Below are 57,671 nucleotides of genomic sequence, written 5' to 3' on the forward strand. Positions count from 1 at the left end.
CGCCCAGCCCAGCCGAAAGCCGCCCAACGGGCAGCGGCCCGGCCGACAGCGCGCGCGGGCGGCCCAGCCCAGCCGAAAGCCGCCCAACGGGCAACGGCCCGGCCGACAGCGCGCGCGGGCGGCCCAGCCCAGCCGAAAGCCGCCCAACGGGCAACGACGCGGCCGGCAGCGCGCGCGGGCGGGCGGCCTGGCCGAAAACGGCCCAACGGGCAACGACGCGGTCGGGAGCAGCCCAGCCGGGAGCAGCCCGGTCAGACGTAGAGCGAGGTGAACGGCGCCCAGGGCAGGTTGCGTAGCACCGAGAAGGCCAGCCACGCGGCCAGGAAACCCCCGATGACCTTCGAGCTGATCCGCAGCTCGGGTAGGCGCCAACCGAACGCCTGGTTTCCCGCCCAGGCCACGAAGAGGTACGCGAGGAACGGCAGCGCGAAGACGAACAGGAAGTGGTGCCGGGCGGCGGCCGGCAGGTCGCCGTGCAGCACGTACCAGAGCGCGCGGGTGCCACCACAGCCCGGGCAGTCCAACCCGGTGGTCAACTTGAGCAGGCAGGTGGGCGCGGCGTCCGGGTCGGCGTAGGTCGGGTTGCTGAGCAGCGCGTAGCTCATGCCGATCGCGACGCAGCCGACCGCGGCCAGCGGCACTGCCCAGCGCGGGGAACGTTCGTAGAGCCGCAACACGAATCGGGTGAGCCGGTCCGGCTCAGGCGCCGGGTAGCCACCCGGCGGGGTGGTCGGCCAACCCTCCGGACCCGAGCCGTTGGGACCAACGCCACCGGGACCGAAGCCGCTGGGACCAACGCCGCTGGGACCAACGCCACCGGGACCGAAGCCGCCGGGAGCCGAGCCGCCGGGAGCCGAGCCAGCGGAACCCGCGCCGGCGGGATCGAAGCCGCCGAAAGCGGTCCCACCGTCGGCCGGTGCCGTGTGGACCGCGCCGGGGGCTGGATGCGGCTGGTCGACCGGTCCGGGAGCGCTCGTCACGCGCTCACGGTACACCGGACACGCCGGCCAACGCGGCGGTGAGCGGACCAGCCAGATCGCCGGCCGCTGGCGGGGCCACCGCATCCAGGCCGAGCCAACCGGCCAGGCGGTACAGCTCGGCGGCGAGCGCGACGGCGGTCTCCCCCGGGTCGGCGCCGGGTTCGAGCCAGGCGGCCGGCACGAGCAGCACCCCGGCCTTCCGATCGGCCTTCAGGTCGACCCGGGCGGTGAACCGGTCGCCCTGCAGGAACGGCAACACGTAGTAGCCGTAGACCCGCTGTGGCGCCGGGACGTAGATCTCGATCCGGTAGGTGAAGTCGAACAGCCGCTCGGTGCGGGCACGTTCCCAGATCAGCGGATCGAACGGGCTGACCAGCGTGTTGCCCCGCACCCAGCGGGGCATCCGGGCGGACGCGTGCAGCCACGCCGGCTGTCGCCAGCCCGCCACGGTGACCGGCACCAGCTCACCGGCCTCGGCCAGGTCGGCGACGGCCTGCCGGGCGCCGGCCAGCGGCAACCGGAAGTAGTCGCGCAGCTCCGGCTCGGCGGCGACCCCGAGGGACCGCGCGGCGAGCGCAACCAGCGTCCGGTACGCCTCGGCGTCGGTCGGGGTGGGCGCGGCCAGCACCGCCGCTGGCAGCACCCGCTCGGGCAGGTCGTAGCGGCGGGCGAAGGAGGTGCTGCGCTCGGCGGCGGTCACCTCGCCGGCCCAGAACAGGAACTCCAACGCGCGCTTGACCGCCGACCAGTTCCACCCCCAGTTGCCGGTCTCGCGGGGGGCGTCGTGCTCGATCTCCGCGGCGGTCAGCGGCCCCCGGGCGGCCACCTCGTCGCGGACCCAGGCGACCAGCTCCGGCTGCTCCTGGGCGATCCGCCGCATGCCGCCCCAGGATTCGCTGTGTGCCCGGGCCATTCGCCAGCGCAGCATCGGGTGCAGCTCCACCGGGACCAGCGACGCCTCGTGGCCCCAGTATTCGAACAGGTCACGCGGGCGTCGGTAGGCGGCCTGGTCGAGCAACGTGGTCGGATAGGGCCCGAGCCGGCTGTAGAGCGGCAGGTAGTGCGCCCGTTGCAGCACGTTGACCGAGTCCATCTGGATCAGCCCGACCCGGCCCAGCACGCGACGCAGGTGCCGGCGGGTGGGCATGCCCGTCGGCGTCGGGTCGGCGAAGCCCTGGGCGGCCAGCGCCACGCGGCGGGCCTGGGCGAGCGAGAGTGATTCGGGCGCGGTCATCGTCGGCGACCTTAATTCATCGGTACGACGCCGGTGCGGGAAGCTGGACGTGACGACCAACGGGGCATAGAACGGTGCAATGCTGACCATCCGTCGGGAGGAGCCGGACGACGCCGAGGCGGTCGCCCGGGTACACGTGCACGGCTGGCAGGCGGGCTACGCCGGCTTCATGCCGGACGAGGTGCTCGGGCGGCTCAACGTGGTGGCCTGGGCGCAACGTCGTCGCGACGTCGGCACCGCCGATCCGGAGCACCCGTTCATCACGCTGCTCGGCGAGGTGGACGGGTCGGTGGTGGGCTTCACCACCTTCGGGCCGTACCGCCGCAACCAGGACCGGGACGACCTGGACCCGACGGTCGGCGAGGTGGTGGCGCTCTACGTGGAGCCGGCCCACTGGGGTGACGGGACCGCGGCGGCGTTGCTGGACGCCGCCCGGAGCGGGCTCACCGAGCGGGGTTGGGCCGACTACCGGGCGTGGGTGCTGGCGGACAACCGGCGGGCCCGGCGGTTCTGCGAACGCGCCGGCCTGTCACCGGACGGTGAGCGGTCGACCTACCAGGTGCCGCTGGCCGGTGGGGGCCCGCCGGTCGGGCTGGTCGAGCTGCGGTACGCCGGACGCCTCGACAGCTGACCCGTTGTCGGTCAGCCACCGGCGGATCGGCAGGAAGGCCAGCAGCGCCAGACTGACCCACACGTAGGCGTTGCTGCCCAGGAAGCCGTCGACGCCGGTGAAGTCCTTCTCCCAGAACCAGACGGTCCGGCTGATCAGCAGCACGTACCCGATGGTCGCGGCGACCAGCAGGACCCGCCGTCGCCGGCCGGCCGGCGCGGCCATCGCGTTGTCGACCAGCAGGATCAACGCGGGCAGGAGCCAGACCAGGTGGTGCACCCAGGTGACCGGGCTGACCAGGCACATCACCGCGCCGGTCAGTGCCAGGCCGGTCGCCTCGTCGCCGGCCGCGACGGCGGCCCGGGACCGCCAGGCCCAGAGGGCCAGGGTGCCGAGCACCAGCAGCAGCCACAGCAGGGTGCTCGGGTGCTCCGGGTCGAGCCGGGCGACCACCCCGCGCAACGACTGGTTGGAGACGAAGGCCAGCTCGCCCACCCGCCCGGTGTTCCACAGGGCCTCGGTCCAGAACTCCCGGGACGCGTCCGGGAAGAGCGCGGCGGCCAGCAGCGACACCCCGGCGGCGGTGCCGCTGGCGGTCAGCGCCGCCCGCCAGCGCCCGGTCACCAGCAGGTAGACGATGAAGACGCCGGGGGTCAGTTTGATCGCCGTGGCGAGGCCGATGCCCACCCCGGCCCATCGGTTGCCGGCCGGCAGCAGGCGCAACAGGTCCACCGCCACCAGGAAGAGCAGCAGCGTGTTGACCTGACCGAAGTTGACGGTCTCACGCATCGGCTCGAACGCGGCGGCCAGGCAGAGCGCCACGGCGAGGGCGAACCACCGGGTCCAGCCGGCGCGGCGGGCGATCGGGTCGACGAGCCACCAGATCAGCACCGTGGTGGTGGCCACGCTGGCGAGGACGCTCACCACGATCGCGGCCGTCCATGGCAGGTACGCCATCGGCAGCATGACCAGGGCGGCGAACGGCGGGTAGGTGAAGCCGTACTGGGTGTTCGGCTTGAGGTAGTCGTAGATCTCCCCGCCGTCGTGCACCCACCACGTCAACGCGCCGTAGTAGACCTTCAGGTCGAAGAAGCCGTGCCGCACGGCAGCGACGGCGAGGAACCCGGTGACCGCCGCGGCGAGCACCACCACCCCGACGACCTGCGCGGTCGTCCTGTTGGCACCCTGCACCACCGTCGTCTCCCCCGCCCTGCGTAGGCTTCCGTCCCATGGCTCTCGGGTACGTCCGCCCGGCGCGTCCCGAGGACGCCGGCGAGATCGCACGCATCCAGCTCGCGACCTGGCGGGTCGCGTACCGCCGGATCCTGCCTCGGCATGTGCTCGACAACCTGGACGAGGCGTTCCTCGCCCGGCGGTGGAGCGCCGCGGTGCTGGAGCCGCCCTCGGGCGCGCACCGGGTGCTGGTCGCCGTCGAACAGGCCGAGCAATCGTATCTGGTGGGGTTCGCCGCCTCCGGCCCGGCCGACGGCGAGGCCCTGGCCCCGGGTGAGCCGGCCGACGCGCTCGGCCCGGACGTGGCGGCGGTGACCGACCTGCTGGTGGAGCCGCGCTGGGGTCGGCGCGGGCACGGTAGTCGGCTGCTCGCCGCCGCCGTCGACCTGTGGCGGGAGGACGGCATGAGTCGGGCGGTGGCCTGGGCGTTCGACGGTGACGAGGCGACCCGCACGTTTCTCACCAGCACCGGCTGGGAGCCCGACGGCGCGGCCCGGGCGCTCGACGTCGACGACATGCTGGTGCCTCAGGTGCGCCTGCATGTGGCGGTGCCGACCGAGCCACTCGCCGAGGACCGCCCCGGCGAGTGACCCGGCCGGGTCAGCCCTTGTCGGAGCCGTCGTTGGCGTCGCGGACGAAGTACCGCTGGAACACCACGAAGATGATCGCCACCGGGATGGTGGCCAGTAGCGCGGCACCGAGCTTGAGCGGGTACTGGGTGCCCTTGCCGAGCGAGCCGCTGACCAGGTCGGCCAGTCCGCGCGGCAGGGTGAACAGGTCCGGGTCCTGCACCGACACCAGGCTGTGTGGGAACTCGTTCCAGGAGCCCTGGAACGACAGGATGGTCAGGGTGATCAGCGCCGGTTTCGCCATCGGCAGCACCACCGACCAGAAGGTACGGAAGATGCTCGCCCCGTCGATCCGGGCGGCCTCCTCGACACTGACCGGGATCGACTCGAAGAACTGTTTCATGATGAACACGCCGGCCGCGTCGGCCAGCAGCGGCACCACCAGACCGGCGTAGCTGTTGTAGAGGCCGAGCTGGTTGAGCACCAGGAACTTCGGGATGAGCAGCACCACCCCGGGCACCGCCATCACCGCGATGACCGCCGCGAACAGCCCGCCGCGACCGGCGAACCGCAGCCGGGCCAGCGCGTACCCGGCGAGCGAGTCGAAGAACACCCGGCCGAGGGTGACCAGCACCGTCACCAGCAGCGAGTTGCCCAGCCACAGCGGAAAGTTGGTGCCGGCGAAGATCCGTTCGAAGCCGGCCAGGCTGAGCGGGTCGGGGAACGGTGACAGCGGGTTCGCCGCCGCGTCGGGCTCGGTCTTGAGCGAGTTGCCGATCTGGATGACGAACGGGTAGAGGAACACCAGCGCGAAGAAGACGAGTGTGGCGTACCCCAGGAATCGGCTGGCGAGGGTGCGGGCCGCGCGCTGCTGACGCCGCGCGGGCGCCGCCGGGCGGTCGGTGAGCACTGCCATCTCAGGACCTCTCCGGTACGCGTCGACGCCGCCAGCCGCGTCGCGGCCGGTCGGTGTCCCGCTCGGCCAGCGCCCGGCGCTGGATCAGCGTGAGCACGATGATGATCAGGAACAGGACGAACGAGATCGCCGCGCCGGAGCCGTAGTCGAAGTCCCGGAAGGCGGTCCGGTACGACAGGTACGCCGGGGTGAGCGTGGTCTTGGCCGGGTCACCCTGGCTCATCACGTACACCTGGTCGAAGACCTGCCAGGAGCCGATCATGCCGAGGGTGAGCACCAGGAAGGTGGTGGGTCTGATCATCGGCAGGGTGACGTATCGGAAGCGCTGCCACCGGGACGCGCCGTCGAGGGTGCTGGCCTCGTCGAGCGTGACCGGCACGTTCTGCAGCCCGGCGAGGAACATCAGCATGAAGGTGCCGGAGGTGGTCCAGACCACCAACGTGATGATCGACATCATCGCCACGCTCGGGCCGGCCAACCAGTCCCACCAGCTCAACCCGAACGGCCCGCCGTCGGTCAGTGCTGCCGGTGGCGACTCCACGCCGACCGCGCCGAACAGCAGGTGCAGCACGCCCCGGGAGTCGGCGAACCACTCCGGGCCGTCGATGCCGAAGAAGCCGAGCAGCGCGTTCACCGCGCCGGAGTTGGCGAAGAGGAACAGGAACACCACGCTGATCGCGACCGAGCTGGTGACCGAGGGGAAGTAGAAGGCGCTGCGGAAGAAGCTCTTGCCCTTGAGCATCCTGTTGTTGACGACCAACGCCAGTCCGAGCGCCAGCACCGTCTGCGCCGGCACCACGATCGCCACGTAGTAGATGTTGTTGCGGATGCTGGTCATGAAGTCGCGACGGGCCAGCCCGTCCTCGGTGAACAACTGGGTGTAGTTGTGGCCGCCGACGAACGGGACGTCGCCGGTGAACGGGCTGCCCTGGCCATTCCAGTCGGTGAGGCTGACCCAGAGCGCCATCAGGATCGGCAGCAGCAGGAACAGCCCCAGAATGACGATCACCGGCGCGACGAAGAGCCAGCCGGCGAGGTTCTCGTTGCTGCGGATGCCGCCCCTGCGTCGGCGAGGGTCCGACCCGGGCGCGGTCGCCGCGGCGGTCAGTGTCTCGGTTGCCATCTTTCCTCCCTCCCTTCCTCTCTCCGGCCGACGTGCGGCGGGGGCCCAGGTGAACACCTGGGCCCCCGCCGTCACCTCAGCTGCCGCCGAGCGCCGCCTTGGCGTTCTTGTCGAAGTTCTGCAGGACGGTCTTCGGGTCGCCGTTGGCCAGCCCCTGCAGACCGGTGTCGAGGTCCTTGAGGACGCTGTCCATCTTCGGGGCGTTCACCGGGCCCTGGGCGTACGCGGCGCCGTCGATGAACGGCTTGTCGGCCGGGAAGGCGCTGGTGTACTGCTCGCCCGCGGACTGCCGGGACGGCATGACGCCGAACGCCTTCGCGAAGGCCATCTGCTGCTCGCCGCTGGTCATCGCCTCGACGAACTTGATCGCCTGGTCCTTGTACTTGCTCTTGGCGGCGACACCCCAGCACTGGGTGAAGGACAGGGTGCCCTGCCCCTTGGGACCGGCCGGCAGCGCCACCACCTTGTACTTCACGTTCGGGAAGTCGTTCTGCAGGGCACCCTTGATCCAGTTGCCCTCGATGGTCATCACTGCCTTGCCCTTGCCGAACGCCTCACCGGACCAGCCGGCGTCGAGCTGCTTCGGGTACTTCGCCAGGCCGGTGGTGAGCATGGTCTTGACGTACTGGAGGGCGGCCAGGTTCTCCGGGGTGTCGGCGGTGGGCTGCTTGCCGTCCTTGCTGGTCAGCCAGCCCCCGTTCTGCACCATGAAGGCGCCGATCCGGTCCCGGGTGTCACCGATGGCGAGCGGGACCTGCCCCTTCGCCTTGATCTTCTGGGCGACCGCGGTGAGCTGGTCCCAGGTCGTCGGCACGTCGGCGTCGGTCAGCCCGGCCTTGGCCCACAGGTCGGTGTTGATCTGCAGGGCCAGCGTGGAGAAGTCCTTGGGTGCGCAGTAGAGCTTGCCGTCGTACGTGAAGGTGGTGCGCAGGCTCTCGTAGAAGTCGCCGGAGTTGCTGATCTTGTCGCCGTAGGGTTCCAGGGCGCCGACGCTGGCGTAGTCGGCGAACTGGGCCGCGTCCACGTAGAAGACGTCCGGCGGGGTGCCGCCGGCGAGAGCCTGACCGAGCTGCTGGGTGAGGTCCTGCGCCGGGGTGACGGTGGCGGTGTTGCCGGAGCTGCCGGCCCACGTCGCGGCGGCGTCCTGCACCGCCTTGGTCTCGGCCTCGCCGGACGAGCCGATCAGGATCTGCAGGCTGGCCGGGCCGCTGGACTGGGCGGTGTCGCTGGAGGAGTCGTCGAAGCCGCTGCCGCAGGCGGCGGAGCCGAGGAGGGCGACGGCGGCGAGGCCGGCCACCGCTGCCCGGGTGATTGTTCGGGGTGCCATGGTTTCTCCTGGTGGGGGGTGTGGGACTACGCGGTGTGCCGCAGCGCCAGCGAGGGCTGGAGCAGCACGGGGGTAGGGGTCTCGTGGTCGCCGTCGAGGACCCCGGTGAGCAGGTCCACGCAGCGGGCGGCGGCGTCGCCGAGCGGTTGGCTGACGCTCGTCAGCCCGACCGCGGCGGCCACCGGCGTGTCGTCGAAGCCGATCACCGACACCTGCGGGTCGACGCCGCGGATCGCCTGGAGGGCACCGAGGGCGAGTGAGTCGCTGGCGCAGACCACGGCGCTCGGCGCCACGGTGACCAGCAGGTCACGCATCAATCGCTCCCCCTCGGCGATGCCGTCCTCGGTCTCCCGGTGCAGCCCGGTCGGGTCGACGCCGGCCTCGCGCAGCGCGTCGCGCCAGCCGGCCCGCCGGTCGTCGCCGACTCCGGAGCCGTCGGGCCAGCCGATGAAGGCGATCCGCCGGTGGCCGGCGTCCAGCAGGTGCCGGGCGGCCTGGGCGGTGCCAGCGGCGCCGTCCACGTCCACCCAGGGGTGCGCGTCGAGCGCGTCCCACGGGCGACCGAAGGTCACGAACGGTACGTCCCGGCCGGCGAGCCATTCGGTACGCGGGTCGCCGTACTTGGTGCCCACCAGCACGAACGCGTCCAACTCGTAGGTGCCGAGCAGGTCGCCGTAGGTGGCGATCTCCCGTTCGTCGTCGGTGGCGGTGTAGAGCAGCACCCGGTAGCCGGCGGCGTCGGCGGTTTCGGTGAGGCCGTGCAGGAAGCGGTCGAGCACGGAGCCGTTGATGCCGTCGCGGGTCGGGTCGATGCGGGCGGCGATGAGGCGGGACCGGCCGGTACGCATCTGGCGGGCGGCCTGGTTGGCCCGATAGCCGAGCGCGTTGATCGCGTCCTGGACCCGCTGACGGGTCTCCTGCCGCACGATGTGCGGGCTGTTGAGGACGTTGGACACGGTCTGCCGGCTGACTCGGGCGTGCCGGGCCACCGTCGCGATGGTCACCTTTTCGGCCACTTAATCCCTCTCGCCATCTTGAACGATCCAATTTGGATAAGGCAGGATTGGATCGTTCAAGTTTCTGGAATGTTTCGCACTTTGCACCGCCAGGGGCGCGTTGTCAAGACGGCCGCCCCGCACCCCGAGGATCTGGAGCCACACCGTGATCGAACGCCAGCTGCAACCCCTCCTGCACGAGTTGGCAGGGGTGGTCTTCGCCCCGACCAGCGCGTTGGGGGACGCGACCGGGCAGATCCGCCCGACCGGCGTCCAGGGCGTCTTCCACGCCGACGCGCGGGTGCTCTCCCGTGCCGAACTGCGGGTCGACGAACGGGAACTCGAGGGATTGACCCGCGGCGACGACGGCCCGCACGGTGCACGCTTCGTCGGCCTGGCCCGCTGGCTGGGCGACCCCACCCCCGACCCGACGGTCCGCGTCGACCGGCTGCGCCGGGCCACCCGCAACGGCCTCACCGAGGAGCTGCGGATCGTCTCCACCGCCACTGTCGACGTAACCGCCACCGTCACCGTCGACCTCGGCTGCGACCTGGCACCCATCGAGGCCGTCAAGTCCGGTAGCGCCGCCGCCGCGCTGGAGGCCAAGACCGGCCAGCCGGGCGTGCTCACCTGGTCGGGAGCGGGAATCACCGTCACCGTCACCGCGTCCGGCGCGGACGTGCTGGCCGACGGCGAGCGTGCCACCGCGCCACGGCTGGCGTGGCCGGTCCACCTGCCTCCCGGCGGCGAGACCGTGCTGCGCTGGCAGGTGGCCGTCGAGGACCCGCGCGCCGTCGTCGTCGGCCCGGCCGGCGAGCCGGAGTGGTCCCGACCCGAGGTGACCGCCGACGACCGACGCCTGGCCCGACTGCTGGACCGCAGCCTCGACGATCTGCGCGGCCTCCGACTGGCCGAGACCGGCGCCCCCGGGGACGTGTTCCTCGCCGCCGGGGTGCCGTGGTTCCTCACCCTGTTCGGCCGGGACAGTCTCTGGGCCGCCCGGATGATGCTGCCGCTCGGCACCGACCTGGCCGCCGGCACCCTGCGCGTACTCGCCCGCCGGCAGGGCACCCGGCTCGACCCGGCGACCGGCGAAGCCCCCGGCAAGATCCTCCACGAGCTGCGCCGACACGAGTTCACGGTGCCCGGCAACGGCCTGCGCCTTCCACCGGCGTACTACGGCACCGTCGACGCCACGATGCTCTGGGTCAACCTGCTGCACGACGCCTGGCGCTGGGGCATGCCCGCCGAGCAGGTCGAGCCCCTGCTGCCGCACCTGGAGGCGGCTCTGCGCTGGCTCGGCGAGCACGCCGACCCCGACGGCGACGGCCTGGTCGAGTACGTCGACACCACCGGGCACGGGCTGTCCAACCAGGGTTGGAAGGACTCCGGTGACGCCGTCCGATTCCGCGACGGCACCCTGGCCACCGCGCCGATCGTGCTGGCCGAGGTGCAGGGTTACGCGCACGAGGCGGCAGTGAACGGCGCCGCCCTGCTGGACGCCTTCGGCCGACCGGACGCCGACCGGTGGCGCGAGCACGCGGCCGCGCTTGTCGGCCGGTTCCGCGAGAGCTTCTGGGTCGACGGCCGCCACGGGCCGCAACCCGCGCTCGCCCTCGACCGCGACAAGCGCCCGGTCGACTCGCTGACCAGCAACATCGGCCACCTGCTCGGTACCGGCCTGCTCGACCGGGACGAGGAAGCCCAGGTCGCGCACCTGCTCACCACCGACACCATGGCCGCCGGGTTCGGGCTGCGGACCATGTCCAGCGACGACGCCGGCTTCAGCCCGCTGTCGTACCACTGTGGCTCGATCTGGACCCACGACACGGCGATCGTGCTCGGTGGGCTGGCCCGCGCCGGGCACCGGAAGGCCGCGCTCGGCCTGACCGAAGGGCTGCTCAGCGCGGCCGAGGCGTTCGACTACCGGATGCCGGAACTGTACGGCGGCGACGACCGCGCACTGGTGAACCGGCCGGTTCCGTACCCGGCCGCGTGTCGACCGCAGGCGTGGGCCGCGACGGGTGCGGTGCTGCTGCTCCAGGCCGCAACGGGGCTCTACCCGGACGTGCCGGGCGGCACGGTCCGACTGGCACCCCTGGCGGGAGCAGAGTTGGGTGCGGTAGCGGTCGACGGCCTCCGCGTGGCGAACACCCGGGTGCACGTGTCTGTCGACCGCGCCGGCGAAGCCACAGTCACCGGCCTCCCCACCCCGCTAACCCCAACCCTCCCCACCCAACGCCGCCCCAAATCCCCAACCCACCCCAGCTAACCCACCCCTGCCCACGCCCCACTGCAAGCCCCCACCCCCTCCCCAGCACCCCGTCCCCGCCGACGCTGCGTCCCCGCTGCCGCCAACACCCCGCCCCGTCCCCGTCCCCGTCCCCGTCCCCGTCCCCGTCCGTCGATCATGGAGTTGTGGTGGGCAACAGCTCCGCGTACGCCCCTTTTGTGAGGCACCACAACTCCATGATCGACGCCGGCCCGGCCGGACGCCCCGGCGATCTTGCAGTTTCGGTTGCCGTTACGGGTGGGATGTCCTCTATGCCGCGACAGGAAGTGCTAGATCGCGGGGGCCGGGGCCGGGGGCCGGGGGGTCAGGGGGGCGGGGGGTCAGGGGGTCGGGGTCAGGGGGTTTGTTCGGCGATCAGCTCTTCGTCGTCGACCTCGCCCGTCGGGTGGAAGCCCAGGGACTCGTAGAGGGCGGCAGCCTGGGTGTTGTCGGGGTGGTACGAGAGGCGGACCGGGGGGTTGCCCTCCCGGGCCGCCAGCCAGGGAGCCAACGTCTGCACGGTGGCCCTGCCGACGCCCCGGCCCTGCTCGGCGGCGTCGATCAGCATCCCGCCGATCCAGTGTGAGCCGTCGTCGTCCACGCCCCACATGACGTGACCGACGACGGTCTCGTCGGCGTACACCGCCAGGGAGTTCCACACCTCGGAGCGGGTGCTCAGCAACAGATAGCGCGCGCCCAGCGCGGCCACGAATCGGCGCTGGTCGTCGTGCGGGGCAACGTCGGCCACCGCACGCCAGTTGTCGTCGTCTACCGGTCGCAGCGTCACTCGCCGCCCACGCCGGTCCAGGTGTCCACCATCGATCATCGGCGGATGCTACCCGGTCGGTCCGGGTGCGGAGATCGTGGACAGTTTCCGTCAGCGTGACGGCAACTGTCCACGATCTGCGCCAGGAACGAGGAAGCGGGCAGGCCCGAGCTCAGTCGAGCAGGGCGTCCAGGCCGACGGTGAGGCCGGGGCGGTTGCGCACCGCGCGGACGGCCAGCAGCACGCCCGGCATGAACGACACCCGGTCGTACGAGTCGTGCCGGATGGTCAGCGTCTCGCCGGTACCGCCGAACAGCACCTCCTGGTGGGCCACCAGGCCGGTGGCGCGCACCGCGTGGACGCGTACCCCGTCGATCTCGGCGCCGCGCGCACCCGGCACCTCGTCCTTCGTGGCGTCCGGGACCGGGCCGAGGCCGGCCTCGGCGCGGGCCTGGGCGATCTGCCGGGCGGTATGAGTGGCGGTGCCACTCGGGGCGTCCAGCTTGCGCGGGTGATGCTGCTCGATGATCTCGACGGACTCGAAGTGTCGGGCGGCCCGCGCGGCGAACTGCATCATCAGCACCGCGCCGATACCGAAGTTCGGGGCGATGACCACGCCCACCTCGGGCCGGTCGGTCAGCCAGCCGCGCACCTGCTCCAGCCGTTGCTCGGTGAAGCCGGTCGTGCCGACCACCGCGCTGATGCCCCGCTCGATGCACCACTGGAGGTTGTCCATGACGACGTCCGGCGTGGTGAAATCGACGACCACCTCGGCACTGGCCACGGCGGACCGGTCGTCGCCCTGGTCGATCGACGCCACCAGGGCGAGGTCGTCGGCGGCGTCGACCGCCTTGCAGACCTCGACGCCCATCCGGCCACGGGCACCGAACACGCCGACCCGCACCAGCCCGGCGGGGGTCTTCTCCTGCTCGTCAGTCACGGGGCACAACCTATCCCAATCGGGACGGGGGCTTCTGGCCGGATCCGGGGCATCCACCCGCCGAGACGGCGCGCCCAACAAGGGCCGCACCGCGCTGCAACGGAAGGACTCGGGCCGCGCTGGGGACGGAGGACTCAGACCGCCCAACAGCGAAAGGACGCAGACCGCGCAAACAGCGGAAGGACTCAGACCGCGAAGTCGCCCGCGCCGAAGGGGCCCACGACGGCCAGCGACATCGGCCGGTTGAGCAGCTCGGCAGCGAGCACGTTCACGTCCTCCACGGTGACCTCGTCGACCCGGCGGAGCAGCTCGTCGACGGGCATCAGGTCGCCGTAGAGCAGCTCACCCTTGGCCAGTCGGCTCATCCGGGAACCGGTGTCCTCCAGGCCGAGCACGAACGACCCCTTGCTCATCCCCTTGCCCCGGGCCACCTCGGCCTCGGTCAACCCGTCGGCGGCCACCCGGGCCAGCTCGGCGCGGGTCAGGGCCAGCACCTCGTCCACCTTGCCCGGCGCGCAGCCGGCGTAGACGGCGAACAGGCCGGTGTCGGCGTACTGGCTGGCGTAGGAGTAGACCGAGTACGCGAGGCCACGCTGCTCGCGGATCTCCTGGAACAGCCGGCTGGACATGCCACCGCCGAGCACGTTGTTGAGCACCCCGAGGGCGAACCGTCGATCGTCGAGCCGGTCGATGCCGGGGCAGCCGAGGATGACGTGTGCCTGCTCGGTCTCCTTCGGCTCCACCAGTGTGGTCGCCGGCTTGGTGCGTACCGCCGGGGTCGCCGCGCGGTGCGGCGCCGGGCCGGCCGGGTCGCTGTCCAGCGGGGTTCCGCGCACGGCCTGACGGACCAGCTTGACCACCGCGGAGTGGTCGAGGTTGCCGGCGGCGGCGATGACGATCTGCGGCGCGGTGTAACGACCCCGGTAGAAGGTCTGGATCTGCCGTCGGGTCATCGGGGTGACGGTCTCCGCGGTGCCGGAGATCAGCCGGCCCAGCGGGTGATCGCCGTAGACGGCCTGGACGAAGAGGTCGTGCACCTCGTCACCCGGCTCGTCGTCGTGCATGGCGATCTCCTCCAGGATCACGCCACGCTCGGTCTCGACGTCGGCCGCCTCCAGCAGCGAGTCCGCGACCAGATCGCACATCACGTCGATCGCCAGCGGCAGGTCCTCGTCCAGCACGCGGGCGTAGTAGCAGGTGTATTCCTTCGTGGTGAAGGCGTTGGTCTCGCCACCCACCGCCTCGATCTGCGAGGAGATCTCCAGTGCGGTGCGCTTGTGGGTGCCCTTGAAGAGCAGGTGCTCGAGGAAGTGCGCGGCCCCGGCCTGCGGGCCGGTCTCGTCACGCGAGCCGACCGCAACCCAGATGCCGAACGAGACGCTGCGCATCGCCGGAATCGCCTCGGTGAGGACGCGCAGGCCGCTGGGCAGCACGGTACGACGTACCGTGCCGCCCAGCGGGTCGTCGCTGAGCGTCCGGGTCACCGCGCGGGCGGTGCCGCCGGAGCGGCCCGCCCCGGTGTCCCGAACTCGACTCGCTTGGCTGGCCCGCCAGCCGGGGGCCACCCCCCGTCGATCCGGTGGAAACGGCGCGCTGATGGCCCGACTCACGACTTGCTCCCGGTTCGACGAGGGGTGGGTGATGCGTTGTGCGACGGTCAGCTGTGCCGGGTCCGACGGCGCGGACGCTCGCCGCCCTCGCCACCCTCGCCGCCGCCACCCTCGCCGCCGCGCTCCGGGCCACGCCCGCCACGGTCGCCGCCACGCTCACGGTCGCCGCGGTCACGCGGAGCCCGGTCGCCCCGGTCCCGACCAGCCGGCCGGTCGCCAGCGGCGGCCTCACCGGCGGCCGGAGCCTCGGTGCCCTCCGGACGGACCTTGTCGAGGTAGATCTTGCCGCGGGCGTCGATGTCCGCGATCTCGACCTCGACCCGGTCACCGACGTTGAGGAAGTCCTCGACGCGCTCGACCCGCTTGCCGTCGCCCACCTTGGAGATGTGCAGCAGGCCGTCACGGCCCGGCAGGAGCGAGATGAACGCGCCGAACGCGGCGGTCTTGACCACCGTGCCGAGGAACCGCTCGCCCTGCTTCGGCAGCGTCGGGTTGGCGATGCCGTTGATCCGGTCGACGGCCGCCTGGGCCGACGGGCCGTTGGTGGCGCCGACGTAGATCGTGCCGTCGTCCTCGATGGAGATCTCGGCGCCGGTCTCGTCCTGGATCGCGTTGATGGTCTGCCCCTTCGGGCCGATCACCATGCCGATCTTGTCCACCGGGATCTTGACGGTGGTGACCCGCGGCGCGTAGTCGGACATCTCGGCCGGAGCCTCGATCGCCGCCTTCATGACACCGAGGATGATTTGCCGGGCCTCGTTCGCCTGCTGCAACGCGGCGGCCAGCACGTCCGACGGGATGCCGTTGAGCTTGGTGTCGAGCTGGAGCGCGGTGACGAACTCCGGCGTGCCGGCGACCTTGAAGTCCATGTCACCGAACGCGTCCTCGGCACCGAGGATGTCGGTCAGCGTCACGTACTGGGTCTTGCCGTCCACCTCGTCGGAGATGAGCCCCATCGCGATGCCGGCGACCGGCGCCTTCAGCGGAACACCTGCGGAGAGCAGGCCCAGCGTCGACGCGCAGACCGAACCCATCGAGGTGGAGCCGTTGGAGCCGAGCGCCTCCGACACCTGCCGGATGGCGTACGGGAACTCCTCGCGCGAGGGCAGCACGGGGATCAGCGCGCGCTCGGCGAGCGCGCCGTGGCCAATCTCGCGACGCTTCGGCGAGCCGACCCGGCCGGTCTCACCGGTCGAGTACGGCGGGAAGTTGTAGTTGTGCATGTAGCGCTTGCGGTTCTCGGGGGACAGCGTGTCCACCATCTGCTCCATGCGGAGCATGTTCAGCGTGGTGACGCCCAGGATCTGGGTCTCGCCCCGCTCGAACAGTGCCGAACCGTGCACCCGGGGCAGCACGCCGACCTCGGCGGTCAGCGCCCGGATGTCGCGCGGGCCACGCCCGTCCATGCGGACCTGCTCGCGCAGCACGCGGTTGCGCACCTCGGACTTGGTCAGCGACCGGAAGGCAGCGCTGAGCTCCTTCTCCCGACCCTCGAACCGAGCGCCCAGCTCCTCGGCGACCCGGGCCTTGACCCGGTCCAGGGCCTCCTCGCGGTCGGCCTTGCCGGCGATGGTGATCGCCTCGGCCACGTCACCGCGAGCGAACTCGGCGACGGCGTCGTACACGTCGTCCTGGTAGTCCAGGAAGACCGGGAACTCGGTGACCGGCTTGGCGGCGACCTCGGCCAGCTCGCTCTGCGCGCGGCACAGCTCGCGGATCGCCGGCTTGGCGGCCTCCAGGCCGCTGGCGACGACCTCCTCGGTCGGGGCGGTGGCACCGGCCGAGATGAGGGTGACGGCGTTCGGGGTGGCCTCGGCCTCGACCATCATGATCGCGACGTCGCCGTCCTCGAGCGTGCGGCCGGCGACGACCATGTCGAAGGTGGCGCGGGCCAGCTCCTCCAGGGTCGGGAAGGCGACCCACTGGCCGTCGATGTGGGCGACGCGGGTCGCACCGATCGGGCCGGAGAACGGCAGGCCGGAGAGCTTGGTCGACATCGAGGCGGCGTTGATCGCCACGACGTCGTACGGGTGCTGCGGGTCGAGCGCGAGGATGGTCTCGACGACCTGGACCTCGTTGCGCAGGCCCTTGACGAAGGACGGGCGCAGCGGCCGGTCGATCAGCCGGCAGGTGAGGATCGCGTCCTCGCTGGGCCGACCCTCGCGGCGGAAGAACGAGCCGGGGATGCGGCCCGCGGCGTACATCCGCTCCTCGACGTCGACGGTCAGCGGGAAGAAGTCGAACTGCTCCTTCGGGTGCTTACCGGCGGTCGTGGCGGAGAGAACGACCGTCTCGCCCAGCTGGGCGATGACGGAACCGGCGGCCTGGCGAGCCAGCCGGCCGGTGGAGAAGGTGATCTCGCGGGTGCCGAAGGACCCGTTGTCGATCACGGCGGTGCGGGATTCGGTGCCGAGTTTGGTCTCGGTCATGTGCTGTCGTGCTCCTTCGCGTCGTGGGCCCACGACATCGGGGAGCTGCTCAGCCGGCCGGTCTTCGATCGAAGCGCCCGGGGGCCGGCATGATGCCGGGGTTCCCGGGGGCCACTACCGGAGACCGGTACGCTGACCGGCTCCCTCTCGGGTGGTCGCGCGGCCCGTGTTTCTTCAGGTGGGACGCGGTACGGGGGAGCAGCCGACCGGCCACTCCCCCGTCACGTCACCGGCGCAGACCGAGCCGCTCGATGAGCGACCGGTAGCGGGCAATGTCCTTCTTCTGGACGTAGTTGAGCAACCGACGGCGACGGCCGACCAGCAGCAGCAGCCCACGGCGGCTGTGGTGGTCGTGCTTGTGCACCTTCAGGTGCTCGGTCAGCTCGGCGATCCGCTTGGTGAGGACCGCTACCTGGACCTCCGGCGAACCGGTGTCGCCCTCGGCGGTCGCGTACTCCGCGCGGATGCTGGCCTTGGCTTCCTGATCGAGCGCCATGTTCTCCCTGTTTCGATGGGTTGATCAAGTGGGTGTCCGTCGTCCCGATGGACCGGGAACGGACCGGCACCTCGCACCCGCGGCGTCGAGCAGGCACGCGAGGCCCCACGCCGGTCACCCGACGTCCCGGCAAGACTACCAGCACTCGCCGGTAACACCCGGCGAAGGGCCTCGGTGGCGGCCCGGCGCCCCGGCACGATCAGGCCAGTACGCGCCGGGTGCGCTCGACGTCCTGATTCATCTGGGCGATCAACGGCTCGATCGAGTCGTACCGGATCTGGCCCCGCAGGTGCGCCACGAAGTCCAGGGCCAGCCGCTCGCCGTACAGGTCGCCGGAGAAGTCCAGCGCGTACGCCTCCACCCGTCGCTCCCGGCCGGAGAAGGTCGGATTGGTGCCCACGGACACCGCCGCCAGCAACGGCTCGTGGTGACCGCGACGGATCAGCCGGGCCGCGTACACGCCGTCGGCGGGCACCGCCGCGTACCGGTGACACAGCAGGTTGGCGGTGGGGAAGCCCAGCTCCCGGCCTCGCTGGTCGCCGCGGACCACGACGCCCTCCACCCGGTGTGGGCGGCCCAGCGCGCCGGCCGCCGCGCCCACGTCACCCGCGTCGACGCAGGACCGGATGTACGTGGAGGAGAAGACGGTGCCGGCCTCGGCGACCAGCGGGGCGCCCTCCACGCCGAAGCCGAACGTCTGACCCAGCCGTTCCAACAACGCCACGTCGCCGGCGGCCCGGTGCCCGAAGCGGAAGTTGCCGCCGACCACCACCAACGCGGCGTGCAGGTTCTCGACCAGGACGTCGTGCACGAATTGCTCGGCCGGCACCCGGGAGAACTCCGGGGTGAACGGCACCACGCAGAGCACGTCCACGCCGAGCGCCTCGATCAGCTCGGCCTTACGGGCCGGCTCGGTGAGCACCGCCGGGTGCGAACCGGGGCGAACCACCTCGGCCGGGTGCGGGTCGAAGGTGACCACCACCGACTGCACGCCCAACTCGCGGGCCCGGGCCACGGCGTGCCCGATGGTCGCCTGGTGCCCCTTGTGCACGCCGTCGAAGACCCCGATGGTGACCACCGAGCGTCCCCATCCGCCAGGCGCCGCGTCGTAGCCCCGCCACCGCTGCATGCCGTTCCTCTCTGCTGTCCCGCCGGCCGGCGGGTCGACACCGCCGGCCGCGGGCCGGCGGACCTGCGCTGCGCTGTCAGGCCGGTGCGAGCACGATCTCCGCGCGGGCCCGTCCGTCCCGCTCGCTGACGATAGCGATCAGGCCGCCGGCCGGCCCGAAGACGGCGTACGGCCCGGTCAGGCCGGCCGGGTCCAACGGTCCTCCGTGGGCGAGCACCCGGGCCTCGTCCGGCGTGGCCTCCCGGCGCGCGAAGAACCGGTCGGCCGCCGCGTCCAGTGGCAGGTTCACCACGTCCGGGGCGCGCTGTTCCAGCTCGTCGAGGGTCGCCGCCTCGGCGAGGGTGAAGCCGCCCACCGCGGTGCGCCGCAGGGCCGTGAGGTGCCCGCCGACGCCGAGCGCCAGGCCGGCGTCGCGGGCGATGGCCCGGATGTACGTGCCGGAGGAGCAGGTCACGTCCACGTCCACGTCCACCACGTCCGGCTCGGTGCGGCGGATCGCCAGCACCTCCAGCCGGGAGATGGTGACCCGCCGCGCCGGCAGCTCGACGCTCTCCCCGTCGCGGACCCGCTTGTACGCCCGTTGTCCGTCGATCTTGATGGCGCTGACCGCGCTCGGCACCTGGTCGACCTCGCCGCTCAGTCCGGCCAGCGCCGAGGAGATCGCGTCGTCGGTGACCTGCCCGGCCGGCACGGTGGCGGTCACGTCGCCCTCGGCGTCGTCGGTGACTGTGGTCTGGCCGAGCCGGATCGTGCCGGTGTAGCTCTTGCCCGCGCCGATCACGTAGGTCAGCAGCCGGGTGGCCCGGCCGACACCGATCACCAGCACGCCGGTCGCCATCGGGTCGAGGGTGCCGCCGTGCCCGACCCGTCGGGTCTTCGCCAGTCGGCGGATGCGCGCCACCACGTCGTGCGACGTCATGCCGCCGGGCTTGTCGACCACGATCAGACCATCGGTGCTCACGTCGGCCAAGCCTGCCAGATGGCCCGTACTCCGCAGGCCGTGGGCACGCCCTGCGTGACCCGAGCCTCCGCTGACGCGGTCCGAGCCGCTCCTCGGGACGAGGCGTCCGTCCGCTGAAGATCAAGCGGGGCAGCCGTGCCGGGGCCGCGCTGGTGCTCGGCACCTACCATCTGCTCGCACGCCACCAGCGGCGGCGAGACTGACGGGGGAAGCATGGACAGCACGTCGTCGAGCGGGCCCACACCGAAGGACCCGGTCGATCCGCCACCGCCGCCCGCCGCGGTGGCGCAGGTCAACCCGGTGCAGCTACCGGATTGGCTCCGCACCTCGCAGACCGAGCATCAGCCCACCGGGTGGGACCGGGTCCGGTTCTTCTCGGCCCGGCACAACGGGGCCATGCTGCTTGGCCTCGGGCTGGTGCTGGCACTGCTGATGGTCATCGGCGGGGTGGTGTTGGTCGGTCGGGTCGCCGACGGTGTCCGCGCGTCCGCCTCGGCGAGTCCCACGCCGAGCCGCACCCCACCCGTGAGCAGGGTCGGCGAACCACGCGACCTGTTCGCCGGATCGCCGGCGGCCTCCTTCGCGCCCGCCGAGGAGGCCGTGCGGATGCCGGCGGCCAAGGGCACCGGGCCGTTCACCGCGACCCAGGTGCGGACAGCGCTGGAGTCGGTGCGCAAGGCGCTGATCGAGGGCCGGGTCGACATCTCGATGTTCTCCGGGGATCCGGAGCCGTTCCTCGCGCTGCTCGCCCCGGACGCTCGCGAACGGCTCCGGGCCGACTTCACCAATGGCAGCTTCCTGCGGTACGCCACCAGGATGGGGTCACCGTCGGAGTGGGAGTTCGGCGTCCGCGCCCACGGCCGGGTCAGTTACCGGGCCACCAGGCAGAACGGCGTCCGACTGCTGGAGGTCTCCACGGAGTTCGTCTGGGCGTACCCGTTCGACGTGGACCTGCGGGCTCCCGCCGGCGCGACAGTGGTGGCGCTACGCGACCGGGTGGTGTGGCAGGTGCCGCACCCGGACGACGTGCCGGCTTCCTCCCGCGGCCTCTGGATCACCTCGGCGGAGGCCGTGACCTGGAACGCGGACTGCTCTCAGCTCCGTGAGGGCTGGGTGCGGGAGCAGTTCTGGATGGCCGACGTGCACCGGGACCGGATACCGGCGGGCGACCCGGGCACCATCTTCGACCTTGACGCGCCCGCGCCGACCACCACGCGCTGCTGACCGGCGGGCCCCGGCGACCCGGTCAGCGGACCGCGCCGGTCACCGCCCACCTGCCGGTGCGCAGCCGCAGCAGCAGGGCGACCAGCCGGATCACCACGAACACCGTGAGCCCGGCCCAGATGCCGCCCAGCCCGAGGTTGAGCGCGTACGCCAGCCAGATGGCCGGCAGGAAACCGCCGAGCGCCGCCACGATGGTGAGGTTGCGCAGGTAACGCACGTCGCCGGCACCGATCAGCACACCGTCGAGGGCGAACACCACCCCGGCCAGCGGCAGCATGACGACGAACCACGGCCAGGCCACCATGGCCTGCTCGCGTACCCCCGCATCGGAGCTGAACCACGACGGCACCACGCCCGCGCCGGCGGCGACGAGCAGCGCGAAGCCCACGCCGCAGACGCCGCCGAGCAGCCCGACCCGGCGGGCGAGCGCCCGCGCGCCCGCGTCGTCGCCGGCGCCGAGCGCGGCGCCGACCAGGGACTGCGCGGCGATGGCGAGGGCGTCGAGGACCAGCGCGGTGAAGAACCAGAGTTGCAGGGCGATCTGGTGGGCGCCGACGGCGGCGGCGCCGAAGCGGGCGGCGACGGCGGTCGCGGACAGGAAGCTGGCCTGGAACGCCAGCCCACGGATCAGCAGGTCCCTGCTGAGGACCAGTTGCTGGCGGATCACGCGGGGTTGCGGGCGCAGCGACACCCGTTCACCGACCAGGGCGGCGGCGAAGAGCACCCCGCAGAGCGTCTGCGCGACGACGTTCGCCACGGCCGAGCCGACCAGACCCAGCCCGCCGGGATAGACCAGCAGCGGGCAGAGCAGCGCGGAGAGCAGGTTGGGGCCGAGCACGAAGTAGAGGGGGCGGCGAGTGTCCTGCACGCCGCGCAGCCAGCCGTTGCCGGCGGCGGCGAGGAGCAGGCCGGCAGCGCCGAGGGCCGCGATCCGCAACCACTGGGCGGCGGCGTCGGCGACCTCGCCACCACCACCGGCGAGGGTACGGGCGAGCGCGCCCCCGCCGAACTGCATGCCGATCGCGATCAGCAGACCGACACCGAACGCCAGCCAGGACGACTGGACGCCCTCGGCGACCGCGGCGGCCCGGTCACCCGCGCCGAAGCGGCGGGCCGCGCGTCCGGTGGTGCCGTAGGCGACCACGGTGCCCACCCAGGCGGTGAGCGTCATGACCGTGCCGCCGACGGCGAGCGCGGCGAGCGGCACCCGGCCGAGGTGACCGACCACGGCGGTGTCGACCAGCACGTAGAGCGGCTCGGCGGCGAGCACCACGAGGGCCGGCAGGGCGAGCGTGGCGATCCGCCGGGGCGAGGCGGGTCGGTGGAGGGTGGTGCCGGTCTGGCTCATCGCGGCCGATCCTGGCACGGCTGCGGTAAGGATCGCAATCCCGCCGACCACTTACCCTGGTCGGCACGTCCCGTCGGCGGCGGCACTCAGGCTCGTCCCGGCCCCGCGCGCCGCGCCTGCCGGCCGGGAGTCGGGGCCGTCGGTCGGTCTGGTCAGGCGCTTTGGAGCTGATGTCGTAGGCGAGTCACGCGATGACGTCGCAGACGAGTCACGCCGTCAGGGCCCAGACGAGACACCCACTGATGTCGCAGACGATTCAGCTCCAAAGGCCGCGCAGAGCGGTCCGGATCCTCCGATCGACCCGACCTGAGGGATCAGCGTCGGACCGGTCGAATCACTGGCGGGTGTCCATCGACGTCTGCAGCGCGCGGCGGGCCTGCTCGCGGGCGTCGTCGGTGGTGGTCTCGGGCTTGGGCTTGTTCGGCATGGTGGCGCTCCTCTTCCCAGGGCGGGAGCCGCCGGCACGCGGCGGCCCTCACGGGCGGTCCTGCTGAGCGCCCCACGGCGGTCCGGGGTTACCGGAGCAGCCGACTGGGCAGCGCGAGCCCGGGTCGATCCGACCCTGGAGGGAGGCGGCGCGGGGTGTGGCACCACCGCCCATGACCTGCGCCGCCACGCGGCACCGGCCTTCTCCCAAGTTATCGTTCAGGTCCACATACTGCTTACGGTTCCCGCCATTTGGACGGTCGGCAACCCGGCTCAGCGGGCCAGGAAGTGCCAGCCCAGCCACCACCAGAACCCGAACAGACCGATCCGGCCCACCGGCACCGAACCGACCTCGTAGCGCATCACGTAGGCACAGACCTCGCCCAGGGTGGGGATTCTCGAACCCTCCCGCCGGGCCATCCATTCGACCACCGCGAAGAGGATCAGCGAGGCGAGGAAGCCGCCGATCGCGAGCGCGCGCATCATCGCCGCACCAGCCCCCAGAAGGCGGCCAACCAGGCGAACCAGGCCGCCGACCTGGTCAGTTGATCCTCCAGGAGAGGATCGGCCAGCCGGGAGAAGGTGGGGAAGTCATCGCCGGCGGCCAGCACGAAGGTCACGCCCTCGAAGACCCCGAAGACCACCACCGGCACCGCCCACCAGGCCGCTCCCGCGCCCAGCCGGCGCGGTGCCGGCCGGCGGGGCACCCGGTTGCTCAGACCGAGCCAGATCAGCACCCCACCCGTCCCGAGGGTGAACAGATTCGCCTCGGTGGAGAAGGACGCGAACCGGCCACCGACGAGCGACAGGCAGACGAGAACGGGAACGGAGACGGCGGGCCGGTCCCAGGCGCGGGGGGCCTCCACGGTGAGGTCGTGCGGCTGCTCCATCCCGCAATTCTTCCCGGTATCACGGAACGCGGGAAGACCAACACTCCCCGGAGCTGACCCTGATCTTCCAGACCGGAAATCGAAGACGGCTCAGCCGATCAGCGCCGCGTCCAGCTGACCGCGGATCGACTCGACCACCTGCTCGACGGTGCCCCGACCGGTGAACCCGGCCGCGAACGTGTGCCCACCACCACCCAGCGCCACCGCGACCCGACTGACGTCCACAGCGCCCTTGCTGCGCATCGACACGGCCCACTCGGCCGGCCTGGTCTGTTTCACCACACAGCTCACATCCGCCTCGGCGGTGCAGCGCACGGAGTCGATCAGCGCCTCCAGCACGTACGGCCGCTGGTCGTGCCGGGCCAGGTCGTCGAGGGTGGCGAAGGTCCAGACCAGACCCCGACCCCCGGCGGCGGCCGGCTCCAGTCGAGCCCGGCCGAGCACCTCACCGAAGAGGCGGACCGCGCCGAAGGGCCGGGTGTCGAAGACCTGCCGGGAGATGTCACCCGGCGAGATGCCGGTCGCCAGCAGTCGGGCAGCCATCTGGTGCACCGCCGGAGTGGTCGCCGCGAACCGGAAGGAGCCGGTGTCAGTGGTCAGCGCCACGTAGAGGCACTCGGCGATGGCCGGGTCCACGACCACTCCGAGCCGGGCCAGCAGTTGCTCGACCACGACCGACGTGGCCGCCGCGCCCGGGTCGACCAGGTTGACGGTGCCGAAACCAGGGTTGGAGGCGTGGTGGTCGAGCACCAACGCCGCACCCGCCGACGACAACCGCCCGGCCAACTCGCCGAGACGCGACTGGCTCGCCGCGTCGAAGCAGATCACCAGATCGGGCGCCGGGTCGGCGGCGTCCGCCGGGACCAGCAGGTCCAGACCCGGCAGCCCGCGCAACGGCTCCGGCACCTCCGGCGGCCCCGGGAAGGTCGCCTGCACGTCGCGTACGCCGAGCTGCCGCAGGCCCAGACCGAAGCCGAGCATGCTGCCCAGCGCGTCGCCGTCCGGATTGATGTGGCAGATCAGCAGCACCCGGGCGGTCGGCGGGACAGCCCGCACCAACGCCTCGGCCTCGGCCCACGCCGCCTCGGCCGGGCCGAGCCCGGTCGAGGCGACGAACGCTGCGCTGGCGGTGCTGGTCACCGCGCTTCCCCACCCCGCGGGGTCTCCGTGACGTCGGCCTCGTCGGCCTCGCCCGTCTCGTCGTCCTCGTCATCCACCCGGTACGGCTGGGCCTCGCCCGCGTACTTCGCCTGGGCGGCGAGCCGCTGCACCTCGGCGTCGGCGTTGCGGGCGGCGGCGAGCAGGTCGTCGATGTGCTTGACCTGGTCCTGTACGTCGTCGAGGACGAACGCGAGGGTCGGCGAGTGGCGCAGCCCGAGCGCCTTGCCGACAGTGCTGCGCAGCATCCCCTTGGCGCTCTCCAGCGCTGCCGCGGTGTCCGCCTGGGCCACCGAGTCCCCGAGCACGGTGTAGAAGACCGTCGCGTCCCGCAGGTCAGCGGTAATCCGGGCGTCGGTGATGGTGATCATCCCGAGCCGCGGGTCCTTGATCTGGCTCCGCACCACCGACGCGACCAGCTCACGCACCCGTTCCGCGTGCCGGCGTACCTTGGCCGGATCAGACATCTCGCCACCTCCACGGCGTCCTGCTTCCGGTCGACCCGGCGACCCGGAGGCCGCCGGCCGACCGGCCAACATCTCGAACATTACCTTCGGGGCCGCTCCGGTCGCCCGGCACAGCCGGCACCATGGTCAGTCGTCGTCCACGCCGTAGAGCCGGCGTCGGACCGACAGCAACTCGACCTCGGGGCGATTGGCCACCAGGCGCTCACAGGAGTCGAGCACCTCGCGGACGTGCGCCGTCTCGGCGGCCACCACGGCCACCGCCAGTTGCGCTCGACCATGCAGGTCGAGCGCACCCACCTCGGCGGCCGACACCTCGAAGCGGCGCAGTGCCGCCACGATCGGCCGTACATATGATCTCTTGGCTTTGAGCGACCGGGAGTCGCCCGGCAGCAGCAGGTCGAAGACCGCGGTTCCGGTGAACATCGCCCCGGACGATACCGCCAACCGGCCCCGCATGATCAAGGGGTTTACGCCCAGTGGCGTAAACCCCTTGATCAGCGTGTCACTGCCGGATCAGGCGCGAACCTTCTCCCGCATCTCGAAGGTCTCGATGACGTCGCCGACCTGGACGTTGTTGTAACCACCCAGGGTCAGACCGCACTCGAAGCCCTCGCGGACCTCGGTGGCGTCGTCCTTGAACCGCTTGAGCGAGGTGATCGTGAGGTTGTCCGCCACGACCGTCCCGTCCCGAAGCAGTCGAGCCTTCGCGTTGCGCCGGATGATGCCCGACCGGACGATGCAACCGGAGATGTTGCCGATCTTGGACGAGCGGAAGACGTCGCGGATCTCCGCGCTGCCCAGCTCGGCCTCCTCGTACTCCGGCTTGAGCAGGCCCTTGAGCGCTGCCTCGATCTCCTCGATGGCCTGGTAGATGACGGTGTAGTACCGGATCTCCACGCCCTCGCGGTCGGCCATCTCACGGACCTTGTTAGAGGCCCGCACGTTGAAGCCGATGATCGTGACCGGCTCGGACGAGGCGCTCGCGAGCATGACGTTGCTCTCGGTGATCGCGCCGACGCCCCGGTCGAGGACCTTGAGCTGGACCTCCTCGGGGATGTCGAGGTTGAACAGCGCGTCCTCCAGGGCCTCCACCGAACCGGAGACATCGCCCTTGAGGATGAGGTTGAGCGAGGTCTTCTCGCCCTCCTTGAGCTGCTCCATGAGCGTCTCAAGAGTGGCCCGGCCACGGGAGTTGGCGAAGGACGCCGCCCGCCGCCGTGCCTGGCGCTGCTCGGCGATCTGCCGCACCGTGCGGTCGTCCGCCGCGGCGAGGAACGTGTCACCCGCACCGGGCGGCGCGGTCAGACCCAGAACCATCACCGGACGCGCCGGACCAGCCTCGGAGAGCTGGTTGCCGTTCTCGTCGAGCATGGCCCGGACCCGGCCGTGCGCCCCACCGGCGACGATCGAGTCGCCCGCCCGCAGGGTGCCCTTCTGCACCAGCACCGTCGCCACCGCACCGCGGCCCTTGTCCAGGTGCGCCTCGATGGCCACACCCTGCGCCGGCCCGTCGATCGGAGCGGTCAGCTCCAGCGACGCGTCGGCGGTCAGCAGGACGGCCTCGAGCAGCTCCTCGATGCCGATGCCCGGCTTGGCCGCCACGTTGACGAACATGGTCTCGCCGCCGTACTCCTCGGCGACCAGGCCGTACTCGGTCAGCTGCTGACGGACCTTGTCCGGGTTGGCGTCCGGCTTGTCGACCTTGTTGACCGCGACCACGATCGGCACGTCGGCCGCCTTGGCGTGGTTCAACGCCTCGATGGTCTGCGGCATCACGCCGTCGTCGGCCGCGACGACCAGGATCACGATGTCCGTGACCTGGGCGCCACGGGCACGCATGGCGGTGAACGCCTCGTGACCCGGGGTGTCGATGAAGGTGACCGCCCGGTCCTCGCCCTCGTGCGGGACGTGGACCTGGTACGCACCGATGTGCTGGGTGATGCCACCCGCCTCACCGGCCACGACGTTCGCCTTACGGATGGCGTCGAGCAACTTGGTCTTACCGTGGTCGACGTGACCCATGACGGTCACCACCGGCGCACGGCTGACCAGACGCTCCTCGGCCACCTCCGCGTCGAGGTCGATGTTGAACTGCGCGAGCAGCTCGCGGTCCTCGTCCTCCGGGCTGACGATCTGGATGTCGAAGCCCAGGTGCTCACCCAGCAGGTGCAGGGTGTCGTCGGAACAGGACTGGGTCGCGGTCACCATCTCGCCCAGGTTGAACATCTCCTGGACCAGCGAACCCGGGTTGGCGTTGATCTTGTCGGCGAAGTCCGACAGCGAGGCGCCGCGGGAGAGCCGGACGACCTGACCCTGACCCCGGGGAGCACCCGAGCTCATGGTCGGAGCCGACAGGTTGTCGAACTCCTGTCTGCGCTGCTTCTTGGACTTGCGACCGCGCGTCGGCCGGCCACCCGGACGCCCGAAGGCACCCGCGGCGCCGCCGCCACGGCCACGACCGCCCGCACCCGGACGACCGCCGCCACCGGCCGGACCACCCGGCCGGAAACCGCCACCGGGAGCACCGCCACCGCCGCCGGGACCGCCACGGTAGCCACCGCCACCGCCGGCACCCGCGCCGCCACCGGGGCCGCCGCGGTAACCGCCACCGCCGCCGGCGCCACCGCCGGGACCGCCACGGAAACCACCGCCACCGCCACCGGGACGACCGGCGCCACCGCCACCGGGGCGACCAGCGCCACCGGGGCCGGGACGACCAGCAGCCGGGCGCTGGCTCGGCATGGACGCCGGGCTGGGCCGCGGCGGCATGGAGTTCGGGCTCGGCCGCGGCGGCATCCCCGCCGGGGTGTTGGGCCGAGGGCCACCCGCACCGGCGGCCGGGGGCCGCTGCTGCTGCTGGCCACCCTGGATGCCGAACGGGTTGTTACCGGCGCCACGCGCCGGCGGACGACCGCCGGGACGGGCACCCGGACCCGGAGCCGGCGTGCTCGGACGAGCTGCCGGCGAACCGGGACGGGGCGGCATCGCCGCGGGACCCGGCCGAGGGCCGGGACGGTTGGCACCGTCGGCCGGAGGCTCCCGGCGGACCGGGTTGTCCCGCTGCTGCTGGCGGGCGGCCTGCGCGGCCTTGACCGCGGCCTCCTGCTCAGCCTTCAGCGCGGCGGCACGCGCCTCCGCGGCCGCCACCTCGATGTCGTGGGCACTCGCCGGCTTGGCGACCGGGGTCGCCGACTGCGGGGCACCGGGAACCGGACCCTTGGGCTTGGGACCGGGTGCCGGCGCGGCCGGCCGCCGAGGCGGCATCGGCTTGGCCGAGACCCGGGGCGCGCCCGGGGTCGGGGTTGGCGTCGGGGTCGGGTTTGAAGCCGGCGTCGACGCGGGCGCCGACGGGGCGGCCGGAGCCGGGGCTCCGGCGGACGCGACGAATGCGTTACGCAGCCGCCGGGCGACGGGCGCCTCGACGGTGCTGGACGCGGACTTCACGAACTCGCCCATTTCCTTCAACTTGGCGAGAACGGTCTTACTCTCGACCCCGAGCTCTTTTGCAAGCTCGTGTACGCGGGCCTTGCCTGCCACTGCACTCCTCACTCCGAGGTCGTGCGGGCAGCACCCGCAGCGACCTCACTCGTGCACTTGAAGCCTGGTCATTTCAGGGACTTCATCGTGTGCTCATGTCGGTCGTCCTACCCTGCTAGCGACCCTCGCCCGGTCGGGCTGACCGGACGTAGTGGTTGGCGCATCGACGTGCTCCGCCAGCGCACCGTGGTCGAGGACCTCGGTGCTGCGCAGCGCACGCCCGAAGGCGCGGCGCCGCACTGCCAGCGCGAAGCAGGCCGGATCCGGGTGCATGTTCGCCCCCCGACCCGGCAGCCTGCGGCGCGGATCAGGCCGGAGGCTGTGACCAGCCTCGTCCCTGACCGCGACGATCCGCAGCAATTCGCTGGCCGGCGCACGTTGCCGGCAACCCACACAGGTGCGCTCCGGCTGCGCGCGTCGTACCACTGGAGGAAGTCTACCCCTAGCTGCCCGAGATCGCGCCGCCCGGCTCCCGCACGTGATCAGTTACCCCACGCGCCGCCGGTGCGGTCTGCTCCGCATCGGAACGAATGTCGATCCGCCAACCGGTCAATCGAGCCGCAAGTCGGGCATTCTGCCCCTCCCGACCAATGGCAAGCGAGAGCTGGAAGTCGGGAACTGTCACCCGAGCGGCCCGGTTGGCCAGGTCGACCACCTCGACCCGCAGCGCCTTGGCCGGTGACAACGCGTTGCCGACGAAGGTGCCCGGGTCGTCCGACCAGTCGATGATGTCGATCTTTTCGCCGTGCAGTTCGCTCATCACGGCACGCACCCGCTGACCCATCGGGCCGATGCAGGCGCCCTTGGCGTTCACCCCGGGGGTGGTGGAGCGGACGGCGATCTTCGTGCGATGGCCCGCCTCACGGGCGATCGCGCCGATCTCGACGGTGCCGTCGGCGATCTCCGGCACCTCCAGCGCGAAGAGCTTCTTGACCAGCGCCGGGTGCGACCGGGACAGGGTGATCTGCGGCCCGCGCATGCCCTTGGCCACGTGCACCACGACACAGCGGACCCGCTCGCCGTGCGCGTACCGCTCGCCGGGCACCTGCTCGGACTGCGGCAGCACGCCCTCCAGCTTGCCCAGGTCGACGCTGACGATGCCCTTCTCGGTACGCGTCTCGTGCGCCTGCACCACGCCGGTGACCAGGTCACCCTCCCGGCCGACGTACTCACCGAAGTGCACCTCGTCGGTGGCCTCCCGCAACCGCTGGAGGATCACCTGCTTGGCGGTCATGGCGGCGATCCGACCGAAGTCGTGCGGGGTGTCGTCCCACTCCCGCACCAGGCTGCCGTCGGGCTCCATCTCCTGGGCGTACACCAGGGCGGCGCCCGACCTGCGGTCGATCTCCACCCGGGCGTGCGGCTCGGCCCCGTCGGTGTGCCGGTAGGCGGTCAGCAGCGCGGTCTCGATCGCCGCGAGAATCGTGTCGAACGGGATCTCCCGCTCGCGCTCGAGTGCGCGCAGCGCCGCGAGGTCGATGTTCACCTCTCCTCGTCCTCCACATCATCATCGTCGTCGATGTCGTCTGAATCGTCGAACTCGTCGGAATCGTCCGCGTCGTCGAACTCGTCCTCGGGCTCACCGAGCTCGGCGAGCCGGGTGAACTCGACCTGCACACGGCCGGGGCCCAGCTGGGCGTACGCCCAGGCGGCGCGGCCGTCGTCGGTCTCCAGGTGCACGCCCTCGTCGTCGGCCGCGACCACCCGGCCGGTCAGCTGACGGTCAGCGGCGGGCTGGTCGCCGCGTTGGCCGGGCAGCGTGGCCGCGCCCCGGGCGGTGACCTTCACCAGTCGGCCCACGTTGCGCCGCCAGTGCCGGGGCAGGGTGAGCGGCCGGTCGACGCCGGGCGAGCTGACTTCCAGTTGGTACTCGCCGGCGACGATGTCGCCACCGGTCTCCTCGGCGGCGTCCAGCGCGGCCGAGACCTTGCGGGAGACGTCCGCGACGGCGTCCAGGTCGATCCCGCCGTCGGTGTCCACCATCACGCGCACCACGTGCCGGCGGCCGGCCCGGGAGACCGACAGGTCCTCCAGGTCGTAGCCGGCGTCGTTGACCACCGGCTCGATCACGGCCCGCAGTCGGTCCCGCCGCGCGGCGAGGTCACCGCCGCGGGGGCCCGCAGCACCGCGGGGCCGACCCGTCGGCCTGGTGGCACGGCCACGCTGCGTCATCTCCGCACCCTCTCCCTGGTCGACGGGGACCCGTGGTCCCGCCATGCCGGCACGCCACCGGAGTGGACACGCCGGTGGTTGCGCAGAGCGTAACGCGCCTGCCCGGCGGCGGACCGGGCGGCGCACCGACGCCGGTGACCCCCGGAGCGGCACGGATGGTGTTGACTTGGCCGGTGGGGATCGGCAGAACGACACAGCGCGACCAAGCATCCGGACATTCCCGGCGAAAGCTCCTGAGCGCCGGGGCGCTGCTGGTGCTCGGCGGTGCCGTGACGCCGCTGACCGGCTGTGATCTTTTCGACCGCGACGACCAACCGACCCCACCGCCCGACCCGCTGCGGCCGATGGTGGACGAGTCACTCGCGCTGGCCGCCGCGTACCGGGCGAACGCGACCGCCCACCCCGAACTCGCCGACCGGCTCAACCCGATCGCCGAGACGCACACCGCGCACGCCACCGAGCTAGCCCGGGTGATCGGCGTGACGGTGCCGTCGGCGGCCCCCGCCACCCCTACCACCGCCCCGGCGGCCGACCCGAACGGCGCGCGCGCCGCCCTGCGGGCGCTGGAGAAGACCGCCCAGCAGTCCGCCGCCGCCGCCTGCGCCGCTGCGCCCGCGGAGCGGGCGGCACTGCTCGGGTCGATAGTCGCCGCCCGGGCAACCCACCAGGAGGCACTGAAGTGAGGCAGCCGTCCGCCGGGGAGGCACTCGCCTCCGCACTGTCCGCCGAGTACGCGGCCATCTACGCCTACGGACGGATCGGTGTCCGGCTCAGCGGAGCCGCGCGGGACGCGGCACGCCAGGCGGAGGCCGCGCATCGACGCCGACGCGACGCGCTGGTGGTGCAGCTCACCGCGGCCGGCGGCGTCGTCCCGCCGGATCGCGCCGGGTACGCCCTGCCGTTCCCGGTCACCGACCGGGCCAGCGCCCTACGGCTCGCCGCCGAGGTGGAGGAGCGCACGGCCGCGCACTGGCGGGCCGCCCTGGCATCCACCACCGGCGCGGACCGGGAGCAGGCGTTGGCCGCCCTGGTCGAGTACGCCGTGCGGGCCACCCGGTGGCGGAAGACGGCCGGTCTGACCCCGCTGACTGTCCCGTATCCCGGCCGACCGACCTGAACCCGTCCACTCCGGTTGCGGTACGCATACCAGGTATGCATACTCCGTTGCCATGTCCATCCGTCACGGGTTGCTCGCCCTGCTCGAACGCGGCCAGATGTACGGGTACCAGCTGCGCGCCGCGTTCGAGGAGTCGACCGGCTCGACCTGGCCGCTGAACATCGGGCAGGTCTACACCACGTTGTCCCGGCTGGAACGGGACGGTCTGGTGCGCCCGCTGCCGGAGAGCGAGGGCGGACAGCGCCCGTACGAGATCACCGACGCTGGCCGGGCGGACCTGGCGCTGTGGTTCGCCACCCCGATCAGTCGTACCGACCGCCCCCGTGACGAACTGGCGATCAAACTGGCGCTGGCGCTGACCACCCCCGGAGTCGACGTCCGGTCGGTGGTGCAGGCCCAACGCAGCGCGACGATGCGGGCCCTTCAGGAGTTGACCCGGTTGAAGTACGGCAGCAACCGGCCGGAGGACCTTCCCTGGCGCCTCGTTCTGGACTCGATGGTGTTCCAGGCCGAGGCCGAGGTGCGCTGGCTGGACCACTGCGAGACCAGTCTGGTCCGGCACCAACCCAGCGGCCCGGCGCCTCCCGCCACCCGACCCGATGACGCCAACGAGCGGGACGCGGCTCGATGGGCCGGCGAGGAGGCAAGACGGTGAGCGGATCGGACGACGCGGTGCTGGAGCTACGCGCCGTCCACCGCACCCACGGCACCGGGCCGGCCGCGGTGCACGCGCTACGCGGGGTCAGCCTGGTCGTCCGGCCCGGCGAGCTGGTCGCCGTGATGGGACCGTCCGGCTCCGGCAAGTCGACACTGCTGGCTCTCGCCGGCGGGTTGGACCGTCCGACCGGCGGCGAGGTCCGGGTCGAGGGGCAGCCGCTCGGGGCCTTGGACCGCCGCGGGCTGGCCCAGCTGCGCCGCCGTCGGATCGGCTACATCTTCCAGCAGCTCAACCTGCTGGGCAGTCTGAGCGCGCTGGAGAACGTGGCGCTCCCGTTGGAACTCGACGGGACCAGCGGCCGGCGGGCCCGCGCACTGGCCATGGCCGCGCTCACCGAGGTGGGGCTGCCCGCGTTGGGCGACCGTTTCCCGGACCAGCTCTCCGGCGGGCAGCAGCAGCGGGTGGCCATCGCCCGCGCGCTGGTGGGCGACCGTCGGCTGGTCCTCGCCGACGAGCCCACGGGGGCGTTGGACTCCCAGACCGGCGAGACGGTGCTGCACCTGCTGCGCCGCCGGATCGACGCGGGCGCCGCCGGGGTGCTGGTCACCCACGAGGCGCGGCACGCCGGCTGGGCCGACCGGGTGGTGTTCCTCCGCGACGGCGTGCTGGTCGACACGACGGCGCCGCTGGGCAGTGTCGAGCAACTGCTGTCCGGCAGCGACCGGTGACCGTTCGCCGTCCGATGCGGGCTCCCGGTCGGGCGGGCGCCGCGACGCCGGGGCCGGTCACGTCGCCCGCCCCGGTCGGCCGGCGGCGGTTCGCCGAGCTGACCGGCTCCTGGCGGGCCGCGCTGCGGATCGCCCGGCGCGAGTCACGCCGGTCCCGGCGGCGGACCGCCCTGGTGCTCGCGATGATCGCCCTGCCGGTGGCGGCGCTCGCCTTCCTGGCGGCGAGCTACGACATGGCCGAGCTGACCCCACAGGAACGCGTCGACCGCCGGCTCGGCGTGGCCGACGCGGAGTTGCAGTGGATCGCCAGCAGCCCGGTGCGGCAGGACGCCTGGGGTGAGGCCTGGTCCACGCAGGACGGCGAGCCGCCCGCGAGGGTCACCGCCGCCCAGATGACCACCCTGCTGGGGCCGGGCAGCCGGGTCACCGAGCTTCGTCCCCGCGTCCCGCTGACACTGCGCGGCACGAACCGCGACGAGATGGTGGACGGGCGGGCGCTGGACCTCACCGACCCGTTGGCCCGAGGACTGGTGCGGTTCCGGGCCGGCCGGGCACCACAACAGGCCGGCGAGGTGGCCGTCAGTCCGATGGCGCTGCGCCGCCTGGGCCTGCGCCTCGGCCACGCCGTGGCCACCGCCGACGGCAGCAGGGCGTACACGGTCGTGGGGGTGGTCGAATTCCCCGACGACCTCGGGCCGGTCGTGGCGTTGCACCCGGGGGCCGTGCAGGCGACCGGCCCGGAGCCGGACAGCGTCTGGTTGGCGGACCTGCCCGCACCGGTCGACGCGGCGCTGGTGTCCCGGCTCAACGAGCGGGGGGTGGTGATCACCGCCCGAAGCCCGGTCGGCTCAGGGACCACTGCGGACCGGATGTGGTTCGGTGCGATCAGGCAGAGCGGCGCCAACGACCTGAGCACCGGCGTCCTCATCGCGGGCCTCGGACTGCTGGAGGTCGTCCTGCTGGTCGGGCCGGCCTTCGCCGTCGGCGTCCGCCGCCGACGGCGGGATCTGGCGCTGGTCGCGGTGGCGGGCGGGGACGCCGCCCAGCTTCGTCGGGTCGTGCTGGCCGACGGTGTGGTGTTGGGCGTGCTGGGGGCCGCCGCCGGCCTGCTGGTCGGCGTCAGCGCGGCGTTCGCCGGTCGTCCGCTGATGGAGCAGTACGTCTTCAGCGCCCGTTTCGGCGGCTACCGCTGCTGGCCGAGCGCGCTGTTCCTGCTCGGTGGCGTCGCGGTGCTGGCCGGGGTGCTCGCCGCGCTGGCACCGGCCTGGACCGCCGCCCGGCAGGACGTCAGTGCCGGGCTCGCCGGACGACGCACCCCGGCGAAATCTCCGGGCCGCTGGTTGGCTCTCGGACTGGCGCTGGTGGTCGGCGGGGCGGCGCTGGCGGCGTTCGGAGCCACCCAGACCTCCCCGGCGGTGGTTCTCACCGGGCTGATCCTCGGCGAGTTGGGCCTGGTCTGCTGCACGCCCACGCTGCTCGGGGCGCTGGCCCGCCTCGGCCGGGTGCTGCCGCTGGCGCCACGGATCGCACTGCGTGATGCCAGCCGCAACCGGGCCGCCGCGGCACCGGCCATCTGCGCCGTGATGGCCGCCGTCGCCAGTAGCGTCGCCCTCGGCGGATACCTGGCCAGCGACGGCGCGCGCGACGCCCGCACCTACCGGCCGGCGCTGCCGACCGGTCACATGCTGGTGTACGCCAACCGGCCGGACGGCCAGCCCACGCTGGCGCAGGTCGCCGACGCGGCCCGGGACCAGTTGGGGGTCGACGCGGTAGCCACCGTGTACGCGCCCAACTGCGACCCGACCGGTGCCCGTTACTGCGACGTGGCGCCCGTCCTCCCGCCGAACCGAGCCTGCCCGTTCCAGCCCGGCGACAGTCTTCCCGCCGCGCACCGCCGGCAGGCGCGGGCCGACCCACGCTGCCAGATCCGCACGGCCGACTCCTACGGCGGCTACGTCGAGCCGGGGGTGGACGACGGCTTCGCGCTGCCACTTCTCACCGGCGCGGACCCGGCGACGACCGCCGCCGCCACGGCGGTACTGCACGCCGGCGGCGTGGTGGTGACCGACCCGCGCTACCTGCACGACGGCCTGGTGACCGTCCGCGTCTTCAGCACGGACGGGAGAACGGATTCGCCAGCCACCGACCGCGACCTGCCGGGGTACGCGCTGCCCCAGGCGGTGGGCTCCTCCCGCCTGCTGTTGTCGACCCACGCGGCCCGACAGCTCGACATGAGCTGGTACCCGTCCGGCTGGGTGGTCGGCACCACGACCCCTCCGGACGAGGAACAACGGGCGCGCTTCTCCGCCGCGCTGCGTTCCTTCGGGACGTTCTCGCTGACCGTTGAGTACGGCGGCGCCCCACGCGACGTCTCACCGTTGCTTCTCCTGTTCGCCGCGGCGGCCGGGCTGATCACCGTGGGGGCGGCCGGGATCGCCACCGCGCTCACCGCCGCCGAGGGACGCGCCGAGCTGACCACCCTCGCGGCCGTGGGCGCGGCCCCAGCGGTACGCCGGCAACTGGCGATCTGCCAGGCCGGGGTCATCGCCGGTATCGGTTCGGTGCTCGGCATCGTGGCCGGCCTCGGCACCGCCGCCATCGTGCTGGTCTCGGTGAACCGGCAGTACGCCAGTGACTGGCCGGTGTCCGATCCGTACCCATTTCTGGTGCCGTGGCCCGCGCTCGGGGTCCTGGTGCTGGTGCCGGTGGTGGCGATGCTCGGGGCGGGCCTGTTCACCCGGGCCCGACTGCCCATCGAACGGCGGTTGGACTGACCGGTCCGCCGGGCAACCGACAGTGGACCGCGTGGGGGTGCCGCCGGGGCTGGGCAGCCGGCAGACTGACCGGCGTGTCAGTACTCAGGAATGTCGTCCGTCGAGCCGGTCATCATCGCTGGTTCGGCGCCACCGCGCGCCTGCTGGTCCCGGCCGATCGGATGGTTGGTCGACTCACCCGGGGTCGGGTGGTCGCGCTCGGCCTGCTCCCCTCCCTGCTGATCACCACGACGGGTCGCCGCTCCGGCAAGCCCCGCAGCAATCCGCTGCTCTACGTGCCCGACGGCGACGCGTACGTGGTGATCGGCTCCAACTGGGGGCAGACACATCACCCGGGCTGGGCGATGAACCTGTTGGCCGATCCGGCCGCCGAGGTGGACGTGAAGGGCCGGCGGGTCGCGGTGCGGGCGCAGCGGGCCTCCGGCGCGGAACGGGAGCGGTTGTGGCAACTGCTCGTCAGCGCGTGGCCGGCGTACCACACGTACGTGCGGCGGGCCGGTGGACGGGAGATCCACATCTTCCGGCTGGCCCCGACCGGGCGCGGCGCGTCCGAATCGCCGCCGTCGGCTGACTAGGCTGACGCTCGGTAGTTGAGGCGAGGTGGTTCCGTGAGTGCGAGGAGCGAGCCGGGGTTGCGAGCCCCGCAGCCGCGGACAGAGCCGGTCCGGTGAGTGAGCGGGCCGGCGTCGACCGGGGCCTCGACGATCGACGGTGGACAGTCGCGGAGCGGGTCGCCGAGGCAATCCGGCGGCGGTTCCCGGCCGACACGCTCGCGATCGCCGTACACGGGCCTCTGGCGCACGGCGACGACGACGGCGGCGGGGACCGCGAGGCCGGGTTGCTGGTGGTCACCTATCGGCCCGGGACCGGCCCGTCACCGGCGACCCGGCGGGTCGACGGGGTGCTCGTCGACCTGACCGTGGCCGCCGCCGAGGACTACCTGACCCAGGCGCGGGTGCTCTCACCGCTCTGGCCACTGACCGCCGACCGGTACGTCACCACGCAGGCGTTGCACGATCCGACGGGCTGGTTGCGGACGCTGCGCGACGAGCACCTCGGTCGGCTGGCCCGAGCCCGGCCGGCGGAGTTCAGCACCGCGGCTCGCCAGGCCTGGTACAGGGGCAGCGCGGCGCACTCCCGGGCGGCCCGGTTGGCCGAGTGGTACGAGACCGATCAGGCTCTGCTGATGCTCGCCGAGGCCCGGCTGGCGGCGGCCACGGTGACCGGTCTGCTGAGCCGCACCTACTTCCGGGACCCGGGGGACGCGGTGCGGCGCACCGGGTTGGCCGGGGCGGACATGACCGAGGTGGGTGCGGTGCTGGCGCGGCAGGCCGAGGAGCTGGCCGCCCGTGGTCGGGCGGTCGACGGCACCGTCGACGAGCTGCTCAGCACCTGAGGCGCGTCACAGCCCGCCCGGTACGCCGATCAGCGAGCCGATCAGATAGGTGGCGCCGGCCGCCGCGGCGCCCAGCAGCAGCTGGCGCAGCCCACTGGTCCACCAGGGACGGCGGGTGAAGCGGGCCACCACGGCACCGGCGGCGAACAGCCCGAGGCCGCCGACAGCGAGCGCCAACCACAGTTCGGTCGCGCCGAGCAGGTACGGCAGCAGCGGCACCAGCGCGCCGATCGAGAAGAACAGGAACGACGAGATCGCCGCGGCCCACGGGCTGGGCTGTTCGTCGGGGTCGACACCCAGCTCCTCGCGGACGTGCACCCGCAGCGCCTCCTCCGGGTCGCGCCGCACCGCCTCGGCGACCTGGGTGGCGAGGTCCCGGGGCAGGCCCCGGGCCACCCACGCGTCGGCCAGCTCCCGGGCCTCCGCCTCGGGGTGCCGCTCCAGCTCCCGTCGTTCCTTGGCCACCTCGGCGGCGACCTGCTCGTTGGCGGAGCGCACGCTGGTGTACTCGCCGAGGCCCATGGAGATCGCACCGGCGACAAGGCCGGCGGTGCCGGTGAGCACGATGCTGCGCGGCGACACTCCCCCGCCGCCGACGCCGGCGATCAGGGCGATGTTGGTGACCAGGCCGTCCATCGCGCCGAACACGGCCGGGCGCAGCCAGCCGCCGGAGACGTCGGCGTGGTGGGCCTCGCGCAGCGCCGCCGGAGTGTCCGTCACGAAAGGGTCAGGATCGGTCACGGCAGGGTCAGGATCTCGTGGCCGTCGTCGGTCACCACGATGGTGTGCTCGAACTGCGCCGTCCACTTGCGGTCCTTGGTGACCACTGTCCACCCGTCGTCCCACATGTCGTACTGGTAGGTGCCGAGAGTGATCATCGGCTCGATGGTGAACGTCATGCCGGGCTCCATGATGTCCGTGGGGCGCGGGGTGTCGTAGTGCGGCACGTAGAGGCCGCTGTGGAAGGCCTCGCCGATGCCGTGGCCGGTGAAGTCGCGCACCACGCCGTAACCGAACCGCTTGGCGTACGACTCGATCACGCGCCCCACCACGTTGATCTGGCGTCCCGGGGCGACGGCGCGGATACCGCGCATCATCGCCTCGTGGGTCCGCTCGACCAGCAGCCGGGCCTCTTCGCTGACCTCGCCGACGCAGAAGGTGGCGTCGGTGTCACCGTGCACCCCACCGATGTACGCGGTCACGTCGACGTTGATGATGTCGCCGTCCTGCAGGACCGTGGTGTCCGGGATGCCATGGCAGATGACCTCGTTGAGGCTGGTGCAGCAGGACTTCGGAAAGCCCTTGTAGCCCAGGGTCGACGGGTACGCGCCGTGATCGCAGAGGAACTCGTGCACCACCTTGTCGATCTCGTCGGTGGTCACGCCGGGTTTGCAGTGCTCGCCGGCGAGCTGGGTCGCCTGGGCGGCGAGCCGGCTGGCGATCCGCATCTTCTCGATGGTCTCCGGCGTCTGCACGTGCGAGCCACGCCACTCCCGCGGACGCGTCTTGCCCACGTACTCCGGTCGGGCGATCTGGGACGGCACCGGTCGCATCGGGGAGAGCGTGCCTGGTGTCAGCGGCGGACGGACGGTCATGCCGCAAGCCTATCGCCGGGGCCGCTGGTGACCCGCGCCACGGCTGCCCGGTGGAGGTTGTTGCCCTGCCAGAGTGGCTGTGCCATGGTGTCAGCGTGGATCAAGGGGGAGCACCGCCCGTCTTCTCCGCCAGCGCCGAGATCGACGGTGACCACCTCCACGTCGTGGTGGCCGGCGAGGTCGACATGGCGACCGCGGACACGATGCTCCAGACCGCGCTGCGCGAGCCCGCCGCCGGGAAGATCACTCTCGACCTGAGCGCCGTCACCTTTTTCGACTCGGCCGCCATCCACGCCCTGGTCCGGCTGGCCCAGCAGTTTCCGGGGCGGCTCAGCGTCCGCCCGTCCCGGCAGGTGCGCCGGGTGCTGGAGATCTCCGGCCTCGGCGAGCAGGGCTGGCTCGACCCGGCCTAGGCACCCGGCCGCCGCCGCGGGCGCGGTCAGTCCTGCAACTGCCGGCGCAGCGTCACCTCGGTGCCCTCGGCGGTACGCCGAACCGACAGTTCACCCAGCGCTCTGATCAGCTCCAGGCCACGGCCCCGGAAGCCGGAGCCGGTCGACTCCCGCCACTGCCCGCTGTCGCGCACGGTGGCCGTCACCGTCCGACCGTCGATGGCCACCTCCACACCGATCATGGCCTCGGCGGGGTGGACCGGGTGCTCGATGGCGTTGGCGGCGGCCTCGGAGACGGCGACGGTCAGGTCGAACCTGTCGGTCTCGCCGACGGAGTGGGCGACGAGGAAATCCTCCAGCCGCTTGCGGAGCACGCTGAGCCGGGTCGGGTCCGCCGGTAGCCGCAGCGCGAAGCGGTTCAGCTCCGCCGCCTCCAGGGCGAGAACCGCCACGTCGTCGCGGCGTGGCCGCCCGGTGACCCGCTCGACCACCGCGTCGATCAGGTCCACCACGTGCTCGCTCGGCGTGGCCGCGTCGATGCGCAACTGGGCCAGTGCGGCATCGATGCCGAGCTGGCGGTCCTCGACCAGCCCGTCGGTGTAGAGCAGCAGGCGAGTGCCGGCCGGCAACTCGCCCTCCACCGACTCGTAGGTCGCGTTGGGGAGCGCGCCGACAGGTGGGCCGAGCGCCCGGTCGTGCAGGAACGCCACGTCGCCTCCGGTGATCAACAGTGGGGACGGGTGACCGGCGCTCGCGTATCGCAGCCGACCGGTGCCGGGGTTGAACAGCAGGCAGACCACCGTCGCGAAGGAGCGGGCCTCGGTGGAGCCGACCAGCCGGTTGAGCCGGGTCAACGACTCACCCGGATCGAAGCCCTCCAGCACGTACGCCCGCAGCGCGTTGCGCAGTTGCCCCATCGCCGCGGCGGCCCGGACGCCCTTACCGACCACGTCGCCGATGACCAGCACCAGCTCGTCGCCGTTGAGCGCGATCGCGTCGTACCAGTCGCCGCCGACCTCGACGTCGGCGCTGCCGGGCAGGTAACGGCTGGCGATCACCGCGCCGGGTAGCTGGGGCAGTGATCGGGGCAGCAGGCTGTGCTGGAGGGTGGTGGCGATGCGGTGTTCGGCTTCGTAGAGCTGGGCGTTCTCCAGTCGCACCCCGACGAGCCGGGCCAGCTCGGTCAACGCGGCGTCGTCGGCCTGCGCCTCGTCGCCGGCGGCCCGCCAGACCCGCAGCTCACCGAGCTGCTGGCCGGCGGTGCCGGTCAACTCGGCCACGAAGGACGGGTCGGCGGCGGTGGTGCCGCCGCCGTCCGCCTCGAAGCGCGCCTCGGCCGCGGCGACGACCACCCGGGCCGCCTCGGCGAGGCTCAACGCGTGCCGGGCGGCGACCTGGAGCACGTCGGCGGTGGATCGGGCGGAGTTCACCGCCACCGCCGCGTCGGCCAGCGCGCGGAGCCGGCGGATGATCTGCCCGCGCAGCTGGCCCAGCTCGACGTTGGCCCGGACCCGGGCGATCAGCTCCTGCGCGGAGAACGGCTTGGTGAGGTAGTCGTCGGCGCCGACGGCGAGACCGGCGACCTCCTCCGCGGAGCCGGCGCGGGCAGAGAGCAGCACGATCGGCACATGCCGGGTACGCGGGTCCGCGCGCAGGGCGCTCACCAGGCCGAACCCGTCCAGCCGGGGCATCATCACGTCGGTGAGCACCAGGTCGAACCCACCCTCGCGGGCCAGCGGCAGGGCTTCCAGCCCGTCGTTCGCGGTGACCACGTCCCAGGTCGGGGAGAGCAGCCGGCTGACGTGCTCCTGCAGGTCGGCGTTGTCGTCGACGACCAGGATCCGGCCGGTCGAGACGCCCTTCGACGGCTGCTGGTCGAGCTGCGGTGCCGACGCGACGCCAGCCCAGAGCGCGGTCTCCGCCACGAAGAGCCGGGCCTGCTGGGGCTCACCCACCGGCAGTGGGTCGGACGCCGCCACCTGGTCCGCCGGCAGGTGCGCCGAGCCGAACGGGACGGTCACCGTGAAGGTGCTGCCCACGTCGACCTGGCTCGTCAACCCGACCTCGCCGCCGTGCATCTCGACCAGTTCCCGGACCAGCGCGAGGCCGATGCCGGTGCCTTCGTGGGTGCGTGCCCGCACCCCGGGCACCCGGTGGAACCGTTCGAAGACGTGCGGCAGCTCGTCCGTCACGATTCCGATGCCGGTGTCCGTCACGTCCAGCCGAGCCGCGCCCTGCACGGCCCGGACCCGCACCCGGATCTCACCGTCGAAGGTGAACTTGACCGCGTTCGACACCAGGTTGAGAACGACCTTCTCCCACATGTCCCGGTCGACGTGGACCGGCATCGGCAGCGGCGGGCAGTCCACCACCAGTCGCAACCCGGCCCGGTCGGTGGCCGAGCGGAAGGTGCTGGCCAGTCGGGCGGTGTAGTCGGCGAGGTCGGTGGGCTGGAAGCGGGCGGCCAGCCGACCGGACTCCAGCCGGGAGAAGTCCAGCACGGTGTTGACCAGCTTGAGCAGGCGCAGCGCGTTACGGTGCATCATGGTGAGCCGGTCGGTGTCGGTGGGGGGCAGCGCCGGGTCAGCCAGCATGTCCTCCAGCGGGCCGAGCACCAGGGTCAGTGGGGTGCGGAACTCGTGGCTGACGTTGGCGAAGAAGTTGGTCTTCGCCCGGTCCAGCGCCGCCAGCTCGGCGGCGCGGGCCCGCTCCTGCTCGTACGCCCGCTGGGTGCCGACCGCCCGGGAGATCTGGGCGGCGACCAGGTCGAGGAAGTCGCGGTAGTCGTCGCCGAGCGGCAGCTGGCGGGCCACGCCGACGACCAGCGCGCCGACCGTCTGGTTGGTCGCCGTGAGCGGCAGCACGAGGGCCTGGTCCGCGGCGTCGACCGGCAGTTCGTCGAGCAGAGCGGCCACCTCGATGGTGGCGGGCGCGTCATCGGCGCTGAGCCGGGCCGACAGGTGCGCCGTGACATCGGCGGCGGGCGGGGTGGTGCCGGTGCAACCGGCCAGGGTGAGCTGGTCGCTGCCGTCGGCCAGGTAGACCAGGGCGAACGGCACGTCGGCCCGGTGTCGGCCGAGCACCTCGGCGGCGGTCCGGCCCAGCTCCCGGGCGTTGCCGATGTCGCTCAACTCGGCACCCAGTTCGGCCAGCGTGCGCAGTCGACGCTCGCCGAGCACCCGCCCGGTGGTCTCGCTGACGATGCAGTAGACGCCACTGACCGAGCCGTCGTCACCGCGGATCGGGTCGTACGAGACGTTGAAGTAGGTCTGCTCGACGAAGCCGTACCGGTTGAGCAGAAAAGGGTGGTCCTCGCCCCGGTAGGAGCGGCCGGTGTTCCGGACGTTGTCGAGCAGAGGGCCGAGCACCGCCCAGGTCTCCGCCCAGTTCGCGCGGGCCGGTTGGCCGACCACGTCCGGGTGTTTGTCGCCGATGGTCGGCCGGTAGGCGTCGTTGTAGAAGGCCAACTGCTCGTCGCCCCAGAACATGACGATCGGCGCGCTGGAGGCGAGCATCATCCCGACCGCGTTGCAGAGCGCCGGGGGCCACTGACCGGGGCCGCCCAGAGAGCCGGAGGACCAGTCGACGGAAGCCAACCGCTCGCCCATCTCGCCGCCGGCCGCGAACGCGGCCGCCAGCATCGGCGGGGTCTCGCGAGCGGACAGCGCCGGATGCCCGCTGTCCGCGCCCCCCTGGGCCGAGCTCATGCAGCCTCCCCGCCCCGGCCGTACCCCTCGACCGTTGATCTTCACCCGCTGTGCCTCGACTTGTACCCCAGCGGACCAGCAACGTAACGCATCACGGGCGATGGACGCTGGTTACGTACACCTGGGCGGTCGGGCACCGGACAGTGCGGATCCTCGGCGGCGTCGAACGGCGGCGGCCGAAGCGCTCTGACGAGTCAGAAGACCGGCAGTCCGTCGATGCTTGCCGCGTTCTTGGTGGCCCGGTAGACGACCAGATCATCCGCGCTGCGGCGGGAGTGTGAGGTAAGTAACAGATCGCGCTCGGCCCGGAAGTCCATCAGCGGCACCGCGTATCCGCAGGAGTCACTGACCCGCTCCACCTCGACGGTGATGACCGCCCGGACGGCGTGCACGTCCGGCGGTGCGGGAAACTCGGCGAGCCGCTCGGCGAAGGCATCGTCGGTGACCGCGACGCTGCTGCCCCGACCGTGCAACCGGACGATCTTCGGCGGGCCGTCGAACGCACAGAACATCAGCGTGATCCGGCCGTTGTCCCGCAGGTGGGCGATGGTCTCCGCCCCACTGCCGTGATAGTCGAGGTAGGCCACCCGGTGCGGGCCGAGGATCACGAACGTGCCCCGCACGCCCTTCGGTGACACGTTGACGTGCCCGTCGACCCCGGACGGGGCCGTCGCCACGAAGAACAGCGGTTGGGCCACGATGAAGTCACGCAGTCGAGAGTCGATCTCCGGATAGACCTTGCCCATGCGTCGATCCTCCCACCGGCGCGATGGACAGAAGGGGGGCGATCCCCGTCACACCCGCCGGCTGGCGGCCCGCACCAACGCCGTGATCGCAGCGGGATCCGACTCGTTCTCCGGATGCCACTGCACCCCGAGCACGAACGGCAGGGCCGAGTCCTCCACCGCCTCGACCACGCCGTCCGCCGCCCAACCGGTCACCGTGAGCCGGCCCGGATCGGCGACCGCCTGGTGGTGGTACGAGTTGACCTGGTCGATCCCGGTCAGCACCGACGCGGCCAGGCTCCCCGGCGCGAACCGCACCGCGTGCGCGCCGTACACCCCGTGCGCCGGACGGTGCGCCTCGTGACCCACCACGTCGGGCAGGTGCTGGTGCAGGGTGCCGCCGTACGCGACCGCCAGCAACTGCATCCCCCGACACACGCCCAGCACCGGCACCGCGGCGGCGAGCGCGGCGGCCAACAGAGTCAACTCGCCGGCGTCGCGGTCCGGCCGGTCCTCGGTACGGGGGTCGGGCGGCTGGCCGTACCGCCCCGGGCCGACGTCCGCGCCACCGGCCAACAGCAACCCGTCGAGGACAGCCACCACGTCGGCGTCCACGTCGTCCGGTGGCAGCACCACCGCCCGGCCACCCGCGGCCGCCACCGCCCGCGTGTACGCCTCCGGCACCAGCACCGCCCGCACACCCCGCCAGGCGGCCCAGTCGGCGGGTTCGACGTACGCGCTGACCCCGATCAGCGGGCGTCGGGCTGGCGACCGCGGTGCTGGCGAACCCGGTCCGCTCCCCGCGCTCACAGCGGCGTGACGTAGGCGCCCGTGATGCCGCCGTCGACCACGAACTGCGCGGCGGTCATGAACGAGGCGTCGTCGCTGGCCAGGAACGCCACCGCGGCGGCGATCTCCTCCGGTTGCCCGAAGCGTCCCATCGGCACGTGCACCAGCCGGCGGGCCGCCCGCTCCGGATCGGCGGCGAAGAGTTCCAGCAGCAACGGGGTGGCCACCGGGCCGGGACAGAGGGCGTTGACCCGGATGCCCTCACGAGCGAACTGCACACCCAACTCCCGGGTCATCGCCAGCACCCCACCCTTGCTGGCGGTGTACGCGATCTGCGACGTGGCCGCACCCATCAACGCCACGAACGAGGCCGTGTTGATGATCGAGCCCTTGCCCTGCCGACGCATGTGCGGAATGGCGTACTTGCAGCACAGGTAGACGCTCGTGGTGTTGATCCGCAGCACCCGCTCCCACGCGTCCAGGCCGGTCTCCAGGATGGAGTCGTCGTCGGGCGGCGAGATGCCGGCGTTGTTGAACGCCACGTCCACCCGGCCGTGCCGGTCGGCCACCCCGTCGAACAGGTCGCGCACCGCCGACTCGTCGGCCACGTCGGTGGCCACGAACTCGCCGCCGCACTCCTCGGCGGCCTTCGTACCGGCGGCCACGTCGATGTCCACGCAGACCACCCGGGCCCCCTCGGCGGCGAACCGCCGCACGGTGGCCAACCCGATTCCGCTGCCCGCTCCGGTGACCACGGCCACCCGGTCCTGCAACCGACCCTGCACTGGCGTCACTCCTCCGTCGCGATGAACACGTTCTTGACGTCCGTGAAGGAGTGCGGCGCGTCCGGGCCCAGCTCGCGGCCGAGCCCGGAGCGCTTCATCCCGCCGAACGGGGTCCAGTAGCGCACCGAGGAGTGCGAGTTGACGCTGAGGTTGCCCGCGTCGACGGCGCGGGCCAGGCGCAGCGCCCGACCCACGTCCCGGGTCCAGACCGAGCCGGAGAGCCCGTACTCGGTGTCGTTGGCGAGCCGGATCGCGTCCGCCTCGTCGTCGAACGGCAGCACCGAGACCACCGGGCCGAAGATCTCCTCCCGCCAGTGCCGGTCGGCCGGCGAGTCGGCCAGCAGCACGGTGGGCGCGTGCCAGAACCCGGGGCCGTCCGGGCAGGAGCCCGTGAAGGCGACCTTCGCCCCGTCGAGGTAGCCGGCGACCCGGTCGCGTTGGGCGGCGGAGATCAGCGGGCCCATCTCGGCGGTGTCGCGCGACGGATCCTCGACGCGCACCGCGCGTACCGCCGGTTCGAGCAGTTCCAGGAACCTGTCGTACACCGAACGCTGGACCAGGATCCGCGACCGTGCGCAGCAGTCCTGGCCGGCGTTGTCGAAGACCGCGCCCGGCGCGGTCGCGGCGGCGCGCTCCAGGTCGGCGTCGGCGAACACGATGTTCGCGCTCTTGCCGCCCAGCTCCAGGGTGAGTCGCTTCACCTGGGCGGCGCAGCCGGCCATGATCCGGGTGCCGACCTCGGTGGAGCCGGTGAAACAGATCTTGCGGACCGCCGGGTGGGTGACGAACCGCTCCCCCACCACCGAGCCCTCGCCCGGGATGACGGTGAAGACGCCGTCGGGCAGGCCGGCCTCGCGGGCCAGCTCGGCCAGGCGCAGCGCGGTGAGCGGGGTCAACTCGGCGGGCTTGAGCACCACTGTGTTGCCGGCGGCGAGCGCCGGGGCGAACCCCCAGGCGGCGATCGGCATCGGGAAGTTCCAGGGCACGATCACGCCGACCACACCGAGTGGCTCGTGGAAGGTGACGTCCAACCCGCCGGGCACCGGGATCTGCCGCCCGCTCAACCGCTCGGGCGCGCCGGCGTAGTAGTCCAGGACGTCGCGGACGTTGCCCGCCTCCCACCGGGCGTTGCCGACGGTGTGCCCGGAGTTGCGCACCTCCAGCAGGGCCAACTCGTCCAGGTGCGCGTCGACCACGGCGGCGAACCGCCGCAGCAACCGCGCCCGGTCCCCCGCCCCCACCTGCCGCCAGGTCGTGAATGCGGCAGCCGCCGTTGCGATGGCGGCGTCAACGTCCTCCACAGAGGCCGCCGCAACCTCCCCAAACCCCACCCCGAAAGCCGGATCCACCAAAACCGTCACGCCGCTACCCCCTGCCCCTGCGCGATCTTGCAGTTACTGCGCCAACAAAAGCCGCGAACCTCCATGAACCCGCAACACAAAGTGCAAGATCGCGGGAGGTGGGGCGAGTGTGGCGCGGGGTTACAGGCGTTCGAAGCCACGCTTGAGCTCCCAGTCGGTCACCGCGGCGTCGAAGGCGGCCAGCTCGACCCGCGCCTGGTTGGCGTAGTGGGCCACCACCTCCTCGCCGAACGCCTCGCGGGCCACCGCAGAGCCTTCCCACAGGGCGAGAGCGTCGCGCAACGTGCCGGGAACGCGCTCGGCCTCCGGGTCGTCGTACGCGTTGCCGGTGCACTCCGCGCCCAGTTCCAACTCCCCGTCGATGCCGTGCAGCGCCCCGGCTACCAGCCCGGCGATCGCCAGGTACGGGTTGACGTCGGCCCCGGGCACCCGGTTCTCCACGCGCATGCCCTGCCCGTGCCCGACCACCCGCAGCGCGCAGGTGCGGTTGTCGACACCCCAGCGCAGCGCGGTCGGGGCGAACGACCCCGGCTGGTAGCGCTTGTACGAGTTGATGTTCGGGGCGAAGAGCAGGCTGAACTCGCGCATGGTGGCCAGGAGCCCGGCGAGCACCCGCTGCCCGGTCTGCGACAGGTGCGCCGGCCCGTCGCCGAGCATCGCCGACGAGCCGGAGGAATCCCGGAGTGAGAAGTGGATGTGGCAGGAGTTGCCCTCCCGCTCGTTCGGCTTGGCCATGAAGGTGATCGCCATCCCCTCCTGGGCGGCGATCTCCTTGGCGCCGTTCTTGTAGATGACGTGGTGGTCAGCGCAGGCCACCGCCTCGTCGTACCGGAAGGCGATTTCGTGTTGCCCAAGGTTGCACTCGCCCTTGGCACTCTCCGGGGTGAGCCCCGCGCCGGCCATCTCGACCCGGATGCGGCGCAGCAGCGGCTCCACCCGGGCGGTGCCGAGCAGCGAGTAGTCGACGTTGTACTGGTTGGCCGGGGTGAGGTCGCGGTAGCCGCGCTGCCAGGCGTCCTCGTACGAGTCGCGGAACAGCACGAACTCCAACTCGGTGCCGGCGTACGCGGTCAACCCGTGCTCGGCCAGCCGGTCCAACTGCCGCCGCAGGATCTGCCGGGGCGAGGCGACCACGTCACCCGAGCCGTCGAGCCAGGTCAGGTCGGCCAGCACCAGTGCGGAGCCGGGCTGCCAGGGCACCCGGCGCAACGTGGCGAAGTCCGGAACCATCGCGAAGTCGCCGTAGCCGCGTTCCCAGCTCGACATCGCGTACCCGTCGACGGTGTTCATATCGACGTCCACGGCCAGCAGGTAGTTGCAGCCCTCGCTGCCGCCCTCCACCACCTGGTCGAGGAAGAAGGGCGCGTGGAGCCGCTTGCCCTGCAACCGGCCCTGCATGTCGACGAGGGCCAGCACCACGGTGTCGATCTCGCCCTCGGCGACGGCGACCCGCAGTTGTTCCAGCGTGAGCGGTGCTTTCCTCATTCGCGGGCCTCCATCACCAAGGTCTACTGGCAAACCGGATCACCGTCAATGCCCCCGGCGGCAAGGGCCGCAAACCCGGCGGGACGGCAGCGCCGTCCGTCCCGCCGGGCGCCGGTCAGACCGGGCCGTCGGTCGGCGCCGGGTCGGGCGCCCCCGCGGTTTCCTCGACGGTACGAACCGGGCCGGTGAACCACGTGCGGGCCGAGGCGTACCACCAGACGGCGACCACGAGTAGCACCCCGCCGACGGCGAGCGGCGCGTAGTTCACCGCCGACCAGGTGAACCCGTCGTTGCCGGGCACCCCGGCGGGCACGATCGGCAGCACGAAGTAGACGGCGATGATCGCGATCTCGATCACCGCGATCCAGCCGAGCAGTTTGTACTTGCGGCCCAGCGTCCACGGCCCGGGGACGAACCGGTCGCCCATCCGCAGGCGGAGCGCGATCGGGATGAGGAACGACAGGTAGAGCCCGAGCACCGCGACGGAGACGACGGCGTAGAAGGCGATCGGAATACCGGCGGAGCTCTCGTAGAGCGCCGGCAGGGTCAGCACCAGGCCGGCCAGGGTGGCGCCGACGATGGCCTTGACCGGGGTGCCGTTGCGGTCGACGGTCGACCACAGCCGCCACCCGGGTACGGCACGGTCCCGGCTGAACGCGTACGCCATCCGGCTCATCGAGGTCACGCAGCTCATGCCGCAGAAGAACTGCCCGATGGTCGAGATGATGATGACGATCTTGAAGAAGACCGGGGTCAGCGCCGACTCGAAGATGGCGCCGGAGAAGCCGCCCGCGGCGTTGACCGCCTCGACGTCGGTGGCCGCGAAGAGGAACGCCAGCAGCAGGATCCAGCCACCGACCGCCGAGTAGAAGATCGACTGCCAGAGCCCACGGGCCGCGGCCTGAGAGGCGCCCCGGGTCTCCTCGGAGACGTGCGCGCAGGCGTCGAAGCCGGTGATCGTGTACTGGGTCAGCAGGAAGCCCAGCGGCAGCACGTAGAACCAGAACGTCAGCCCGCCGATGTCCCCGTCGCCGAAGCCGGAGTTGTTGAACCGCTCGGTGAACACGAACTGGAAGCTCTGGTGGTTGTCGGGCACGAAGACCAGGATGGCCACCACGACGGCCGCGCCGGCCACGTGCCACCAGACCGAGACGTTCTGGAGTACGTCGATGATCCGGTGCCCGAAGATGTTGATCAGCCCGTGCAACACCAGGATGATCACGAAGAGGACGAACGCCTGCCGCAGCGTCCCCGCCCAACCGTCGAAGAGCGCCGACAGGGTGAGGTTGAGAAACGTCGCACAGCCGTAGTCCACCGAGGCGGTGACGGCCACCAGGCCGATCAGGTTCAGCCAGCCGGTGAACCAGCCGTGCACCGGGCGGCCCATGGTGGCTGCCCACCAGTAGATCCCACCCGCCGTCGGGTACGCCGACACCAGCTCCGCCATGCAGAAGCCGATGATCAGGATGAACAGGGAGATCAGCGGCCAGCCCCAGGAGATGGCGACCGGCCCGCCGTTGTTCCACGCCTGACCGAAGGTGGTGAAACAGCCGGCCAGGATCGAGATGATCGAGAAGGAGATGGCGAAGTTGGAGAAGCCGCTCCACTTTCGGCGCAACTCCTGTTTGTAGCCGAGTTCAGCGAGCCGTCGGGCGTCGTCGTCCATCGGTTGCTCGGCGGTCGGCACGGGCGTCGTGGCCACTGCACACCTCCCTGAGGTGGTTCCGCGTGCGAGTGGGCAAAGTGTCGTCCCGGCCGATCAAGGCGGTCAATACGTAGTCGGTGGGAATCTCACCGACGTCGGGCTTATTGCGTTGCCGACCGGCCACCGCTGCCGGCATCCTGGACCAGTGACCAGGCCCGACAGGGGCCTACCCCGGGCGCTCGGACCGCCCGACCCGGTGGCGCGGGGCACGCCTCTCTCTCACGTACGGCCATTCCGCCGTACCCGAAAAGTGCCCCGCGCCCCACTCACTCCCCGCACCCCACCCCCCTCCCCGCACCCCACGCCCCCTCTACCGCGCGCACGCCCCTCTACCGCGCGCCACGCCCCTCTACCGCGCCGATCTTGCAGTTTCAGTTGCTGATAACAGCGGATATGCGCCGTATGTCAGCGCAGAAAGTGCAAGATCGCGAGGGCTGGGGCTGGGCTGGGGCTGGGCGGGGTTGGGGTTGGGGTTGGGTGGGGTGGGTCAGGTTAGGAGGAGGCCGGCTACCCAGAGGGCCGCGACCAGGAGGCCGGCCAGGAACTCCACCAGCATCGACAGGCCGGCGGCCTTCAGGGCCTGCACGGTGGAGGGCCAGGCGAGCTGATTACTGCCGAGCCGGAGCCGTTCGGCCGCCCACACCCCGGCGACGAAGCCGAGCACCAGGCCGACGACGGGCACCACGAAGAACCCGATGATGCCGAGCACCCCACCGGCCAGCAGCGTGGACGTCGGCACACCGGTGCGCTTCAGGTTCCGGCCCGGCCACGCGTACTTGATCACTGCGCCACCCCCGGCGACCAGCGTGGCGGCGGCGAACACCGCCCAGCCGACCAGGCCCGCGCCGCCGAAGACCGCCCAGAGCAGCACGCCACCCCAGCACAACGGCAGCGCCGGCAGGCCCGGCACCACCACGCCGGCCAACCCGGCCAGGATGGCCAGCCCGGCCACCACCGTCACCGCCGTCTGCGAGTCCGTCAGGTCCACGCCGCCATCCTCCGTCGCCACCCTCCGGACCGGAACGGTCCCCCGCCGCGCTGCGTGCCCTCGCCTCGCGCCACGCTGCTGAGCCTGCCGGTTCGCTCGCTGCGCTCGCTCACGCCGACGCTCCGCCGCGCAGCCGGGCCGTGATCACGTCGGCCGGGGCTGGCGCACCGAAGAATCGGCCCTGCCCGGTGTCGCAGCGCAGCGCCCGCAGCCGTTCCGCCTGCACACCGGTCTCGACCGCCTCGGCCGTGACCCACAGCTCCAACGCGTGCGCCAACCGGACCAACGCGTCGACGATCCGTTCGTCGCGGTGGTCGGCCGCCACGTCGGTCCCGTCCGCGCGGATGCCCTCCACGAACGGACCGGCGAGCTTGAGGCTGTGGATCGGCAACCGGCGCAGGTACGCCAGGTTGGAGTACCCGGTGCCGAAGTCGTCCACGGCCAGCCGGACGCCGAGCGCGGCGAGCCGGTGCAGGCTGCGCAGGGGTTCACCGGCGCTGCCCATCACGGCGCTCTCGGTCAACTCCAGTTGGAGCAGCTCCGCGGGCAGCCCGCTGGTCTGCAGGGCGTCGGCGACGGTGTCCACGATGGCCGGCTCGTCGGCCTGCCGGGCCGCCAGGTTGACGCTGACCACCAGCCTGGCGTCGGGGAACTCCCGCCACCACCGTTCGGCGTCCTCGCAGGCCCGCCGCAGCACCCACTCGCCGAGCCGGACGATCAGGCCGGTCTCCTCGGCCAGGCCGATGAACCGGTCCGGGCCGATCAGGCCCAACTCCGGATGCTCCCAACGGACCAGCGCCTCCACGGCGAGCATGGTGCCCTCCAGCAGCGACACGATCGGCTGGTAGTGCAGCACGAACTCGCCCCGCTCCAGCGCGGCGGGCAGCCCGGCGACCAGCGCCGAACGGGCGATGTCCCGGGCGCCGCGTTCCGGGTCGTAGACCGCCCACCGGCCCCGGCCCGCCGCCTTGGCCCAGTAGAGCGTGGTGTCTGCGGCCTTCATCAGCTCGGACGCGCTGGTCTCCGAGGCCGGGCACTGCACGATGCCCACACTGGCCGAGACGGCCAACTGGTGCTCACCGACGTGGGCCGGGGCCGCGACGGCGGCCAGCGCCGCCTCCGCCACGGAGACCGGGTCGTCGGTGTCGTCGCCTCCGTCCACGAGGATCACGAACTCGTCGCCCCCCATCCGGGCGACCAGGTGGCCGTGGTCGGCCACACACGCGGCCAACCGGCGGCCGATCATCACGAGCAGTCGGTCACCGAGGTCATGGCCGAGACTGTCGTTGATCGCCTTGAAGCCGTCCAGGTCGAGGAAACACACCCCGACGCGCTGCCCGGCGTCCGCGGTGTCGAGCAACCGTCCCAGCGTCTCGAAGAACAGCGTCCGGTTGGGCAGCCCGGTCAGCGGGTCGTGCAGCGCCTGGAAGCGCAGCCGTTGCTGGAGTTCGTACCGCTCGGTGATGTCCTCGATCATCGCCACGGTGAATCGGGGCCGGCCCTCGTGTCGGATCAGGGAGACGGCCAGATCCGTCCAGACCGTCGTGCCGTCCTTGCGGTAGTAACGCTTCTCCACCCGGGCCGCGTCGTGCTTCCCCTCGATCATCTCCTGGTAGAGCTCCCACATCCCGGCCGCGTCGTCGGCGTGGACCAGCCCGGTCACGTTGGTCTCGCGCAGCTCCTCGATCGAGTAGCCGAGCATGTCGGCGAACGCCTGGTTGACGTCGATGATCTGACCGTCCACGCCGGCGATCCCGATCCCGATCGCGGCCCCGGTGAACACCGCCCGGAACCGTGCCTCGCTCTCGCGTAGCGCCTGCTCGACCTCGTCGCGCGCCTGCCAGGCCGACCTGGCGATCTGCTCCTGCTGGCTGAAGGTGCGGTCGCGCAGCGCCCGGGCGAACCCGGCGGCCAGTCCGCCCTGCACCGACGCGATCCTCTCGGCGAGGTCGACCGGCCGGTCACCGTCGCACAGCACCCGGCGCCCGAAGGTCGTGCCGAACGCGTGCAGCGTCCACTCCAGGGCCTGCGGCTCGGTGAGGTGCGCCTCCACCAGGGCCCGCCCGACCTCTTCGGCCGCTTCGGCGGTGAACGGTTCCGACCGCACCGCGTGGGCCAGCCGGATCGTGTGCGCCAGCAGCAGTCGCTCGGTCTCGGCCACGCTGAGCGGCACGAAACCGAGTCGACGCACCGCGCGGGCCCAGTCGGCGGCGAACCCTTGGGCGTCCGCCCGACCGGCATCGACCCCGGCCGGGCCCCGGCCGGCATCGACCCCGGAGGGGTCCTGGCCGGCATCGACCCCGGAGGGGTCCGAGACGGCGGCCACGAGATCAGCCGGCGGGCTGGTCGTACCGGGCGACGCCCCCGAAAGCGCCGAACCGCTCCGGGTGCTCGTCCACCTCGGACGGTGAGTCCGGGCGCCAGAGCGGCATGTGCACCACGCCCGGTTCCAGGACGGTCCAGTCGCCGAAGAAGCCGGTGACCTGAGCACGGGAGCGCAGGGTGATCTCGGTGGCGGTGCGGGCGGAGAGGCGCTGGGCGTCCAGCATCTCCTGTGGCTGGTCCTCGAAGGTGGAGTGGGAGACGACCAGGAAACTGCCCGGCGCGGCCGCGGCCCGCAGGGTGGCGAGGATCGCCTCGGGCCGGTCGGCGTCCGGGATGAAGTGCACCACCCCGGCCAGCAGGATGCCCATCGGACGACTGAAGTCGATCAGCCCGAGCTGTCGGGTCTCGGCGAGGATCCGCTCCGGCTCACGCAGGTCGGCGTGGATGACCCCGGTCAGCTCATTGCCCGCCAGCAACTCCCGGCTGTGCGCGACCGCCACCGGGTCGATGTCGACGTACACCACGCGGGCCTTGGGGTTCACCCCCTGCGCGACCTCGTGCACGTTGCCCACGGTGGGAATTCCGGAGCCGATGTCGAGGAACTGGTCGATGCCGGCGTCGAGCAGCACCCGGACGGCCCGGCGCAGGAACTCCCGACCGGAGCGCATGGTGGCGGCGAGATTCGGGGTCATGCTGGCGATCTGCTCCGCCAACTGCCTGTCGATCTCGAAGTTGTGCGCTCCACCCAGAAAGTAGTCGTACACCCGGGCCGCGCTCGGCCTGGTCAGATCGATCTCGGTCGGCAGTCCGTCCGGCATCAGCGTGCTCCCCAGTTCATCGCCGCGGCGCGGGACGGCACCGGCGTCGGGGCGCGCAGCGGGCACGCGTGGGCACCGGTCGACCCGCGGGTCGTGTGGTGTGGACCACTCTAGGCGGCTGACTCCAGCAACAGCGAGATGCCTTGACCAACGCCGATGCACATGGTGGCCAGAGCCCGGCGTCCGCCGCGACGGCGCAGCTCCAGGGCGGCGGTCAGCGCCAGCCGCGCGCCGCTGGCGCCGAGCGGGTGCCCCAGCGCGATGGCGCCACCGTTCGGGTTGACGTGCTCGGCGTCCACGGGCAACCCCAGCTCACGCAACACCGCCACGGACTGCGCGGCGAACGCCTCGTTCAACTCCACCACGTCCACCGCGCTCACCTCGACGCCGACGCGTCCGAGCAGCTTGCGGGTGGCCGGCACCGGGCCGATTCCCATGATCCGGGGCGGCACACCGGCCGCCGCCGCGCCGACGATGCGGGCCAGCGGGGTCAGGCCGTACCGGGCGACCGCCGCCTCGCTGGCCACCAGCAGGGCGACAGCGCCGTCGTTGACGCCGGAGGAGTTGCCGGCGGTCACCGTGCCGCCGTCGCGGAACGGGGTGGGCAGCATGGCCAGCTTGTCCAGCGAGGTCTCCCGGGGGTGCTCGTCGACCTCGACCAGCCGGGTCTCCCGACGACCGGCCGGCACCGACACCGACACGATCTCCTCGGCGAACCGGCCGTCCGCCTGGGCCCTGGCCGCCCGCTGCTGCGAGCGGTACGCGAAGGCGTCCTGCTCGGCCCGGCTGACGCCGTACTCGGCGGCCACGTTCTCCGCCGTCTCCGGCATCGAGTCGACCCCCCACCCGTCACGCATCAACGGGTTCACCAACCGCCAGCCGAGGGTGGTGTCGTACACCTCGGCCGAGCGGGAGTACGCCGACGCCGCCTTCGGCATGACGAACGGCGCCCGACTCATGCTCTCCACCCCGCCCGCGATGACCAGCTCCGCGTCCCCGGCGACGATGGACCGCGCCGCGGTGGCGAGCGCGTCCAGGCCGGAACCGCAGAGCCGGTTGACGGTGCTGCCCGGCACCTCCTCGGGCAGGCCGGCCAGCAGCGCCGCCATCCGGGCCACGTTGCGGTTGTCCTCGCCGGCCTGGTTGGCGCAGCCGAGCACGACGTCGTCGACCCGCGCCCAGTCCACCGACGGGTGGCGGGCCACCAGTTCCCGGATCACGTGCGCGGCCAGGTCGTCGGGGCGGACGCCGGCCAGCGCGCCCGCGTACCGGCCGATCGGGGTGCGGACACCGGCCACCAGGTATGCCACGGTCATCGCGAGTCCTTAGGGGGTGCAGACGGCGGGGGTGGGGCACGCCCGCCGGGTCACGAGGGCTGCCGGCCGCCAGGATATCCACGCCGACAGCGGATAGGTTGACGGCATGGCCCGGGCCCAGTTCAGCGCAGAGACCAGCGGCAGCGGCGCGTTCGTCCGCCAGCCGAACCGGTTCACCGGTCGGGTCACCGCCGACTCCACCTCACCACCCGGCGGCGGCCCGGACGAGCAGGACCGCTGGCCGTTGGAGGCCGGCCGTTACCGGCTGATCTGGTGCCGGGCCTGCCCGTGGGCGCACCGGGCGAGGATCGTGCGTGGCCTGCTCGGGCTGGACGACGCGATCTCGCTGGGCACCGTCGACCCGATCCGGGACGAGCGGGGTTGGGCGTTCGCCCTCGACCCGGACGGCTTCGACCCGGTGCTCGGCGTGAGCTTCCTCTCCGAGGCGTACCTTGCCACCGACCCGGACTACACCGGCCGGGTGACGGTGCCGGCGCTCGTCGACACCCTGACCGGCCGGGTGGTCACCAACGACTACCCGCAGCTCACCCTCGACTTCTCCACCGAGTGGCGGCCGCTGCACGCGCCTGACGCCCCGGATCTCTACCCGGTCGAGCTGCGCCCCCGGATGGACGCGCTGATGGCCGAGATCCACACCGACGTGAACAACGGGGTCTACCGCTGCGGGTTCGCCACCTCCCAGCAGGCGTACGACGAGGCGTTCCGGGCGCTCTTCGCCCGGCTGGACGCGCTCTCGGAGCGGCTGGCCGACCAGCGGTACCTGATGGGCGACGCGATCACCGAGGCGGACGTGCGGCTGTTCACCACGCTGGTGCGCTTCGACGTCGCGTACCACGGGCACTTCAAGTGCAACCGCGACAAGCTGACCGAGATGCCGGTGCTCTGGGCGTACGCCCGGGACCTGTTCCAGACGCCGGGTTTCGGCGAGACGGTGGACTTCGACCACATCAAGCGGCACTACTACGGCACCCATCGGGAGATCAATCCCAGCGGCATCGTGCCACTCGGGCCGGACGAGTCCGGCTGGAGCACGCCGCACGGGCGTGGCTGAGCCGGGTCGGCCGACCGCCCCGACCGTTCCGAGCGCCCGCGGCGACGTCGCCCGCCGGGTGGCCGGGTCCGCGGCGGCCGGCTGCACCCTGGCCGGCGCGGTGGCGGTGACGCTCGCCGTGGTCGCCGGTCCCGGTCCAGGGCTCACCGGGTACGTCAGCGAGGCGGGCATTGCCGGCAGCGCCCACGCCGCGACGTACCGGATCGGGATTCTGGCCCTTGCCGGCGCGTTGCTGCTGATCGGCGCGGCGCTGCCTCCCGGGGTGTGGGCGGCGGCCCCGGCGCTGCTCGCCACCGGGGCCGTGTTCACCGCCGTGTCGGGGGCGGTGACCTGTTCCGGCGGCTGCCCGTTGCCCCCGTTCGAGCGTGCGACGACGGCGGACCTGGTGCACGGCGGCGCGAGCATCGCGGCGACCGCCGCGGTGGTCTTCGCCATGATCGCGCTGGCCGTCTCCGTGCCGGCCGGCCAGACGGTGCGTCGGCTGGCCGGCGTCGCCGCCGTGCTGGCCCTGCCGCTCTGCGCCACGGTGGGGCTGGCGATGCTCGTGATCGGTCGAGGCCCGGTGGTGGGGGTGCTGGAACGGCTGATCCTCGCCCTGGCGGTGCTGTGGGGCCTGGGCACCGCCACCGCGCTGGCCCTCTGTAAGGAGCCTCACGCCGTCCGGTCCTTCCGATGAGCGGGAATCGGCGTATCGTCGGCCAGCGATGACCAATGTCTGGGGCCTCACTGTCCGCCTGTATGTCGATCTCCGACTGCAGGCCAGTGGCATCTGTCCGGGCTAGCCGCGTTTCTACGCCACGCCCCGATCGGACCGGACAATTGGATTCCTCCTCATGCCCTTCAGCCTGCGCAAAATTCCCTTCTCCGTGCAGATCCTGCTCGGCCTCGTGCTCGGTGTCGCGCTGGGCTTCCTGGCCCGCACCAACGACCTGAGCTGGCTGACCAGCACCCTGCACACCGTCGGCAGCCTCTTCGTCCAACTGCTCAAGCTGGCCGTGCCGCCGCTGGTCTTCACCGCCATCGTGGTCAGCGTGGTCAGCCTGCGCGGCGTCGCCAACGCCGCCCGGCTCGCCCTCAAGACCCTCATGTGGTTCGGCATCACCGCGCTGATCGCGGTGAGCAT

The 57,671-nt window shown here is 72.1% G+C and carries 52 protein-coding genes (1 of these 52 only partly in view); 15 read left to right on the forward strand and 37 right to left on the reverse strand.

Annotation, left to right across the window (positions count from 1 at the left end):
- Positions 1-251: 251 nt before the first annotated feature.
- Both ACZ6NZ_RS17245 and ACZ6NZ_RS17250 read right to left on the reverse strand, forming a co-directional pair.
- Entirely contained in the window at positions 252-980 is a 729-nt protein-coding gene (locus tag ACZ6NZ_RS17245; RefSeq protein ID WP_465858958.1) for a DUF2752 domain-containing protein, read from the reverse strand.
- A 4-nt stretch (positions 981-984) separates the two neighbouring features.
- The gene (locus tag ACZ6NZ_RS17250) at positions 985-2,214 is read right to left on the reverse strand and encodes a winged helix-turn-helix domain-containing protein (protein ID WP_465858959.1); all 1,230 of its coding nucleotides are present in this window, start codon (positions 2,212-2,214) and stop codon (positions 985-987) included.
- A 79-nt stretch (positions 2,215-2,293) separates the two neighbouring features.
- Here ACZ6NZ_RS17250 and ACZ6NZ_RS17255 point away from each other — a divergent pair, with 79 nt between their 5' ends.
- On the forward strand, positions 2,294-2,845 hold the full coding sequence (locus ACZ6NZ_RS17255; protein WP_366608334.1) for a GNAT family N-acetyltransferase: 552 nt from the start codon (positions 2,294-2,296) through the stop codon (positions 2,843-2,845).
- Here the strand turns inward: ACZ6NZ_RS17255 and ACZ6NZ_RS17260 are convergent.
- Positions 2,744-4,018, reverse strand: a complete 1,275-nt coding sequence (locus tag ACZ6NZ_RS17260; protein WP_465858960.1) for a glycosyltransferase 87 family protein — start codon at positions 4,016-4,018, stop codon at positions 2,744-2,746. The genes ACZ6NZ_RS17255 and ACZ6NZ_RS17260 overlap by 102 nt on opposite strands.
- A 35-nt stretch (positions 4,019-4,053) precedes the next feature.
- Here ACZ6NZ_RS17260 and ACZ6NZ_RS17265 point away from each other — a divergent pair, with 35 nt between their 5' ends.
- On the forward strand, positions 4,054-4,647 hold the full coding sequence (locus tag ACZ6NZ_RS17265) for a GNAT family N-acetyltransferase (protein ID WP_465858961.1): 594 nt from the start codon (positions 4,054-4,056) through the stop codon (positions 4,645-4,647).
- Between the two features lie 10 nt (positions 4,648-4,657).
- On the opposite strand, the gene ACZ6NZ_RS17270 is transcribed toward ACZ6NZ_RS17265, so the two are convergent.
- From ACZ6NZ_RS17270 to ACZ6NZ_RS17285, 4 genes are all read right to left on the reverse strand, one after another.
- Positions 4,658-5,542 (reverse strand): carbohydrate ABC transporter permease, encoded by an 885-nt coding sequence (locus ACZ6NZ_RS17270; protein WP_465858962.1) that lies wholly within the window; start codon positions 5,540-5,542, stop codon positions 4,658-4,660.
- A gap of 1 nt (position 5,543) precedes the next feature.
- Complete coding sequence (locus tag ACZ6NZ_RS17275) at positions 5,544-6,665, reverse strand: carbohydrate ABC transporter permease (RefSeq protein WP_465858963.1); 1,122 nt, start codon at positions 6,663-6,665, stop codon at positions 5,544-5,546.
- Between the two features lie 76 nt (positions 6,666-6,741).
- On the reverse strand, positions 6,742-7,992 hold the full coding sequence (locus tag ACZ6NZ_RS17280) for a sugar ABC transporter substrate-binding protein (protein ID WP_465858964.1): 1,251 nt from the start codon (positions 7,990-7,992) through the stop codon (positions 6,742-6,744).
- A 26-nt stretch (positions 7,993-8,018) separates the two neighbouring features.
- Positions 8,019-9,008, reverse strand: coding sequence for a LacI family DNA-binding transcriptional regulator (locus ACZ6NZ_RS17285; protein WP_465858965.1), 990 nt, complete (start codon positions 9,006-9,008; stop codon positions 8,019-8,021).
- A 145-nt stretch (positions 9,009-9,153) separates the two neighbouring features.
- Here ACZ6NZ_RS17285 and ACZ6NZ_RS17290 point away from each other — a divergent pair, with 145 nt between their 5' ends.
- On the forward strand, positions 9,154-11,259 hold the full coding sequence (locus ACZ6NZ_RS17290) for an amylo-alpha-1,6-glucosidase (RefSeq protein WP_465858966.1): 2,106 nt from the start codon (positions 9,154-9,156) through the stop codon (positions 11,257-11,259).
- Positions 11,260-11,614: 355 nt separating this feature from the next.
- Here the strand turns inward: ACZ6NZ_RS17290 and ACZ6NZ_RS17295 are convergent, their stop codons facing one another.
- The 7 genes from ACZ6NZ_RS17295 to truB form a co-directional block, all read right to left on the reverse strand.
- Positions 11,615-12,085 carry a GNAT family N-acetyltransferase gene (locus tag ACZ6NZ_RS17295; protein WP_465858967.1) on the reverse strand — a complete coding sequence of 157 codons (471 nt, stop codon included), beginning with the start codon at positions 12,083-12,085 and terminating at the stop codon, positions 11,615-11,617.
- Between the two features lie 112 nt (positions 12,086-12,197).
- Positions 12,198-12,965, reverse strand: a complete 768-nt coding sequence (dapB, locus tag ACZ6NZ_RS17300; protein ID WP_465858968.1) for a 4-hydroxy-tetrahydrodipicolinate reductase — start codon at positions 12,963-12,965, stop codon at positions 12,198-12,200.
- A gap of 185 nt (positions 12,966-13,150) precedes the next feature.
- Positions 13,151-14,575, reverse strand: a complete 1,425-nt coding sequence (locus tag ACZ6NZ_RS17305; RefSeq protein WP_366608324.1) for a M16 family metallopeptidase — start codon at positions 14,573-14,575, stop codon at positions 13,151-13,153.
- Positions 14,576-14,622: 47 nt separating this feature from the next.
- Positions 14,623-17,004, reverse strand: coding sequence for a polyribonucleotide nucleotidyltransferase (locus ACZ6NZ_RS17310; protein WP_366608323.1), 2,382 nt, complete (start codon positions 17,002-17,004; stop codon positions 14,623-14,625).
- 226 nt (positions 17,005-17,230) lie between these two features.
- On the reverse strand, positions 17,231-17,500 hold the full coding sequence (gene rpsO, locus ACZ6NZ_RS17315; RefSeq protein WP_030337594.1) for a 30S ribosomal protein S15: 270 nt from the start codon (positions 17,498-17,500) through the stop codon (positions 17,231-17,233).
- 199 nt (positions 17,501-17,699) lie between these two features.
- Positions 17,700-18,629 (reverse strand): bifunctional riboflavin kinase/FAD synthetase, encoded by a 930-nt coding sequence (locus ACZ6NZ_RS17320; protein WP_465858969.1) that lies wholly within the window; start codon positions 18,627-18,629, stop codon positions 17,700-17,702.
- Positions 18,630-18,705: 76 nt separating this feature from the next.
- On the reverse strand, positions 18,706-19,590 hold the full coding sequence (gene truB / locus ACZ6NZ_RS17325; RefSeq protein WP_465858970.1) for a tRNA pseudouridine(55) synthase TruB: 885 nt from the start codon (positions 19,588-19,590) through the stop codon (positions 18,706-18,708).
- Between the two features lie 213 nt (positions 19,591-19,803).
- Between truB and ACZ6NZ_RS17330 the strand changes: the two genes are divergently transcribed.
- A complete protein-coding gene (locus tag ACZ6NZ_RS17330; RefSeq protein WP_465858971.1) occupies positions 19,804-20,814 on the forward strand; it encodes a hypothetical protein in 1,011 nt (336 codons plus the stop codon).
- 22 nt (positions 20,815-20,836) lie between these two features.
- Here ACZ6NZ_RS17330 and ACZ6NZ_RS17335 read toward each other — a convergent pair whose 3' ends face one another.
- The 10 genes from ACZ6NZ_RS17335 to rimP form a co-directional block, all read right to left on the reverse strand.
- Entirely contained in the window at positions 20,837-22,162 is a 1,326-nt protein-coding gene (locus ACZ6NZ_RS17335; RefSeq protein ID WP_465858972.1) for an MATE family efflux transporter, read from the reverse strand.
- A 699-nt stretch (positions 22,163-22,861) separates the two neighbouring features.
- On the reverse strand, positions 22,862-23,071 hold the full coding sequence (locus ACZ6NZ_RS17340; RefSeq protein ID WP_465859481.1) for a DUF6186 family protein: 210 nt from the start codon (positions 23,069-23,071) through the stop codon (positions 22,862-22,864).
- On the reverse strand, positions 23,071-23,478 hold the full coding sequence (locus ACZ6NZ_RS17345) for a hypothetical protein (RefSeq protein ID WP_210784728.1): 408 nt from the start codon (positions 23,476-23,478) through the stop codon (positions 23,071-23,073). The genes ACZ6NZ_RS17340 and ACZ6NZ_RS17345 overlap by 1 nt, the downstream gene beginning before the upstream one ends.
- Positions 23,479-23,568: 90 nt before the next feature.
- The gene (locus ACZ6NZ_RS17350) at positions 23,569-24,618 is read right to left on the reverse strand and encodes a DHH family phosphoesterase (RefSeq protein WP_465858973.1); all 1,050 of its coding nucleotides are present in this window, start codon (positions 24,616-24,618) and stop codon (positions 23,569-23,571) included.
- On the reverse strand, positions 24,615-25,103 hold the full coding sequence (rbfA, locus tag ACZ6NZ_RS17355) for a 30S ribosome-binding factor RbfA (RefSeq protein ID WP_366608316.1): 489 nt from the start codon (positions 25,101-25,103) through the stop codon (positions 24,615-24,617). The genes ACZ6NZ_RS17350 and rbfA overlap by 4 nt, the downstream gene beginning before the upstream one ends.
- Positions 25,104-25,229: 126 nt before the next feature.
- Positions 25,230-25,526, reverse strand: coding sequence for a DUF503 domain-containing protein (locus tag ACZ6NZ_RS17360; RefSeq protein WP_091400377.1), 297 nt, complete (start codon positions 25,524-25,526; stop codon positions 25,230-25,232).
- A gap of 90 nt (positions 25,527-25,616) precedes the next feature.
- The gene (gene infB / locus ACZ6NZ_RS17365; RefSeq protein ID WP_366608315.1) at positions 25,617-28,640 is read right to left on the reverse strand and encodes a translation initiation factor IF-2; all 3,024 of its coding nucleotides are present in this window, start codon (positions 28,638-28,640) and stop codon (positions 25,617-25,619) included.
- A 93-nt stretch (positions 28,641-28,733) separates the two neighbouring features.
- Positions 28,734-29,066, reverse strand: a complete 333-nt coding sequence (locus ACZ6NZ_RS17370; protein ID WP_112624296.1) for a YlxR family protein — start codon at positions 29,064-29,066, stop codon at positions 28,734-28,736.
- A gap of 16 nt (positions 29,067-29,082) precedes the next feature.
- On the reverse strand, positions 29,083-30,126 hold the full coding sequence (nusA, locus tag ACZ6NZ_RS17375) for a transcription termination factor NusA (RefSeq protein ID WP_366608314.1): 1,044 nt from the start codon (positions 30,124-30,126) through the stop codon (positions 29,083-29,085).
- Positions 30,123-30,812: a ribosome maturation factor RimP gene (rimP, locus tag ACZ6NZ_RS17380; protein WP_366608313.1), complete on the reverse strand. Its 690-nt coding sequence runs from the start codon at positions 30,810-30,812 to the stop codon at positions 30,123-30,125. The genes nusA and rimP overlap by 4 nt, the downstream gene beginning before the upstream one ends.
- Positions 30,813-30,967: 155 nt before the next feature.
- On the opposite strand from rimP, the gene ACZ6NZ_RS17385 reads away from it, so the two are divergent.
- From ACZ6NZ_RS17385 to ACZ6NZ_RS17415, 7 genes are all read left to right on the forward strand, one after another.
- Positions 30,968-31,495 carry a hypothetical protein gene (locus ACZ6NZ_RS17385; protein ID WP_465858974.1) on the forward strand — a complete coding sequence of 176 codons (528 nt, stop codon included), beginning with the start codon at positions 30,968-30,970 and terminating at the stop codon, positions 31,493-31,495.
- Positions 31,492-31,929: a ferritin-like domain-containing protein gene (locus ACZ6NZ_RS17390; RefSeq protein ID WP_465858975.1), complete on the forward strand. Its 438-nt coding sequence runs from the start codon at positions 31,492-31,494 to the stop codon at positions 31,927-31,929. The genes ACZ6NZ_RS17385 and ACZ6NZ_RS17390 overlap by 4 nt, the downstream gene beginning before the upstream one ends.
- A 52-nt stretch (positions 31,930-31,981) precedes the next feature.
- Positions 31,982-32,584 (forward strand): PadR family transcriptional regulator, encoded by a 603-nt coding sequence (locus ACZ6NZ_RS17395; RefSeq protein ID WP_366608310.1) that lies wholly within the window; start codon positions 31,982-31,984, stop codon positions 32,582-32,584.
- Entirely contained in the window at positions 32,557-33,315 is a 759-nt protein-coding gene (locus ACZ6NZ_RS17400; protein WP_465858976.1) for an ABC transporter ATP-binding protein, read from the forward strand. Before ACZ6NZ_RS17395 ends, ACZ6NZ_RS17400 begins: the two co-directional genes overlap by 28 nt.
- A complete protein-coding gene (locus tag ACZ6NZ_RS17405) occupies positions 33,312-36,089 on the forward strand; it encodes an FtsX-like permease family protein (protein WP_465858977.1) in 2,778 nt (925 codons plus the stop codon). The genes ACZ6NZ_RS17400 and ACZ6NZ_RS17405 overlap by 4 nt, the downstream gene beginning before the upstream one ends.
- A gap of 74 nt (positions 36,090-36,163) precedes the next feature.
- Positions 36,164-36,664 (forward strand): nitroreductase/quinone reductase family protein, encoded by a 501-nt coding sequence (locus ACZ6NZ_RS17410; protein ID WP_366608308.1) that lies wholly within the window; start codon positions 36,164-36,166, stop codon positions 36,662-36,664.
- A 92-nt stretch (positions 36,665-36,756) separates the two neighbouring features.
- Positions 36,757-37,485, forward strand: coding sequence for a nucleotidyltransferase domain-containing protein (locus ACZ6NZ_RS17415; RefSeq protein WP_465858978.1), 729 nt, complete (start codon positions 36,757-36,759; stop codon positions 37,483-37,485).
- 6 nt (positions 37,486-37,491) lie between these two features.
- On the opposite strand, the gene ACZ6NZ_RS17420 is transcribed toward ACZ6NZ_RS17415, so the two are convergent.
- Together ACZ6NZ_RS17420 and map are read right to left on the reverse strand one after the other, a co-directional pair.
- Entirely contained in the window at positions 37,492-38,205 is a 714-nt protein-coding gene (locus tag ACZ6NZ_RS17420) for a VIT1/CCC1 transporter family protein (RefSeq protein WP_465858979.1), read from the reverse strand.
- A gap of 17 nt (positions 38,206-38,222) precedes the next feature.
- Positions 38,223-39,080: a type I methionyl aminopeptidase gene (map, locus tag ACZ6NZ_RS17425; protein ID WP_465858980.1), complete on the reverse strand. Its 858-nt coding sequence runs from the start codon at positions 39,078-39,080 to the stop codon at positions 38,223-38,225.
- A gap of 95 nt (positions 39,081-39,175) precedes the next feature.
- On the opposite strand from map, the gene ACZ6NZ_RS17430 reads away from it, so the two are divergent.
- The gene (locus tag ACZ6NZ_RS17430; protein WP_366608304.1) at positions 39,176-39,493 is read left to right on the forward strand and encodes an STAS domain-containing protein; all 318 of its coding nucleotides are present in this window, start codon (positions 39,176-39,178) and stop codon (positions 39,491-39,493) included.
- Between the two features lie 26 nt (positions 39,494-39,519).
- Here the strand turns inward: ACZ6NZ_RS17430 and ACZ6NZ_RS17435 are convergent, their stop codons facing one another.
- The 11 genes from ACZ6NZ_RS17435 to pcaF all read right to left on the reverse strand — a co-directional run bounded on the left by ACZ6NZ_RS17435 (position 39,520) and on the right by pcaF (position 55,476).
- A complete protein-coding gene (locus ACZ6NZ_RS17435) occupies positions 39,520-43,179 on the reverse strand; it encodes a SpoIIE family protein phosphatase (protein ID WP_465858981.1) in 3,660 nt (1,219 codons plus the stop codon).
- 194 nt (positions 43,180-43,373) lie between these two features.
- On the reverse strand, positions 43,374-43,925 hold the full coding sequence (locus ACZ6NZ_RS17440) for a pyridoxamine 5'-phosphate oxidase family protein (RefSeq protein ID WP_465858982.1): 552 nt from the start codon (positions 43,923-43,925) through the stop codon (positions 43,374-43,376).
- A 48-nt stretch (positions 43,926-43,973) separates the two neighbouring features.
- Positions 43,974-44,714 (reverse strand): gamma-glutamyl-gamma-aminobutyrate hydrolase family protein, encoded by a 741-nt coding sequence (locus ACZ6NZ_RS17445; protein ID WP_465858983.1) that lies wholly within the window; start codon positions 44,712-44,714, stop codon positions 43,974-43,976.
- Positions 44,711-45,478, reverse strand: a complete 768-nt coding sequence (locus tag ACZ6NZ_RS17450; protein WP_465858984.1) for a 3-oxoacyl-ACP reductase — start codon at positions 45,476-45,478, stop codon at positions 44,711-44,713. Before ACZ6NZ_RS17450 ends, ACZ6NZ_RS17445 begins: the two co-directional genes overlap by 4 nt.
- Before the next feature lie 5 nt (positions 45,479-45,483).
- Positions 45,484-46,830, reverse strand: coding sequence for an aldehyde dehydrogenase family protein (locus tag ACZ6NZ_RS17455; protein WP_465859482.1), 1,347 nt, complete (start codon positions 46,828-46,830; stop codon positions 45,484-45,486).
- A 129-nt stretch (positions 46,831-46,959) separates the two neighbouring features.
- On the reverse strand, positions 46,960-48,324 hold the full coding sequence (locus tag ACZ6NZ_RS17460) for a glutamine synthetase family protein (RefSeq protein WP_366608299.1): 1,365 nt from the start codon (positions 48,322-48,324) through the stop codon (positions 46,960-46,962).
- A gap of 115 nt (positions 48,325-48,439) precedes the next feature.
- The gene (locus ACZ6NZ_RS17465) at positions 48,440-50,026 is read right to left on the reverse strand and encodes an amino acid permease (RefSeq protein WP_465858985.1); all 1,587 of its coding nucleotides are present in this window, start codon (positions 50,024-50,026) and stop codon (positions 48,440-48,442) included.
- 490 nt (positions 50,027-50,516) lie between these two features.
- Positions 50,517-51,017, reverse strand: a complete 501-nt coding sequence (locus tag ACZ6NZ_RS17470) for a DUF456 domain-containing protein (protein WP_465858986.1) — start codon at positions 51,015-51,017, stop codon at positions 50,517-50,519.
- 109 nt (positions 51,018-51,126) lie between these two features.
- A complete protein-coding gene (locus ACZ6NZ_RS17475) occupies positions 51,127-53,343 on the reverse strand; it encodes a putative bifunctional diguanylate cyclase/phosphodiesterase (protein WP_465858987.1) in 2,217 nt (738 codons plus the stop codon).
- Positions 53,344-53,347: 4 nt separating this feature from the next.
- Positions 53,348-54,160, reverse strand: a complete 813-nt coding sequence (locus tag ACZ6NZ_RS17480) for an SAM-dependent methyltransferase (protein ID WP_465858988.1) — start codon at positions 54,158-54,160, stop codon at positions 53,348-53,350.
- Between the two features lie 110 nt (positions 54,161-54,270).
- Positions 54,271-55,476: a 3-oxoadipyl-CoA thiolase gene (gene pcaF / locus ACZ6NZ_RS17485; RefSeq protein ID WP_465858989.1), complete on the reverse strand. Its 1,206-nt coding sequence runs from the start codon at positions 55,474-55,476 to the stop codon at positions 54,271-54,273.
- A 106-nt stretch (positions 55,477-55,582) separates the two neighbouring features.
- Between pcaF and ACZ6NZ_RS17490 the strand changes: the two genes are divergently transcribed.
- From ACZ6NZ_RS17490 to ACZ6NZ_RS17500, 3 genes are all read left to right on the forward strand, one after another.
- Positions 55,583-56,548 (forward strand): glutathione S-transferase family protein, encoded by a 966-nt coding sequence (locus tag ACZ6NZ_RS17490; RefSeq protein ID WP_465858990.1) that lies wholly within the window; start codon positions 55,583-55,585, stop codon positions 56,546-56,548.
- Positions 56,541-57,224 carry a DUF998 domain-containing protein gene (locus ACZ6NZ_RS17495; protein ID WP_465858991.1) on the forward strand — a complete coding sequence of 228 codons (684 nt, stop codon included), beginning with the start codon at positions 56,541-56,543 and terminating at the stop codon, positions 57,222-57,224. Before ACZ6NZ_RS17490 ends, ACZ6NZ_RS17495 begins: the two co-directional genes overlap by 8 nt.
- Positions 57,225-57,393: 169 nt before the next feature.
- Positions 57,394-57,671 carry the 5' portion of a dicarboxylate/amino acid:cation symporter gene (locus tag ACZ6NZ_RS17500; RefSeq protein ID WP_465859483.1) on the forward strand. Its footprint extends 1,015 nt past the window's final position, so 278 of the gene's 1,293 nt are visible here — the first part of the coding sequence; its start codon is at positions 57,394-57,396; its stop codon lies beyond the right edge, outside the window.

The organism is Micromonospora sp. NPDC047756 (genome assembly GCF_055587245.1).

Coding starts and splice junctions, on each gene's coding strand:
- ACZ6NZ_RS17255 (WP_366608334.1), top strand. CDS start 2,294: ATGCTGACCATCCGTCGGGAGGAGCCGGACGACGCCGAGGCGGTCGCC.
- ACZ6NZ_RS17340 (WP_465859481.1), bottom strand. CDS start 23,071: ATGCGCGCGCTCGCGATCGGCGGCTTCCTCGCCTCGCTGATCCTCTTC.
- ACZ6NZ_RS17275 (WP_465858963.1), bottom strand. CDS start 6,665: ATGGCAACCGAGACACTGACCGCCGCGGCGACCGCGCCCGGGTCGGAC.
- ACZ6NZ_RS17480 (WP_465858988.1), bottom strand. CDS start 54,160: ATGCCGGACGGACTGCCGACCGAGATCGATCTGACCAGGCCGAGCGCG.
- ACZ6NZ_RS17400 (WP_465858976.1), top strand. CDS start 32,557: ATGGGCCGGCGAGGAGGCAAGACGGTGAGCGGATCGGACGACGCGGTG.
- ACZ6NZ_RS17270 (WP_465858962.1), bottom strand. CDS start 5,542: ATGGCAGTGCTCACCGACCGCCCGGCGGCGCCCGCGCGGCGTCAGCAG.
- ACZ6NZ_RS17490 (WP_465858990.1), top strand. CDS start 55,583: ATGGCCCGGGCCCAGTTCAGCGCAGAGACCAGCGGCAGCGGCGCGTTC.
- ACZ6NZ_RS17295 (WP_465858967.1), bottom strand. CDS start 12,085: ATGATCGATGGTGGACACCTGGACCGGCGTGGGCGGCGAGTGACGCTG.
- ACZ6NZ_RS17320 (WP_465858969.1), bottom strand. CDS start 18,629: ATGCAGCGGTGGCGGGGCTACGACGCGGCGCCTGGCGGATGGGGACGC.
- ACZ6NZ_RS17460 (WP_366608299.1), bottom strand. CDS start 48,324: ATGAGGAAAGCACCGCTCACGCTGGAACAACTGCGGGTCGCCGTCGCC.
- rbfA (WP_366608316.1), bottom strand. CDS start 25,103: ATGTCTGATCCGGCCAAGGTACGCCGGCACGCGGAACGGGTGCGTGAG.
- ACZ6NZ_RS17385 (WP_465858974.1), top strand. CDS start 30,968: ATGGTGTTGACTTGGCCGGTGGGGATCGGCAGAACGACACAGCGCGAC.
- ACZ6NZ_RS17265 (WP_465858961.1), top strand. CDS start 4,054: ATGGCTCTCGGGTACGTCCGCCCGGCGCGTCCCGAGGACGCCGGCGAG.
- ACZ6NZ_RS17250 (WP_465858959.1), bottom strand. CDS start 2,214: ATGACCGCGCCCGAATCACTCTCGCTCGCCCAGGCCCGCCGCGTGGCG.
- ACZ6NZ_RS17435 (WP_465858981.1), bottom strand. CDS start 43,179: ATGAGCTCGGCCCAGGGGGGCGCGGACAGCGGGCATCCGGCGCTGTCC.
- ACZ6NZ_RS17360 (WP_091400377.1), bottom strand. CDS start 25,526: ATGTTCACCGGAACCGCGGTCTTCGACCTGCTGCTGCCGGGCGACTCC.
- ACZ6NZ_RS17395 (WP_366608310.1), top strand. CDS start 31,982: ATGTCCATCCGTCACGGGTTGCTCGCCCTGCTCGAACGCGGCCAGATG.
- ACZ6NZ_RS17330 (WP_465858971.1), top strand. CDS start 19,804: ATGGACAGCACGTCGTCGAGCGGGCCCACACCGAAGGACCCGGTCGAT.
- map (WP_465858980.1), bottom strand. CDS start 39,080: ATGACCGTCCGTCCGCCGCTGACACCAGGCACGCTCTCCCCGATGCGA.
- pcaF (WP_465858989.1), bottom strand. CDS start 55,476: ATGACCGTGGCATACCTGGTGGCCGGTGTCCGCACCCCGATCGGCCGG.
- ACZ6NZ_RS17345 (WP_210784728.1), bottom strand. CDS start 23,478: ATGGAGCAGCCGCACGACCTCACCGTGGAGGCCCCCCGCGCCTGGGAC.
- rimP (WP_366608313.1), bottom strand. CDS start 30,812: ATGACGCAGCGTGGCCGTGCCACCAGGCCGACGGGTCGGCCCCGCGGT.
- ACZ6NZ_RS17335 (WP_465858972.1), bottom strand. CDS start 22,162: ATGAGCCAGACCGGCACCACCCTCCACCGACCCGCCTCGCCCCGGCGG.
- ACZ6NZ_RS17280 (WP_465858964.1), bottom strand. CDS start 7,992: ATGGCACCCCGAACAATCACCCGGGCAGCGGTGGCCGGCCTCGCCGCC.
- rpsO (WP_030337594.1), bottom strand. CDS start 17,500: ATGGCGCTCGATCAGGAAGCCAAGGCCAGCATCCGCGCGGAGTACGCG.
- ACZ6NZ_RS17440 (WP_465858982.1), bottom strand. CDS start 43,925: ATGGGCAAGGTCTATCCGGAGATCGACTCTCGACTGCGTGACTTCATC.
- ACZ6NZ_RS17310 (WP_366608323.1), bottom strand. CDS start 17,004: ATGACCGAGACCAAACTCGGCACCGAATCCCGCACCGCCGTGATCGAC.